Annotated in this window: 48 protein-coding genes and 2 pseudogenes; 26 read left to right on the top strand and 24 right to left on the bottom strand. The window is 64.0% G+C overall.

Features of this window, described 5'->3' with window-relative positions; genetic code table 11:
• Positions 1-311 precede the first annotated feature (311 nt).
• The 3 genes from BUB53_RS20405 to BUB53_RS20395 are packed head-to-tail and all read right to left on the bottom strand — an operon-like array spanning position 312 to position 3090.
• The gene (locus BUB53_RS20405; RefSeq protein WP_073037635.1) at positions 312-1277 is read right to left on the bottom strand and encodes a response regulator; all 966 of its coding nucleotides are present in this window, start codon (positions 1275-1277) and stop codon (positions 312-314) included.
• Positions 1274-2611, bottom strand: a complete 1338-nt coding sequence (locus BUB53_RS20400) for a sensor histidine kinase (RefSeq protein WP_073037633.1) — start codon at positions 2609-2611, stop codon at positions 1274-1276. The genes BUB53_RS20405 and BUB53_RS20400 overlap by 4 nt, the downstream gene beginning before the upstream one ends.
• Entirely contained in the window at positions 2608-3090 is a 483-nt protein-coding gene (locus tag BUB53_RS20395) for a putative pterin-binding protein (protein ID WP_084729382.1), read from the bottom strand. Before BUB53_RS20395 ends, BUB53_RS20400 begins: the two co-directional genes overlap by 4 nt.
• A gap of 135 nt (positions 3091-3225) precedes the next feature.
• On the opposite strand from BUB53_RS20395, the gene BUB53_RS20390 reads away from it, so the two are divergent.
• The 7 genes from BUB53_RS20390 to BUB53_RS20360 are packed head-to-tail and all read left to right on the top strand — an operon-like array spanning position 3226 to position 8807.
• On the top strand, positions 3226-3705 hold the full coding sequence (locus BUB53_RS20390) for a hypothetical protein (protein WP_073037631.1): 480 nt from the start codon (positions 3226-3228) through the stop codon (positions 3703-3705).
• Between the two features lies 1 nt (position 3706).
• A complete protein-coding gene (locus BUB53_RS20385) occupies positions 3707-4255 on the top strand; it encodes a hypothetical protein (protein WP_073037628.1) in 549 nt (182 codons plus the stop codon).
• 8 nt (positions 4256-4263) lie between these two features.
• Positions 4264-4743, top strand: a complete 480-nt coding sequence (locus BUB53_RS20380) for a hypothetical protein (protein ID WP_073037626.1) — start codon at positions 4264-4266, stop codon at positions 4741-4743.
• A complete protein-coding gene (locus BUB53_RS20375; protein ID WP_073037623.1) occupies positions 4740-5267 on the top strand; it encodes a hypothetical protein in 528 nt (175 codons plus the stop codon). Before BUB53_RS20380 ends, BUB53_RS20375 begins: the two co-directional genes overlap by 4 nt.
• Entirely contained in the window at positions 5264-5788 is a 525-nt protein-coding gene (locus BUB53_RS20370; RefSeq protein WP_073037621.1) for a TMEM70/TMEM186/TMEM223 family protein, read from the top strand. Before BUB53_RS20375 ends, BUB53_RS20370 begins: the two co-directional genes overlap by 4 nt.
• 26 nt (positions 5789-5814) lie before the next feature.
• Positions 5815-6786, top strand: coding sequence for a hypothetical protein (locus BUB53_RS20365; protein ID WP_073037619.1), 972 nt, complete (start codon positions 5815-5817; stop codon positions 6784-6786).
• Entirely contained in the window at positions 6783-8807 is a 2025-nt protein-coding gene (locus tag BUB53_RS20360; protein ID WP_073037616.1) for a VWA domain-containing protein, read from the top strand. The genes BUB53_RS20365 and BUB53_RS20360 overlap by 4 nt, the downstream gene beginning before the upstream one ends.
• Before the next feature lie 355 nt (positions 8808-9162).
• Here BUB53_RS20360 and BUB53_RS20355 read toward each other — a convergent pair whose 3' ends face one another.
• A complete protein-coding gene (locus tag BUB53_RS20355; protein ID WP_073037614.1) occupies positions 9163-9702 on the bottom strand; it encodes a hypothetical protein in 540 nt (179 codons plus the stop codon).
• Between the two features lie 17 nt (positions 9703-9719).
• The gene (locus BUB53_RS20350; RefSeq protein ID WP_143163295.1) at positions 9720-10481 is read right to left on the bottom strand and encodes an SH3 domain-containing protein; all 762 of its coding nucleotides are present in this window, start codon (positions 10479-10481) and stop codon (positions 9720-9722) included.
• 378 nt (positions 10482-10859) lie between these two features.
• Here BUB53_RS20350 and BUB53_RS20340 point away from each other — a divergent pair, with 378 nt between their 5' ends.
• A complete protein-coding gene (locus BUB53_RS20340) occupies positions 10860-11087 on the top strand; it encodes a hypothetical protein (protein ID WP_159437882.1) in 228 nt (75 codons plus the stop codon).
• Between the two features lie 77 nt (positions 11088-11164).
• Here BUB53_RS20340 and BUB53_RS23265 read toward each other — a convergent pair.
• Positions 11165-11308, bottom strand: a pseudogene (locus BUB53_RS23265) (IS3 family transposase); the annotation flags it as partial.
• Between the two features lie 114 nt (positions 11309-11422).
• On the opposite strand from BUB53_RS23265, the gene BUB53_RS20330 reads away from it, so the two are divergent.
• Both BUB53_RS20330 and BUB53_RS20325 read left to right on the top strand, forming a co-directional pair.
• On the top strand, positions 11423-11617 hold the full coding sequence (locus BUB53_RS20330) for a hypothetical protein (RefSeq protein ID WP_073037605.1): 195 nt from the start codon (positions 11423-11425) through the stop codon (positions 11615-11617).
• Between the two features lie 6 nt (positions 11618-11623).
• Positions 11624-11986: an acyl-CoA dehydrogenase family protein gene (locus BUB53_RS20325; protein WP_084729372.1), complete on the top strand. Its 363-nt coding sequence runs from the start codon at positions 11624-11626 to the stop codon at positions 11984-11986.
• An 820-nt stretch (positions 11987-12806) separates the two neighbouring features.
• Here the strand turns inward: BUB53_RS20325 and BUB53_RS20315 are convergent.
• Genes BUB53_RS20315 through BUB53_RS20300 form a run of 4 tightly spaced genes read right to left on the bottom strand, consistent with a single transcriptional unit; the run spans position 12807 to position 20185 of the window.
• Positions 12807-14618, bottom strand: a complete 1812-nt coding sequence (locus tag BUB53_RS20315) for an acetyl-CoA hydrolase/transferase C-terminal domain-containing protein (RefSeq protein WP_073037648.1) — start codon at positions 14616-14618, stop codon at positions 12807-12809.
• Positions 14611-16668 (bottom strand): 3-hydroxyacyl-CoA dehydrogenase NAD-binding domain-containing protein, encoded by a 2058-nt coding sequence (locus tag BUB53_RS20310; RefSeq protein WP_073037599.1) that lies wholly within the window; start codon positions 16666-16668, stop codon positions 14611-14613. The genes BUB53_RS20315 and BUB53_RS20310 overlap by 8 nt, the downstream gene beginning before the upstream one ends.
• Entirely contained in the window at positions 16665-17948 is a 1284-nt protein-coding gene (locus BUB53_RS20305) for an acetyl-CoA C-acetyltransferase (RefSeq protein ID WP_073037597.1), read from the bottom strand. Before BUB53_RS20305 ends, BUB53_RS20310 begins: the two co-directional genes overlap by 4 nt.
• On the bottom strand, positions 17945-20185 hold the full coding sequence (locus tag BUB53_RS20300; protein ID WP_073037596.1) for an acyl-CoA dehydrogenase: 2241 nt from the start codon (positions 20183-20185) through the stop codon (positions 17945-17947). The genes BUB53_RS20305 and BUB53_RS20300 overlap by 4 nt, the downstream gene beginning before the upstream one ends.
• Positions 20186-20366: 181 nt before the next feature.
• Here BUB53_RS20300 and coxB point away from each other — a divergent pair, with 181 nt between their 5' ends.
• The 6 genes from coxB to BUB53_RS20270 all read left to right on the top strand — a co-directional run bounded on the left by coxB (position 20367) and on the right by BUB53_RS20270 (position 26333).
• A complete protein-coding gene (gene coxB, locus BUB53_RS20295) occupies positions 20367-21308 on the top strand; it encodes a cytochrome c oxidase subunit II (RefSeq protein WP_229709550.1) in 942 nt (313 codons plus the stop codon).
• The gene (gene ctaD / locus BUB53_RS20290) at positions 21305-23869 is read left to right on the top strand and encodes a cytochrome c oxidase subunit I (protein WP_073037591.1); all 2565 of its coding nucleotides are present in this window, start codon (positions 21305-21307) and stop codon (positions 23867-23869) included. The genes coxB and ctaD overlap by 4 nt, the downstream gene beginning before the upstream one ends.
• Positions 23866-24270, top strand: coding sequence for a hypothetical protein (locus tag BUB53_RS20285; protein WP_073037588.1), 405 nt, complete (start codon positions 23866-23868; stop codon positions 24268-24270). Before ctaD ends, BUB53_RS20285 begins: the two co-directional genes overlap by 4 nt.
• Complete coding sequence (locus tag BUB53_RS20280) at positions 24267-24839, top strand: cytochrome c oxidase assembly protein (RefSeq protein ID WP_073037586.1); 573 nt, start codon at positions 24267-24269, stop codon at positions 24837-24839. The genes BUB53_RS20285 and BUB53_RS20280 overlap by 4 nt, the downstream gene beginning before the upstream one ends.
• Positions 24836-25822: a c-type cytochrome gene (locus BUB53_RS20275; RefSeq protein ID WP_073037583.1), complete on the top strand. Its 987-nt coding sequence runs from the start codon at positions 24836-24838 to the stop codon at positions 25820-25822. Before BUB53_RS20280 ends, BUB53_RS20275 begins: the two co-directional genes overlap by 4 nt.
• 241 nt (positions 25823-26063) lie before the next feature.
• Positions 26064-26333, top strand: coding sequence for a hypothetical protein (locus tag BUB53_RS20270; protein ID WP_073037581.1), 270 nt, complete (start codon positions 26064-26066; stop codon positions 26331-26333).
• A 48-nt stretch (positions 26334-26381) separates the two neighbouring features.
• Here BUB53_RS20270 and BUB53_RS22600 read toward each other — a convergent pair whose 3' ends face one another.
• Positions 26382-27290: a complex I NDUFA9 subunit family protein gene (locus tag BUB53_RS22600; protein ID WP_073037579.1), complete on the bottom strand. Its 909-nt coding sequence runs from the start codon at positions 27288-27290 to the stop codon at positions 26382-26384.
• Between the two features lie 243 nt (positions 27291-27533).
• Between BUB53_RS22600 and BUB53_RS20260 the strand changes: the two genes are divergently transcribed.
• The 3 genes from BUB53_RS20260 (at position 27534) to BUB53_RS20250 (ending at position 31278) form a co-directional block, all read left to right on the top strand.
• Positions 27534-28880 (top strand): ATP-grasp domain-containing protein, encoded by a 1347-nt coding sequence (locus BUB53_RS20260; RefSeq protein ID WP_073037577.1) that lies wholly within the window; start codon positions 27534-27536, stop codon positions 28878-28880.
• Between the two features lie 36 nt (positions 28881-28916).
• On the top strand, positions 28917-30950 hold the full coding sequence (locus BUB53_RS20255; protein ID WP_073037575.1) for a CocE/NonD family hydrolase: 2034 nt from the start codon (positions 28917-28919) through the stop codon (positions 30948-30950).
• Between the two features lie 67 nt (positions 30951-31017).
• Complete coding sequence (locus tag BUB53_RS20250) at positions 31018-31278, top strand: hypothetical protein (protein ID WP_073037572.1); 261 nt, start codon at positions 31018-31020, stop codon at positions 31276-31278.
• A gap of 34 nt (positions 31279-31312) precedes the next feature.
• Here BUB53_RS20250 and BUB53_RS20245 read toward each other — a convergent pair whose 3' ends face one another.
• Entirely contained in the window at positions 31313-31720 is a 408-nt protein-coding gene (locus BUB53_RS20245; protein WP_073037646.1) for a CBS domain-containing protein, read from the bottom strand.
• A gap of 176 nt (positions 31721-31896) precedes the next feature.
• Here BUB53_RS20245 and BUB53_RS20240 point away from each other — a divergent pair, with 176 nt between their 5' ends.
• The gene (locus BUB53_RS20240; protein ID WP_073037570.1) at positions 31897-32433 is read left to right on the top strand and encodes a sigma-70 family RNA polymerase sigma factor; all 537 of its coding nucleotides are present in this window, start codon (positions 31897-31899) and stop codon (positions 32431-32433) included.
• A gap of 78 nt (positions 32434-32511) precedes the next feature.
• On the opposite strand, the gene BUB53_RS20235 is transcribed toward BUB53_RS20240, so the two are convergent.
• Entirely contained in the window at positions 32512-33045 is a 534-nt protein-coding gene (locus BUB53_RS20235; RefSeq protein WP_073037567.1) for a superoxide dismutase family protein, read from the bottom strand.
• Between the two features lie 332 nt (positions 33046-33377).
• Between BUB53_RS20235 and BUB53_RS20230 the strand changes: the two genes are divergently transcribed.
• A complete protein-coding gene (locus tag BUB53_RS20230) occupies positions 33378-33950 on the top strand; it encodes a YqhA family protein (protein WP_073037565.1) in 573 nt (190 codons plus the stop codon).
• Between the two features lie 146 nt (positions 33951-34096).
• Here BUB53_RS20230 and BUB53_RS20225 read toward each other — a convergent pair whose 3' ends face one another.
• Together BUB53_RS20225 and BUB53_RS20220 are read right to left on the bottom strand one after the other, a co-directional pair.
• Positions 34097-34858, bottom strand: coding sequence for a MauE/DoxX family redox-associated membrane protein (locus tag BUB53_RS20225; RefSeq protein ID WP_188745003.1), 762 nt, complete (start codon positions 34856-34858; stop codon positions 34097-34099).
• A gap of 10 nt (positions 34859-34868) precedes the next feature.
• Entirely contained in the window at positions 34869-35693 is an 825-nt protein-coding gene (locus BUB53_RS20220; protein ID WP_073037563.1) for a DUF305 domain-containing protein, read from the bottom strand.
• An 824-nt stretch (positions 35694-36517) separates the two neighbouring features.
• Here BUB53_RS20220 and BUB53_RS20215 point away from each other — a divergent pair.
• The 4 genes and pseudogenes from BUB53_RS20215 to BUB53_RS20200 form a co-directional block, all read left to right on the top strand.
• Positions 36518-37153, top strand: a pseudogene (locus BUB53_RS20215) (MotA/TolQ/ExbB proton channel family protein); the annotation flags it as partial.
• Between the two features lies 1 nt (position 37154).
• Positions 37155-37538: an ExbD/TolR family protein gene (locus tag BUB53_RS20210; protein WP_073037560.1), complete on the top strand. Its 384-nt coding sequence runs from the start codon at positions 37155-37157 to the stop codon at positions 37536-37538.
• Positions 37539-37542: 4 nt separating this feature from the next.
• A complete protein-coding gene (locus BUB53_RS20205) occupies positions 37543-37968 on the top strand; it encodes an ExbD/TolR family protein (RefSeq protein ID WP_073037558.1) in 426 nt (141 codons plus the stop codon).
• Complete coding sequence (locus BUB53_RS20200) at positions 37965-38879, top strand: energy transducer TonB family protein (RefSeq protein ID WP_073037556.1); 915 nt, start codon at positions 37965-37967, stop codon at positions 38877-38879. Before BUB53_RS20205 ends, BUB53_RS20200 begins: the two co-directional genes overlap by 4 nt.
• Before the next feature lie 3 nt (positions 38880-38882).
• On the opposite strand, the gene BUB53_RS20195 is transcribed toward BUB53_RS20200, so the two are convergent.
• From BUB53_RS20195 to phnG, 9 genes are read right to left on the bottom strand one after another with little or no spacing between them, the layout of a single operon-like run.
• The gene (locus BUB53_RS20195; RefSeq protein ID WP_073037640.1) at positions 38883-40058 is read right to left on the bottom strand and encodes an alpha-D-ribose 1-methylphosphonate 5-triphosphate diphosphatase; all 1176 of its coding nucleotides are present in this window, start codon (positions 40056-40058) and stop codon (positions 38883-38885) included.
• 16 nt (positions 40059-40074) lie between these two features.
• Entirely contained in the window at positions 40075-40641 is a 567-nt protein-coding gene (gene phnN, locus BUB53_RS20190; RefSeq protein WP_073037553.1) for a phosphonate metabolism protein/1,5-bisphosphokinase (PRPP-forming) PhnN, read from the bottom strand.
• Positions 40638-41321, bottom strand: coding sequence for a phosphonate C-P lyase system protein PhnL (gene phnL, locus BUB53_RS20185; RefSeq protein WP_073037551.1), 684 nt, complete (start codon positions 41319-41321; stop codon positions 40638-40640). The genes phnN and phnL overlap by 4 nt, the downstream gene beginning before the upstream one ends.
• Positions 41322-41381: 60 nt before the next feature.
• Complete coding sequence (gene phnK, locus BUB53_RS20180; RefSeq protein WP_073037549.1) at positions 41382-42167, bottom strand: phosphonate C-P lyase system protein PhnK; 786 nt, start codon at positions 42165-42167, stop codon at positions 41382-41384.
• Complete coding sequence (locus tag BUB53_RS20175) at positions 42164-43021, bottom strand: alpha-D-ribose 1-methylphosphonate 5-phosphate C-P-lyase PhnJ (RefSeq protein WP_073037547.1); 858 nt, start codon at positions 43019-43021, stop codon at positions 42164-42166. The genes phnK and BUB53_RS20175 overlap by 4 nt, the downstream gene beginning before the upstream one ends.
• A complete protein-coding gene (locus BUB53_RS20170) occupies positions 43018-43614 on the bottom strand; it encodes an HAD family hydrolase (protein ID WP_073037545.1) in 597 nt (198 codons plus the stop codon). Before BUB53_RS20170 ends, BUB53_RS20175 begins: the two co-directional genes overlap by 4 nt.
• Complete coding sequence (locus tag BUB53_RS20165) at positions 43611-44720, bottom strand: carbon-phosphorus lyase complex subunit (protein ID WP_073037543.1); 1110 nt, start codon at positions 44718-44720, stop codon at positions 43611-43613. Before BUB53_RS20165 ends, BUB53_RS20170 begins: the two co-directional genes overlap by 4 nt.
• The gene (phnH, locus tag BUB53_RS20160; protein WP_073037541.1) at positions 44720-45283 is read right to left on the bottom strand and encodes a phosphonate C-P lyase system protein PhnH; all 564 of its coding nucleotides are present in this window, start codon (positions 45281-45283) and stop codon (positions 44720-44722) included. The genes BUB53_RS20165 and phnH overlap by 1 nt, the downstream gene beginning before the upstream one ends.
• Complete coding sequence (gene phnG / locus BUB53_RS20155; RefSeq protein ID WP_073037540.1) at positions 45283-45738, bottom strand: phosphonate C-P lyase system protein PhnG; 456 nt, start codon at positions 45736-45738, stop codon at positions 45283-45285. The genes phnH and phnG overlap by 1 nt, the downstream gene beginning before the upstream one ends.
• An 82-nt stretch (positions 45739-45820) precedes the next feature.
• Here phnG and phnF point away from each other — a divergent pair, with 82 nt between their 5' ends.
• Positions 45821-46552, top strand: coding sequence for a phosphonate metabolism transcriptional regulator PhnF (gene phnF, locus BUB53_RS20150; RefSeq protein WP_084729369.1), 732 nt, complete (start codon positions 45821-45823; stop codon positions 46550-46552).
• Positions 46553-46644 lie beyond the last annotated feature (92 nt).

The following is a 46644-nucleotide window of genomic DNA, read 5'->3' as shown; positions in this document are numbered from 1 at the left end:
TTGATCGTGTTCCGCGATAATTCCGTTGCCCGCGCAACAGACCGGCGGCTGCGTTCCTCAACCAATACCCATCGTCGGATCTTCGACAGGCTTTCCATCAGTAACACCTGCTCTTTCCTCCGCACTTTTGCGCGGATGTTAGCGAAAACAGGTGGGTCAATTTTACTCGCTCATAACCCTCCCAAGTGGGCCAATTTTGCACGCCGGTTCACATTGGGTGCATCATCTTCGTCGCCAGGGTGTGCCCAAGGGCGCATGACCCCGGGAAATGAGTGATCTCCACGTCACACGCACCCTTTGTCCTGCCGTGCTCAGATCACGGGTCGTGCCAGTGGCACCGACAGAACCAGCGCCACCAGTTCCGCCTGCCTTTGCACACCGGTCTTGGCGAAGATGTTTCGCAGATGAAATGCGACGGTCGTGCCGGAGATCGCCAACCGGTCCGCAATCTGGTTGCGGCGCAATCCTTCGGCTAGCAAACAAGCGACTTGGGCTTCCATCGGGGTCAGGTCGAACAGCTGGCCAAGGGTCGCATTATCCAGAGGAGGCTGGCCATCCGCGCCGCTCAGGATCAGCATGGCGACTGCCTCGTCATGGTGCGCGCGCGCCGGCAGCGACATCCCGACAATCATGAGATGACACCCGGCATCCAGGCGCAAGCCCGTTGGCGCCATTCCTTCATCGGAAATCAACGCGGCGATCAGTGCGGACAGTTTCCGGCCATCCTCGCCGCTGGTGGTGATGCGCCCGCTCAGCAAGATGCCGGCCTCGCCGGACAGGCGCCGAGCGAGAGGATTGGCATGGACTACGCCGCCATTGGCGTCGAGCAGCACCACTCCGATGGCCAGACGATCCAGTGCGGTCAGGCCGGACCGGTCTCCGGGCATTGCGCGCAACCGCTGCATCCGGTTCAGACGCGATTCAACGGTTGCACGCAGCAGGTCGTAATCAATGGGTTTGGTCAGATAGTCGTCGGCCCCGGCGATGCGCCCTTCGATGACCTGCTGGCGTGAGGACAGGGCGGTCAGGAAGATGAAGGGCACGTCGTCGAGATCAGGCCGGCTCTGACGCAAATGGGACATGAAGCCTCTTCCGTCCATGCCGGGCATCAGGATATCGCACAGGATCAGATCGGGGCGCCGGCTTTCCAGAAAGGTCAATGCCTCGCGCGCATCTGCGACAGCGGTCACGGCATAGCCGGCCTCGTGCAGTTCGAACGCGATGTCGTCGCGCAGCGACGGTTCATCCTCGACACACAGGATCAGTGGTGCGGTCATGCAGAGGCCTCCCTCGGCAAGTAAAGCGCAGCTGTCAGGCCTCCTCCGGCGCGTGGCGTCAGACTCACCTCGCCCCCCTGCATCCGGGCGAGATGGCGTGCAAGTGTCAGCCCCAGCCCGGAACCGGGCAGGGTTTCGTGCCCACTGCCACGGCGGAACCTGTCAAAGGCACGCGCGATCTCTTCAGGCGACATGCCCCTCCCCCGGTCCTTGACCCGACAGACGATGTGAGTCCGTGTTTGCGAAACCCCGACATCGACGCGGCTATCTGGCGGGGAATACAAAAGCGCATTGCAGAGCAGGTTGGACAGGATTTCGCCAGTCAGCGCCGGATCGCAGAGCGCGACCATCGGCGCCGCCTGGGCCTGCTGCCGGATGCGGGAGGGGTCGCGATCCTGCGCCGTTACCACCAGGTCGTCAATGACCGAGGTCACCAGATCACGCAGGTCATGAGCACTCAGGTGGGGAAGAACCGCATCACGTTCCAGCCGTGACATCATCAGCGCAGTATCCGTCAGCTTCACAAGCCGGGCAACCGCCTCGCGCGAGACGGCCGCCTTTTCCGAGATCAGTTCTGGCGGAACCGGGTCGGTGCCGCGCCGCGTCAGGCGGTGCATGGCGCTGTCGATCACAGCCAGCGGCGTGCGGAGTTGATGGGCAATCAGATCGGCGAACCGACGGTGGTTCTCGGAGGTTTCGCGTTCGCGTTCCAGATCGCCGGCCAGCTTTTCAGCCCGCAGGCGATCCAGCCGCCCCTTCATCAATCGCCTCTCGCGATCTATCAGGATTGTCGCCAGTCCCATCCCTGCTACCGCAGCCCCCAGGATCGATGCCAGCGCAAGCCGGTGCAGATGCCCCAGACGGTCCAGCCGCGCAGCCTGAATCTGCCATTCGTGGGACATCACCAGACTGGCCTTGCCCCGCAGGGCCGCGACCAGCGCCGTAACATATGCCCGCAGTGCGACCGGATCGGCCCCTTGCGCGGGGTCAAGCGCCAGAAGCCCGCTGCGCCAGCCTGCAAGCGTTTCGGAAATCCCCGCATCTTCGAGAAAGCGGCGTTGCGGCCCGCCTTCCAGCAGCGTCAGCCGGGAAAGCAGCACGTCAAAGCGAGTCTGAACCTGTTGCGGTGCAGCCTCGTCCGAAAGCGCCAGCGCAAGGTTCAATGCCTCGATCTGCGTCTGGCCAAAAACCCAGATCATGTTTTCGGTGGCGTCGATCCGCATCTGACGTTCCAGTTGGACAAGCTGCCACGCAGCCAGCCCCGAAAGGCCCAGACAAATCAGCACCAGACCGCCCAGCCCCAGATATCGTATCCACTCTCGCGGGCCGGTCATTGCACATGCAGTGCGACAAGCTGCCAGACCCATCGCATGTCATACCGGATATCGGCCAGAATGCCGTGATCGTCGCGCGGATAGACGATCCAGACCGGACCCTTGTCACGCGGGCTCAGGGGTACGCCGTCCATGTAAAGTGCGGCCAGAACATCGAAACGGTGGAAATCCGCGACCGGGATGTCGATGACATAATCGTTCAACGCCGTGGCGCGCACATGACTTCCCTCGGCCCCGGCGCGGGTAAGGATGTCGCGCATCAGCACGCCGCGAAACTCTGGCCGATTATCGGTGACGCTGGTCGATGTGGCAAACTCATGCCAGTCCATCGCTTCGAAATCTGCGCGTGTCAGTTCCACCCTGCCATCCGTAACGGCCCCGGTCAGGGTCAGCAGAACGCTCTCGGCGGCCACCGGCACGGCGGGGAGCACAAGCGCCGCGATCAGCGCGATTCGAGTAATGCGATGCCGCAAGTTCATCACCATAGCCTAACGTGAAAACTCAGTTCTGGTGCGACTTTAGCATAAGAAACTGCATGTTCCCCGTTCAAACGAACGGGGCAGCCGATCCTGGAGAATGCTACCCTTGGGATCAAGCAGCAAGAGGAACCACTCTTGACCATTCTTTCGACCGTGCAAAAGACGAGTGTACCCGTTCTGGCCTGTCTGCTGGCGCTGCCGGCGCTGGCCGACGAGCCGGGCGGGCTGGTTACCGGCAGTTTCGGCGATCAGCCGCTGGAACTGACCGTTGCCCCCGAGCTGTCCGGCGCGACGATTATCGGCAACTACGCCGATGCCTCTTTCCTTGCTGCACAGATGGAGGGCGATCAGGGGCCGGTCAATCTGGGTCTGACGATCAACGGCGAACTGCCCACGCCCGGTGAGATAGCGCTTACTATCACCTTCGCCCGCGATATGGGTCGGAACTGGAGTGGAGATCAGGACAGCTTGACGCTGGCGCTGGACGAAATCGCGCCGGGCGACGGGATCGTTGCCTTGCGGGGCACGCTCACCGGGCAGGTTAGCGGCGGCCCCGCATCCGAAACCCGGCCCGTCACTTTCAGCTTCGACGCCCGGCTTGGAGAGCTTGACTGAGATGACTGGAGCCACCCTTGCCCGAATTGCAGCCCTGCTGATCGCTACGGCAACGCCAGCATTGGCCAATGAGCCGCCCAACCCGATCTGCCGCGCCGACGTCCACCGCGCGGGCAATTTCGACCTGCGCCAGATCGGTCCGTTAATTGCGGGAAGGTGGACCGAAACCGCTATTGGAGCGAGTGTGGCAATCGGCGTTCAGAAGAGCACATTCGAGATCATCTATGATCAGAATCGCAACCGATTATATCTGGGTACGGACGGCATTCAGACCGAACTGGTGCCGGTTCGAGGTGGTAACAAGCCGCTGCGCTATGATTTTGTGCATGGCAAGGCGATGGACCCGCAGTTTCATATGATGGTCCCGGAGCCCTTCGAATGGGCTCTGGTCCAGGATTGTCAGATCGCTTCGGCCCCGCAATTCGAATGGCAGTTCGGCACCGGCGCACGGCGCTCGGACGGGATCATCAGTTTTTTCTCGGCCAATGAGGCGATGGGAACGAAACGCAATTCCGCGCGGGGCGTCCGCGAGCAGCTGATAAGCCGGTAGGATAGGCGATGAAGCTGTTTCCCTCACTTATCCTGTCCTTCGGCATCGCGGCCCCGGTCGGCGCGTTGGAGGCCATTGGCGAGATCAGGGCAAGCCTGAACGATGAAGAACTGAATTGGCAGGTGCTGCGTGAGGATGACGGCTCGGCGATGGTACAGATCACCGATATCGGCCCGCTGACCATGATCGACCTGCATGCGCTCGGTGACGGCGGCGTTTCTATCGGCGTGATCTTTCATGATAAGCCCTCGGGCGATACGCTGCCCGCCGGTCTGACCATCGACATGCGACCGGATCGCGGGACGATGGCAGGCGCGGTCCGGGAAAGCGAGGAAGAGCCGCCGCGGATGCAGATCGACCTTCTGGAGCTTGAGGGCGAAGGCCGGATTCGGACCGATTTTTCGGCGGTTCTGTGCCGCCGGGATACCCCTGACGATTGTCGAAATGTCGAGGGGCGGATCGATACCTCGCTGGGTGCTACGTCATGACACTCGCCGGGTTCCTGGCCGACCCGCTGCGTGTGACGCAAGACTCCGACATCGTGCTGGAGATCGAAAACCGTCCGATCCGGCGGGCGGCGATTGCCGTAGTGATGATGCTGGTGGCGATCGCGTCGGGCCTCGCGGCCATCACCGACGGCGCTACCGGCACGGGGATCATCCTGCTGGCCATGGTGGGCCTGATCGGATGGCTCTACCTGCACGAGGCAGTGCAACTGACACAATTGCGCCTGGATCGGGATGCGGGGTTTGCCCGGCTGCGCGTGACCACCTTGCGCGGGCGACATGAAGAGACATGCGCACTCTCGGACCTGCACAGGCTGGAAAGCGTCGCGCATTATGGAACGGCTGCGGGAAACGATGAGACCCGGCTGGTCCTGGTATGCGGATCGGGACCGGAGCGGCGTGAGATCGTCGTGCCCATGTTCCGGCCGGACCCTGACGAGGTGGCGCATCTGACCGGCCTCATCAATGGGTGGCTATCTCGCCGCGAACAGAGAGCCCCGTCATGAGCATCGAAACGAATACGCCCGATCTTCTGGAACTGGAGCTGGGGATACCGCGCTTCATCCTGTGGTTTGTCATGCTGCCTGTCCTGCCGGTCACGCTGATCGGGCTGGCCAATCTGATCGGGGGCGAGTTCCTGACCGCACTGGTGCTGCTGATTGGGCTGAATGGGGCCTTCGTCGCGGGATACATCGCCCTGTCCGAGCGCACACGGCTGAGGCTGGACGCCGGATCGGGGCTGGTCAGCATCACCCGGACATCGCGCCTCGGCATGCGCCAGTGGGACTATCCGCTGGAAGTGCTCGACAGTGCCGAACTGGACCGCAGCCATACCTCGCAAGAGAGCCGCACGACATCGAAGGTGATGCTGGTCTTTCGCAACACACGCCCGGCGACACGGGTCGCGCTGTCGCGCTGGGGCGTATCGGGCGACGGGCCTGGGCAGATCGCCAATCGCATCAATGCCTGGCTGAGGCACCATTCCGGGGACGAGACGAGCGCCCCCACCCATCGCCTCTCAAGCTGATCTACACCCGAAAGGAAACCGGAACCGTGTGGGATTTCAATATCGGACAAGCACTCAGACTGATGATGCGGACGCTGCCTTTCGTACTCTTGCGGGCAGCGGTCTATTTCGGGATCACGCTGGCCTATATCCTTGCGACCGGCACCGGCGTCGGGATCGGTTGGGGTGTCGGTGCCTTCGGGGACGACGATTTTCGCGCGGCCTCGATGGCCTGGGGCGGCATCGCGGGCTTCGGGCTGACCGGCGCGGTGATGTATTGGCTGCGCGAATATATCCTTTACATCGTCAAGGCGGGCCACGTTGCGGTGCTGGTTGAACTGATCGACGGCAAAGCCTTGCCGCAGGGGCGCGGCCAGATCACCCATGCCACGACCGTGGTGAAGGAACGGTTCGGTCAGGCGTCATTGCTCTTTGGGCTGGACCAGCTGGTCAAGGGCGTGATCCGTGCCGTCACAGGGCTGGTGCGTGGCATCCTGTCCATCCTGCCGATTCCCTATGTCCGGCAGTTGATGGGCGTCGTGCAGGCCTTTCTTCGCATGGCGGTGGGTTTCATCGACGAGGTGATCCTCGCCCATGCGATCCGCACCCGTTCGACGGATGCCTGGGGATCGGCGCAGGAAGCGCTGGTGCTCTACGGTCAGAACTGGAAGGTGATGCTGCGCAACGCCGCCTGGCTGACGTTGATTACCTATGGTCTGGCCTTGCTGGTCTTCCTCGTGATGCTTGTCCCGGCGGCGGCGCTGGTCCATGCGGTGCCCGGCGCCTGGTCGGCGGGCGGTTTCGTCTTTGCACTGCTGCTTGCCTGGAGCGTCAAGGCCGCCTTCCTGGAACCCTTCGCCGTCGCCTGCCTGATGCAAGTCTATTTCAGGACGACGGACGGTCAGCGACCCGACCCGGAATGGGAGGCGCGGCTGGATCGGATGTCCTCGCATTTCCGCAAGTTGAAAGAGCGCGCGGGCGCCCGCTTCGGAACCACGCACAATGGAGAAGCCGTATGAAATCTCTCGTAACTGCCGGGCTTGCCGCCCTGACGTTCTCCCTCGCGGCGCCGACGCTCGCCCAGGAGCGCCCGAACACGATCCTCGTGCTGGATGCATCGGGGTCGATGTGGGGCCAGATCGACGGAGTGAACAAGATCACCATCGCCCGCGAGGTGGTGGCCGATATTCTGTCGGATTTCCCCGCCGACCAGAACCTCGGTTTCGTTACCTATGGACATCGCGAACGTGGACAATGCACGGATATCGAGACGGTTGTCGCACCGGTGCCGGGCACCGCCAATGAGATCACCCGCATCGTCCATGAACTGAACCCGCGTGGAATGACCCCGATGACCGATGCCGTCATCGCCGCCGGCCAGGCGCTGCGCCATACCGAACAGGCGGCGACGGTAATCCTGGTTTCCGACGGGATCGAGACCTGCAACCCCGATCCCTGCGCCGCCGCGCGCGCGCTGGAGGCGGCTGGCGTGGATTTCACCGCCCATGTGATCGGCTTCGATGTCCGCGGCGAGGCCGAGGCGCTGATGCAGATGCAGTGTATCGCCGAAGAGACCGGCGGTAGATTTCTGACCGCCGACAATGCCCGGGAACTGACTGAAGCCCTGCGCGAAGTCACCGCCGCGCCGGCCTCGGGAATCTTCACCTTCTCCGCCAGTCTCGGCGGCGCAGAGATCGGCGACGCTCCCGTCTGGGACCGACTGTCAACGGCGCCGGACCTCCCCCTTCTGGCTGGCGAGGTGATTTGGGAAATCTCGGACACTGGGTTCAACATGGTGCGGACGGGCACCGCGAATCCCTTGACCGCGGATTTGCCGTTCGGCGACTATATCGTGACGGTCCATTCGATGGCGCAGGACGACCTTTCGCAGACCGAAATCCGTCTGGCGTCGGACAGCGCGCGCAATGTCCATGCGATCTTTCCGCACCTCGTGCCCACCGCGCAGGTATTCGCTCCGGCGCAGGCCGTCGTTGGGTCCGCGTTCAGCGTGACTTGGGAAGGCGAGGACCTCCATCCGCGTGACTATGTCACCATCGTTCCCGCCGTGGCCGAGGACGGGGCCTATGGCGATTATGACCGGCTCGAGGATCAAGCCGAGGGTCATTTGCGCGCGCCGACCGAGCCGGGCCTCTACGAGGTCCGCCTGCAACGCGACTCCGGCGATCGGGTTCTCGCCCGCACCTCCATCGAGGTGCTCGATGCCGAGGTCACCGTATCTGCCCCGGAGCAGGTCGTCGTCGGCTCAGCCTTCCCCGTCACCTGGCAGGCCGAGGGGCTCCACCCGCGCGATTACATCACAATCGTTCCGCTTGGAGCTGAGGACGGTGCCTATACCGACTACGACCGGATCGGGGATAATCGTGACGGTGAATTGCGTGCGCCAGCCGAACCCGGACTTTACGAGGTGCGCCTGCAACTCGACAGGGGCGGTCGCGTGCTGGCGAGGGCGCCGGTCGAGGTGAGCGAAGGAGAAGTATCGATCGGTGGGCCCGACAGGGTGCGTGCAGAGGCCGACGTCGCCATATCCTGGACCGGGGCCATCCATCCGCGCGACTACATCTCCATCGTTCCAATCGGCACGCCCGACGGCGAACAAAGCGGCTATCGCCGTGTCGGCATCGCCGAACGCACCACGTTCACCGCCCCGACGGAGCCAGGGGCTTATGAGATCCGCTACCATCTGGAGCGTGGCGACCGGGTCATGGCGCGCCGGCCGATCGAAGTGCTGGCGGCGGATGCGCCGATGGACAACGGTGCGGGACTGGTGGTGCCCGCCACTGCGAAGCCGGGCGAAATCATCACGGTTTCCTGGACGGTCGAAGCCGATGATACTGACCAGCGCGTGGCGTTGGCTCGGGCTGACGCGCCCGATTTTACCTGGATTTCCGCCCATCGGGTGGGCGACGAAAACAAAGCGGAATTCAAGCTTCCGATCGAGCCGGGCCAATACGAGGTGCGTTTCCTCGACCTTCAGAGTCGGAACGTTCTCGGACGCGCAATTATCACGATCGTAGAATGACATAGCACAGCGTCAGAAGAACGGGAGACCCTGTGACCATGCTTGGATCGGCCATTGCAGCATTCAGCTTTCTGGCTCTTGCCGCACCTGTCGTGGTTGCAGCACCAGGGGGAGCGACATCGGGGCGATTGCAGGAGAAGAGATTGAATTGTCGGTCTGGGCGGCGCAATCCGATTTCAGTGCTTCACACTTTTCTATCTCGCTCGCGGCCACAAGCCTCTGCTTTTGGGCGCTGGAATACGTATCGGCCGCAGCGACTGACCCGGCGCCGCAAGACAGGGGCAAGAAGGACGCTGCGCCGCCCGGTCAGGCCATCACCCGAGTCCGATGTGGTCATGCAGAAAAGACAGGGGATTCATGACGCTTCTCGCAATGTCGTTTCAAACCGGCCCTCGACGGTCCTGCAATCATTTGTGTCGGCTTCGGTGAAGAAGCTGTCTTTTCGACAAAGCGTTGCGGCAAAACTGCCCTTGGCGGACGCCGGGTCGTTCAGCGAGAGATCGTCCAGCGCGACTTCGGCCGTGCCGCCTTCTTCACTCTGAAAGAACGGCGCGTTCATACCCTCGGGCCACCAGCTTATGGAGGGTGTCATCGGAGCGGGCAAGCCGCCTGCATCCATCAGCATGAACTCGATAGTCAGAATGCCCTGCATGATGCTGGCCGCCTCAGGATCATGGGCCTGGATCGACACCGACATCATCGGACCGATGGGTCGGACCTCTGCGGTGGAGGTGCCTTCGGACGGCACGTCAAGTGTTTGCCCGGCATAGGCTTCGCCGCCGATTGTTGCGGTCATCGTGCCCATGGGAACGGTCTCCTGGGCCAGTGCCGCCTGTCCAAAAAGTGGCAAGAGCAGCATGAGAAAGGCGGTTGCGTGGGCGTTTTGTCGGATCATGGGAACAGTCCTTCTTGCTATGTCGGGAAATGCCATCCGTCATGTTCGATGCGGAAAATGCGTATGGGGGAGCCGGGTTGGCTTGGGTCGGGGCGCAGACGAAAAATCGCGGTGTGGCTTTGGCCAAAGTTGGTGATGTCGACATGAATGGTGATCATGCCGCGAAACATCGGCTGTTCGGGGGCGGGCACGGGGTCGGCGATCCGCCCGTCGAAATCCTGCGCGCCCGTCAACGGGTCTGCCCCCGGTGGAGCGGTTTTCAGAGTGACCGCAATCTCTGCAAAAAAGTATTTCGCGGCCTGATCCGGGTCGAGCGGATGCGATCCGTCACGTCCGGCCTGATCCGCCGCCGCGTAAAGCGCACGGATCAGGTTCCGCGCCTCCGTGACAGGATCGGCATCCTGCACAGGGGTTGCGTTATCCGGGATCAGATAGCGTGCCGCGACCCAGCCCGCGCGGGACAGATCGGCCGCGCGCATCAGACACCAGCGCGATGGCAAGGCCGCAACTTCGGCGTCGGTCAGCCCTGCCGCAATATCCATGGTCAGCAACGGCACGCAGGTTACCTCGATCAAGCCCCTTTCGTCATGGGCGAGGGTGCCGACGATCCTGTATTCGGTTCCCGGCCCCATGCGGGCATTCAAGGTATCACCGGGGGTCACACCGCTGACCCGCCAGGCATCCGGACCATACCCGTCGATTTCCGAACCTGCTACCTGCGGCACAAGGGCCAATGCCATGACCATGACGCATGTTTTCACCGTGGCGACCATGCTCACCTCATTTTCCAGACGTTCAACTCGCCCCCCATTTGCGAGACATTAGTCACCCGGTGCCCTATCGTCCCCGTCTGAATGGACGGGACGAGTGGAAAAAGTTTGGAGATCAGGCGGCTCTGGATAGCCAGCTCCCCCCAAACTTTCTCCACTCCCTCGATGCGACTGCTCCGGGTCAGCCGGGCTGAAAACTGGCGATAGTGATCATGTTCCATTGCGTATGTTGAGGCCGGAGTTGTTCAGCAGCCTGTTAATCGTGTCGGAACTTTTCCACGCCCAGGTTTCTATCCGAAGTCATGTCTCCGGATATGAAAACCCCAATATTTTTAAATGTATATGGTAATTTGTGCAAAGCGAATTATTCAAAAAGGCGGCTGGGCAATGGCTGCGATCCTCAAGATGGCCCTTCCCGTGGCTGCCTTCCCGGTGACCGCTATTCCCATGTCCGGTGGCGCGGCCCTGCCGACCCCGGAATGCGGCGCTGGTGTCTGCACCTATGCAGACAGCACCCGCAACGTCTTTCCCGGGCAGATGCGCCAGATAACCGATCTTTTCAGGGATGCGTGTCCTTCATCGAAGATATCGGAGACTGGGACGTCTCGAGCGTGACCTTGAATTGTCCACTTCGAACGATGTGATTACCTGGTTTTCCGAAGACTTGCCTCGTTCGGTTTCTGCTGTCTGATTTCGGCCGCGATGGTTGGCTTGCCGCCGTATCCGCCCGGACGGCGCCTGTAGCCAACCTGCGCAGCAATCCCTGCCAAGGATGTCAGACACACCCGGTTCCCCGAAATGGTCTCCCCCTGGTCGCGTAATCCGTCGTTGCCTTTTATATGTCGGGCTCTTCAGTGACCTTACGGCATCATGGTTCAGCGAGAGCCATGCGCTTCGAACCATTTATAGAGGCGACCCGGCGGCATTCGCCGTTCGTGATAAGATGATTCATGTGCGCCAGCGCCTCTGTGAATGCAAAGCTCAATTCGTGCGGTGCTGCGGGCACTGCTGAACTGTTCTTTGATGAGGTTCGGGTTCCGGTATCGAACCTGATAGGAGACGAGAACAAGGGTTTCGGATACCTGATGACGCAGCTCGCTCAGGAACGGCTCACTGTCGCGATCAGCGCCATTGGCTGGGCTTAAGGTGTTCTGTCCGATACCGTGCGATACACGCGGGAAAGGAATGTGTTCGGCAATCCCTTGATGGATTTCCAGAATACCCAGTTCAAGCTGGCCGAATGTCAGGCTGAAATCATGATCGGCGAAGCTTATGTCGACCGTTGCAACTCTGAATTGCTAGACGGCCAGCTGATGGACGCGCGAGCCGCAGCCGCCAAGATGTGGCTTAGCGAAATGCAAGCACGTGTTGTCGACACGTGTCTGCACTTTTTTGATGGTTACGGTTACATGTCCGAATATCCAGTGGCGAGAGCCTTTACAGATGCGCGCGCTCAAAGAATCTATGGCGGAGCAAATGAAATCATGCGGGTGATTATCGCCCGAAGCCTGTAAGCGGTGATGTCATGTGTGATGTATAACGGATCGCATGTGTTGTCAGACGGTCTCGGTTAGGTCAGGGGAGATTCCCTTTGTTCCGCGCAAAGACCACACCACTCGGCAAGAGCGTCGATGCGGTTGAGATCGAAAATCTGTCGACTGGAGTGGCTGCGTTCGTGATCGAAATGGTTGAAAACCGAAGCATGGGGGGCGGCAAATGCCGGCAAACTTCGCTGGTGTCGAATGAGGTGCGCCTCAGGGCGCTGGCTCAACCGACATGCGTGCCTTGCGCTTCGGCACGACCCAGTGGGATGTGCTGAATTTCAGGCCGGCTATACGGGGAGCCGGCCAGGCGAGCTGATTGGCTATGATCCAAAGGCCTCAGCCGAGATCAGCCACGACAAACTCTGCGGCAGGCCCGACCGCTCGGATTTCGTGACGGCCTGGTAAGAGAAAACCGGAATGAACGACTGCCGGCGCCCTTCACCCACGAGAGCTACGAGAGGATGTTTCGGAGAGACAAGCCGTTCCGGGCTAACATCGGCACCCGGTTCTCCAGGAAAATTTGGACCTTTATAAATCCACCATCGGCGCGGGTTTTTCGTTTCCGGATGCCGCGCGTCCGGCTTCATTGATTTCTTAGTCACTGAAACTGAACGTGTTTTTTATTTTTGCGCAGGCGTATGCTGTCGTGCGTCAGAGGAAATCTCGCAAGCGGCTGAAATTATTTATGGAGTTCTTACCCAGATTCGGACGCCATTGATTTGCGCATTCATCCGATTTCCATAAATCACCTCGTCCGATGTCCGCATGAGCCAGTCCGGTCTGTCGGTTTTTATCGGCGGTTTCGATATGCGCCCGATAGCGCATAGGCCATTGCCCTTTCCCTCAGTCCCTTCGGGCGATCCAGCCCCATTCGGGCCAGTATCCCGGCGGGCGGTTTGGATATGAGGCCCGCGCAGATCAGTTTTGCCAGGGCGATCCTGTTCTTCCCGGCATCTGACAGGATGCCGAGCGCCGGAAGGATCGCGCGCTCGATCTGGTCGAAGTCGCTGCCGAAGGGAAATTCCGGCAGGTCGAAGGGGCGCAGCCAGTTCTTCAGGGCCTCGGGCGTATTGCGTCGTTCCGTTTCGCTCAGTTCGAAGGCGGGGTCGATTTTTCCACAGGCCTTCGCCTTGTCCAGCAACGCGTCCTGAAAGCGGCTGTCGGTGATGCGGAGCATCCGCTCGATCGCGACTTCGTCGCGCTGGCCGCGAAGGTCGGCGATGCCGTATTCGGTCACGACGATATCGCGGTAGGCGCGGGGAACGCTTTCGTGCGGGTGTTCCCACAGAATGTTCGAGACGGTCCTGCCGCCGCTGCGGCGGGTGGCGGGCAACGTCAGAATCGCGCGGCCATCGTCCAGCGCAAAAGCCTGTTCGACAAAGTTGAACTGGCCGCCGATGCCGCTGACCTCCTGTGCGTCGGGGGTGATGTCACTGACGATTCCGCCCAGAAGCGTGGCCTTCATGGCGGAGTTCACGAAGCGCGCGTGACGCCGTGCCGCGCGTTTGGCGGGCTCGTCTCCGTAAAGCTGGTTGGTGAAGGAGACGGGCATCATGTGGATGCGGTCACGATCCTTCCGGGGCAGGGCGCGGAGACGGGCGTAGAAATCGCGGCAATCGACGAAGAACCCGGCATGGATCGCCGCCCCGTCTACGTCTCGCCGGACGATCCCGGCCTCGAACAGGCGGAGGATGCCATCGACCAGCATTTCGGTCACGCAGTAGAGGCCTTTGTCGAAGGGGGTGTCTTCCGTGTAGCTGTCCCGCGTGAAGGGGCAGGCGGCGTGGAGGGCGGCGGTTTTTCCGGCCTGCCGCAGCATCAATGCATAGGCCACGGCATCGCCGATGGCGCCGATGCCTATTTGCAGCGTGCCCCCGTCCGGCACCGTCCGGGCGACATGCAGGCCGATTGCGTGTTCGGCGGCGCCGACCGGGCGTTTGACGACTGAGAAAAGGTCGAAATCCCGCCCGGTATCGAGGCATAGCTGAACCTCGTCCCGTGTCAGGGTCGCCTCGGGGTTGTCCATCGCGGGCAGGTTGCGATTGACCTCGCCCGCCATCACGAAGTCCTGCCGACCTGCGCGCCGGTCGCGCAACAGGTCGGCGGAGATGTCGGTGTTGCAGGACAGGCTGAACCCGCCGTCGTCGAGGGGGGCCAGCAGTTGCATCAGCACATTGGGCCGCCATGCCGTGAGAACGTCGTAGGCGTGGGTGTAATTGGCCGGGATATAGTGGCGCTGTGCCTGGGGCACGCCGATCCATCGCCCGGCCAGCATGAAGAACTCGGACAGCTCGATATTGGCGGGCAGATCGCCCGCGCGGATCATGCGGGCATAGTCGAGTTCAGGATAAACCCCGAAGAGCCGGTCGGCGGCGGGTTCGAGGAAGCGGCGCGCCATGTCTTGGGACATATCGGGCCGTTCCAGTGTCAGGGCGGTCAGGATCGACAGGCGGGTATCGGGCCGCTCGGCCACGGCACGGGTCAGTGCGTTCACCAGCGTGACCGGCTTGCCGAGGCCGAGCGGCAGCGCCAACCGGATGTCGCCGCCGGTGCGCTCGATGATGTCGGCGGCGATGGCTTCGGCTGTGGCGGTCTCAGCCAAGGTCGGCCCAGCCGGGATCGGGGGCGAAGCGCGGGCCGTGGCGATCTTCCAGCCGATGCAGGGTGTCGGGTATGTCGCGGCGGATTCGGGCATAGTGCAGCGGCCCGCCGCGGAAGGGCGGCCAGCCAGTGCCGAAGATCATCGCCGCGTCCACCGTGTCGGCCTCCGGCGCGACGCCCTTGCGCAGGCATTCCACCGCAGCGTTGCACATCGGCAGGATCAGCCGGTCGATCACGGCCTGATCGGCATCGTCCTCCGGTGTTCTGGGCGGGTCTTCGCTGTTGTAGTCATAAAGGCCCTTGCCCGCCTTCCTGCCGGTATGGCCCTCATTGACCTTGTCGCGCAGCCAGTCCGGCGTTTCGGCCACCGGCACGTCCAGCCCGTCCCGCAGCGACCGGGCGACTTCGAGGCAGATATCCAGCCCGACCTGATCGGCCAGCGTCAGCGGACCCATGGGCATGCCGAAAGAGAGCGCCGCGCGGTCGAGGCTTTCGCGCGTGTGCCCTTCGTTGAGCATCACCATGGCCTCCATCAGGTAGGGGGCGAGGATGCGATTGATCAGGAAGCCGGGATAGTCGGCGACCCGTGCCGGCAGCCGGTCGATCCCGGTGGTGAAGGCGGCCAGCCGGTCCAGCGTGTCCTGTGCGGCCATGTCGTGCGAGACGACCTCGACCAGCGGCATGCGGCTGACGGGATTGAAGAAATGCAGCCCGGCGAAGCGGGCGGGATCGGGGGTGGCATCGACCAGATCCGACAGGCGCAGGCTCGAGGTGTTGGTGGCGAGAATCGCGCCCGGCTTCATCGCGTCGGTGAGTTCGGCGTAGATTTTTTCCTTGAGGTCGGATTTCTCGGGGACGGCCTCGATCACCAGGTCGGCATGGGCGCGGCCCAGACGATCCGGGTCGGGTATCAGCCGGTCCAGTGCGTCTCGCGTCTCGATCCCGTTCAGATGTTTCGCGTTGCAGATATCTGCCGCGCGGCGGATCGTATCGCCCAGCGGTTCGAGCTCGGTGTCCTCGATGGTCACGCGCTTGCCCTGCATGGCGGACCAGGCGGCAATTTCGGAGCCCATTGCCCCGGCGCCGATAACGTGAACATGGGCGATCCCGTCCTTGCCCTTCCCGGCGGCCTTCAGCCGTTGGCGCAGGTAAAAGACGCGGATCAGGTTCTGTGTGGTGGTGCTGTCGAGCAGCTCCGCGAAAGAGGCGATCTCGGCCTGCTGCATCTCTGTCGCGTCGCCGCCGTGATCTTCCCAGAGGTCGATGAGCGCGAAGGGGGCGGGGTAATGGGCGCGGGGGGCCTTCTTTTCGCTTTCCGAGCGCATGCGGGTCGCGGCGAGGCTGCGGGCGGCACGGGTGCGCAGGGCGCTGGCGCGAAAGCCGCCGTTCCCGTGTTCGAGGCTGCCCCCGGCGGCGGCCCGGATGGCGGCGACGACGTGGCGTTCGGGCACCAGCGCGTCGAGAATGCCGAGCTTTTTCGCCTTGCGGTCATGGGCGCTGCGCCCGTTCAGCATCAGTTGCATGGCTTCGACCGGGTCGATCAGGCGGGTCAGGCGGAAGGTGCCGCCAAGGCCGGGGTGCAGGCCAAGGTTGATCTCGGGAAAGCCCAGTTTCACCCCGTCGATCCCGATGCGATGGTCACAGGCGAGCGCCAGTTCGAAGCCGCCGCCAAGCGTTGCGCCATGCACCACGGCAACGGTCGGAAAGGGCAGGGCGGCGAGTTTGTCGAGTACGGCGTGGCCCTGTTGGAGCAAGGTCACCGCCTCTTCGCCGCGCAAGTTGGCAAAGCCGTCGATATCGGCCCCGGCCGCGAAGCCGCCTTGCTTGGCCGAGCGGATGACAAGCACTTCGGGGCGCGCATGCGCCGCGTCGTCCAGAAGGGTGTCGAGTTCGCGCAGAACCTCCTCGGAGATCACGTTCGTCGTGGTCTCCGCGCAGTCGAGCCAAAGCGTGTGCGCCTCGCCGTCCTCGCGCCGCCAGTGCCGCGTCTCGGGGGCTTTGGGGGCTTCGGTTGCGTCATCGGGGGTGATCTGGTCGAGTATGTCTGTCATGCGGCCTCCAGTAACATTGCGCCACCTTGCCCGCCGCCGATGCACTCGGTGGCGATTCCGCGCCGGACGCCGCGGGCCTTCATGGCGTTGGCGAGGTGCAGGACGATGCGGTTGCCGCTTGTCCCGACCGGATGGCCAAGGCTGATTGCGCCGCCGTCGACATTCAGCCTGCCACGGTCGATGCGCCCGAAGGCGCTGTCATATCCCAGCACGTCGCGGCAGAAGTCGTCGTCCTGCCAGGCGGCGAGGCAGGCGAGAACCTGGACGGCGAACGCCTCGTTGATTTCCCAGAGGTCGATATCATCGCAGTCCAGCCCGTGGCGCTGCGCCAGCGGCGTGGCTGCCGTTACCGGGGCCAGCCCCATGATCGCGGGGTCCAGCGCCGACCATTCGCTGTCGACAAGCCGGGCGATGGGGGTCAGCCCATGGGCCTCGATGGCGGTTTCCGAGGCGAGGATCACCCAGGAGGCCCCGTCGGTGATCTGGCTGGCATTGCCCGGTGTCACCTTTCCCCAGGGTTTTTCAAACGCCGGGTCGAGCTTTGCCAGCTTTTCGATCGAACTGTTGGGGCGCACGCCGTCGTCGTGGCGGTGCGTGCTGCCATCGCGCCCGAAGGCGGGCAGAACCTCGCCGTCCAGCCGGCCTTGCTCTTGCGCGGCGGCCAGACGTTTGTGGCTTTCCACCGCGTAAGCGTCGGCGGTGGCACGCTCGATGCCGAAGCGGTGCGCCAGCACCTCGGCGGTCTGGCCCATGTTGAGCGATGTGATCGGATCGGTCAGGCCGCGTTCAAGGCCGATGACGGGCGAGAAGAAATCGGGCCGGACATCGGTGAAGGCCTTTGCCTTGTCGAGCGGTCCTTGCGCGCGGTTCATCTCGCCGAACCATTCGGTGGCCTCGCGGTTGTAGACGAGCGGCGCGTGGCTCAGCGCCTCGGTGCCACCGGCGAGGACAATCTCGTGGCTGCCCTCGCGGATGTAGCGAAATGCGGTGTCGATGCTCTGCATGCCCGAGCCGCAATTGATCTGTACGGTGAAGGCCACCTGATCCTCGCCCAGGCCAAGCCGCAGCGCGGCGACCCGCGCGGGGTTCATCTCGTCCTGGATGACGTTGACGCAGCCGAGGATGACGAGATCGAAGGCGCTTGCGTCGAACGGCTGGCGCATCAGCAGGGGGCGGCCACATTGCACCGCCAGATCGACGGGTGTGAAGGGGCCGGGGCGACCTCGGGCCTTCAGGAACGGTGTCCGGGCGCCATCAATCAGATAGACGGGTCTGCTCATTCTGCGACCTCCTTCCAGGCTTTTGTCCGGCGCATCCGGGGGAAAAGCCGGTTCAGTTCATCGGGTGAGAAATCGTCCACCGCGACAACCCGCTGTACGGCTGTCTCGACCTGCTTCAACTGTTCGAATTCCGCGTCCGACAGGATACCGGCCTCCAGCGCGTCTTCCGGCGTTTTCCCGGTGTCGCGCAGGCGTTTGGCGACCGGCTCGGCCTCGAGCACCAGCCGGTAGGCGGTGTCCAGCAGGCCCAGCCCACTGTCGGGCCGGGGCGGGTGCAGGCCCTGCACCAGTCGGTCGCGGCTGTCCGAAGAGTCGTAGATCAGCCTTGCCGTGGACTCGGTCACCTTGTCGGAGGGGCCGCGCGGATGCGCGCCGGGGCGCAGCAGGGGCCGCAGCAGCCAGCCGACCCATTTCGCGGGCATGTTGGCGATTGTTTCGTCCAGAGCGCGGCCAATACGGGCAAAGCCGGTTTCGGCGGCGTGATGCACCAGCGGGAGATCGGCCTCGTTGCGGCCCTCGTCTTCCCAGCGTTTCAGAACGGCGGCGATCAGGTACATTTCCGAAAGCGCATCGCCGAGCCGGGCCGAGATCATCTCCTTGCGCTTGAGCGCTCCGCCAAGGGTGAGGAAGGCCATGTCGGCGGTGATGGCGAAGGCGGCGGACCAGCGGGAGAGGCGCCGGTAGAGCGGCGCCACCTGGCCTGCGTCCGGGGGCGCGGCGCCGCGCCCTGTCCAGGCCGACCAGCCGGCACGGGCGGCGGTGCGCAGGGAATGGCGGACATGCGCCCGGAAATGTTTGTCGAAGGCGTCGAGCGACTTGCTTTCATCCGGCTCGTCCAGCGCTTGCATTTCGTCCAGCAGGTGCGGATGCGCGCGGATCGCGCCCTGTCCGAAGATGATCAGGTTGCGGGTGACGATATTCGCGCCCTCCACGGTGATCCCGATGGGGACCGACCGGTAGATCGGCTGCAGGTAGTTCAACGGCCCGTCGATCACCGCCTTGCCCGAATGCACGTCCATCGCGTCGTTGACGGTGTCGCGCATGCGGTCGGTGGCGTGGTATTTCATGATCGCCGAGATCACGGCCAGCTTGTGCCCCTCGTCCAGCGCGGCAGTGGTCAGGCGGCGGCCCGCATCGAGCGTATAGGCATTCGCCGCGATCCGCGCCATCGGCTCCTGCACCCCGCCGAACAGGCCGATCGGCAGGCCGAACTGCTTGCGGATGCGCGCATAGGCGCCGGTGGTGTGGGCGGCCAGCGCGGTGGAGGCCGCGGAGAGCGACGGCAGCGAGATGCCGCGGCCAGCGGCGAGCGCGCTCATCAGCATCATCCAGCCACGGCCCGCGTAATCGGGACCGCCGATGATGTGATCGAGCGGGATGAACACGTCATGGCCGGTGGTGGGGCCGTTCATGAACATCGTGCCGGAGGGCAGGTGCCTGCGGCCGATTTCGACACCGGGCAGATCGGTCGGGACGAGGGCGCAGGTGATCCCGATATCCTCGGTCTCGCCCAGAAGCCCCTCGGGGTCGCGCAGTTTGAAGGCGAGCCCCAGCACCGTGCAGACCGGCGCGAGGGTGATATAGCGCTTGGCCCAGCTGAGGCGGATGCCCAGGACCTGCTTGCCGTTCCAGTCGCCCTTGCAGATCACGCCTTCGTCGTTCATCGCCGAAGCGTCCGAGCCTGCGTCTTCGCTGGTGAGGCCAAAGGCGGGCAACTCGTCGCCGGCGGCCAGCCGGGGCAGCCAGTCCTCTTTCTGCCGGTCGGTGCCGAACTGGAGGATGAGTTCGCCGGGGCCGAGCGAATTGGGCACCATCACGGTGACCGCGGCGACGACGGAATGGCTGGCGATGTAGCGCACCACTTCGGAATGGGCATAAGCCGAAAAGCCGAGGCCGCCGTGAGCCTTTGGAATGATCATGCCGAAAAAGCCCCTGCGACGCAGGAAATCCCAGGCCTCGGGGGGCAGGTCGCCGGTACGGCGGTCGATTTGCCAGGGGTCGACCATCTCGCAGAATTCGCGGCAGGGCCCGGCGATGAAGGCCTGTTCTTCGCGGGTGAGCCGCGGGGGTTTCATCGCCCGCAATTTCGACCAGTCTGGACGCCCCGAGAAAAGCTCTGCCTCGAAATGGACATCGCCGGAGTTGATGGCTTCGGCTTCGGTCTCGGACAGGCTGGGCAGGGCGCGTCTTGCCCAACTGTGGATGGGCCTGGTGAGGTAGGTCTTTCGGAATGACATCTGCGCTCCTTTCAAGGGAAACGCCGACGGGGGCGTGTTGGTTCCATGGATGGCCTCCGGGTGCCGGATCGGGGGAACTTTTTACCGCGCGCCACGTTCTTCCGGCATGAAGGTGCAAAAGAACGGACGGGTTGCCCGCTTCCGTCCGGTCGGGCGGCAATTCGGCTTTGTCGTCTTGTTAATGGCTCTCGCGGGGTGCGGGGGCGGGCAGTCCGCGCTCAATACGGCGGGACGCGAGGCGGCTTCCATTGCGCTTCTTTTCTGGGTGATGCTGTGCGGTGCGGTCGTGCTCTGGCTGCTGGTCAACGGGGCTTTCTATTACGTGTCACGCATCGCCCCCGGCCGTTTGGATACGCGTCATGCGCGTTCTGTCCTGATCGGCGGTGGAATTGTTCTGCCGGTCGTTGTCCTGACCGCGCTGCTGGCCTGGGGGCTGAGCATCCTGCCCGATCCGCGCCGTCCGGGCGACGGGCTGGTTGTCAGGGTGACGGGCGAGCAATGGTGGTGGCGGGTGGAATATTGGCCCGAAGGCGCCGAGACGCCCATCGTCACGGCCAATGAAATCCGCCTGCCCGCCGGGCAAAGGACGGAATTCCGGCTTGCGGCGGACGAGGTCATCCATTCCTTCTGGATACCGGCGCTTGGCGGCAAGATGGATATGTTTCCGGGTCGCGAGACGATGATCAGCCTCGCGCCTGAACGGCCCGGCGTCTATCGCGGCCAATGCGCCGAATTCTGCGGTGCAAGCCATGCCTGGATGGCCTTTGCCGCCGTGGTCATGCCGCCGGAGGCGTTCGACGACTGGCTTGCGGCGGAGGCTGCCGATGCCGTGCCGCCGACGGATGAGGCGGCGTTGCGGGGGCAGGAGGTGTTCTTGTCCGAAGGCTGCGGTGCCTGCCACACGGTGCGCGGGACCGAGGCGGTCGGCACGGTCGGTCCGGACCTTACCCATATCGGCAGTCGCAGGACACTGGGAGCGGGGCGCAGCACCGTGACGCTGGAAAACCTCGGCACCTGGATCACCCATACCGAGGCGCTGAAGCCCGAGGTGCGCATGCCCAGCTATGCCCTGTCCGAGGGCGATCTGGCCGACCTGACGCAATATCTGAAAGGGCTGAAATGACTGTGCGCGAAACCGGCCTGCCCAGACCGGAAGGGCCCTATCCCCCGACCGAGGCCATGCTGGCCGAGCCCGTGCCCGAGGACGTTGCCAAGGCTCAGGCGGAACGGCTGCGCGCGGCCTGGGCACCGCCCACGGGCTGGAGGTACTGGACGGCGGTGAACAATACCAAGGTGGGCAAGTGGTATTGCCTGACGGCGCTGGTATTCATGCTGCTGGCCGGGGTGATGGCGCTCATTATCCGGCTGCAACTGGCGGTGCCGGAAAACGATCTCGTGTCCGCCGACCGGTTCAACCAGCTTTTCACCATGCATGGTTCGGCGATGATGTTTCTCTTTGCCGTGCCGATGTTCGAGGCGATCTCGATCCTGTTGTTGCCGGGGTTGCTGGGCGCGCGGGACATGCCTTTTCCGCGGCTTTCGGCGTTTGGCTACTGGTGTTTTCTGATTGGCGGGGTTTTCGTCATCGGGTCGATCTTTTTCGATGCCGCCCCGCGTGCGGGGTGGTTCATGTATCCGCCTCTGGCCACCAAGGATGACGGGCCGGGATCGGATATCTGGCTGCTGGGGCTGTCCTTCATCGAGATTGCCTCGATCGCGGCGGCGGTCGAACTGATCGTCGGCTCGCTGAAATGCCGCCCTCCGGGGATGCGGGTCAATATCATGCCTCTTTACGCGTGGTATGTGCTGGTCGTGGGCGGGATGATCCTGTTTGCGTTCCCGCCGCTTATCGCGGGCGATTTCCTGTTCGAGCTGGAACGCTCCTTCGACTGGCCGTTCTTCGATCCCGAGCGGGGCGGCGACCCGATGCTGTGGCAGCACCTGTTCTGGATCTTCGGCCACCCGGAAGTCTATATCGTCTTCCTGCCCTCCATCGCCATCGCCGCGATGATCGTTCCCACTGTCGCGCGCAGGCCGATCTTCGGCTATTCCTGGATCGTGCTTTCGGCGGTCGGCACGGGGTTCCTGAGTTTCGGACTCTGGGTGCATCATATGTTCACCACCGGGCTGCCGTCGATCTCGCTCGGCTTCTTTTCGGCGGCCTCGGAGGCGGTGGTGATCCCCACGGGCATCCAGATATTCGCCTTCCTTGCCACGCTGATGGCCGGGCGGGTGAAGATGACCCTGCCGATGCTCTGGATTTCGGGGGCGCTGGCGATCTTCACGATGGGCGGGCTGACCGGTGTGATGCTGGCGCTGGCCCCTTTCGATTTCCAGGCGCACGATACCTACTTTATCGTCGCGCACCTGCACTACACGCTGTTTGGCGGCATGGTGTTTCCGGTGATCGCGGGGGTCTATTATTTCTACCCGTTCTTCCGGAAAAAGCTGATGTCCGAGCGGCTTGGCCGGTGGGCCTTCTGGCTGATTTTCACGGGCTTCAACCTGTGTTTCCTGCCGATGCACCTGACCGGGCTCTGGGGTATGCCGCGGCGGATCTATACCTATCCGACGGGGCTGGGCTGGGACGGTCTGAACCTGATTTCGACGCTGGGGGCCTTCGTCGTGGCCGCGGGGTTCGCGATCTTCGTCTGGGACCTGATCCGGCCCAAGGGCGGCCAGCCGCAGATCCCGCGCAACCCGTGGGACGCAGGCACGCTCGAATGGACCCATGACGTGCCGGAAGAGGTCTGGGGGGTGCGCTCGATTCCGCATGTGACCACGCGTTACCCGCTCTGGGATCAACCCGGCATGCAGGGCCGGATGGATGCGGGGGGCTTCTACCTGCCCGATGCGCGGGAGGGGAAACGCGAGATTCTCATTACCTCGGTCATCGACGCCGAGCCGGTACAGGTTCAGCGCGTCTCCGGGCCGACCTGGATCACCCATCTTGCGGCGGGGTTCACCGGCGGGGCCTTCATCTTTCCGACCTTCCACTGGTACCCGCCCGCCATCGCCTGCGGGGTGCTGGCGATCTGCTGCATCATCTGGTGGCTCTGGACCTCGACCGCGCGCCCGCCCGAGACGGATATCAAGGATGTCGGGCTGGACCTTAAGTTGCCGACCTATGCCGCCGGTCCCGCGTCTACCGGGTGGTGGGCGATGTGGATCACCATGCTGGGGGATGCGACGGCCTTTGCCTCCCTGATCTTCGGGTTCTTCTTCTACTGGACGGCCTCGCCCGATTTCCCGCCGGAGGGCGCGGTGCATGCCGCATCCGGGCTGATCGGTCTCGCGGCTGTGGGGTTTGCCGCCACTTGGGCGCTGACCGTCGGGGGACGGCGGCTGAACCGGGTGCAGGCGGTGGGCGCGGCGCGGGCCTGTCTTGCCTTCGCGCCGCTCATGGCGGCGGGGGGCGCATCGGCGCTGATCGGCTCAGTCTGGCCGCTGGAGCCCTCGGCTCATGTTTACCCGGCGGTGCTCTGGGCGCTGGCGATCTGGGTCGCGGCGCATTGCGGCGTCGGGGGGATCATGCAGCTCTATTGCCTGGCTGGATCGCTCTTTGGCAAGCTGACGCCGCGCTATGACGCCGACATCTGGAACGTTTCGCTTTACTGGCATTTCGTGACCATTGCGGCCTTGGTGACCTGTGCCGTCCTGGGCCTGGCCCCGGGGGCGCTATGAGTGAGGAACATCAGCCGCGCCGGGAAGAAGACGCAAAGGAGTTCGCCGAGGAACAGGCGAGTCTCTTCAAGATCACGTTCGGGCCGCTGATCTGGGCGGTGCATTTCGTTGTCTGTTATGGGCTGGTCGCGGTGACCTGCGCCAAGGGCTGGGACATTTTCGCGACCCGTCTGGGGCTGGTCTTGTTGAGTGCGCTGGCGCTGGGCGGGATCGGTTGGGTCGGCTGGTCGGCGTGGCGGCAGTGGAACCCCTCGCGCACCGGCGATCCTATGAACCGGGGGAGCCGGGCCGAGGACCGGCATCATTTCCTGGGGCATGCCGCCTTTCTGCTGTCGATCATCTCTCTCATTGGCGTTGTCTTCGTGTCCATGCCGCTGATCCTGATCGGGGGCTGCCAATGAAGTTTTGTTTTCTCCTTCCGGGACTGGCCATGCTGGCCGCAGTCTGGTTTGCGCCTCTCGATGCGGTGCTGCCGGAGTTCGCGCTACACATGCTGCGGCACATGACGCTGGTGGCGCTGGCCGCGCCACTGATCGTGCTGGGCCTGCCGCGCCTTGCCGGCGGGCTGGCGGTATCACCGATGGCGGCGGCGCTGGCGGAGTTTGTCGTGGTCTGGGCATGGCATCTGCCGGCGGCGCATGCGCTCGGCCGGTTGCAGGCCGTCGGGTTCGTTGCCGAACAGGCCAGTTTTCTGGCTGTCGGCCTGATGGTCTGGACCGGATGCCTCAGGGCCGACCGACCGCTGGCGGGGGCGGGCGGCCTGCTGCTGACCTCGATGCACATGACCCTTCTGGGTGCGCTTCTGGTTCTCGCACCGCGCGATCTTTACGCCGCGCTATGCGGCACGGCGCCTGATCTTTCGGGCCAGCAGATCGGGGGGATGTTGATGCTGGCGATCGGCACGCCTGTCTATCTGGTCGCCGGGCTGTGGCTGACGGGGCAGGCGCTGCGGGAAAGGGGGGCGACATGAGGGCGGTTCTGCTAACCTTGGCCGTGTTGGCGGCCCTGGGGCTGGCCGGTGCGGTGTCGGTGGTGGGGCTGGGGCTTTACAACGTATCGGCCCATGCCGGGCACTGGCCGGGTGTCTCGTGGATATTACACACCACGTTCCGCAATTCCGTGCGGTTGCGCGCGCCGTCGATGGAGGATGCGCCGCGGCTGGACGATCCGGATCTGATTGCCCTCGGAGCGGGGCATTACGCGACGGCCTGCGCGGGATGCCATGGTGCGCCGGGCGTTGCGCGCACCGCGACGGTTCGCGCGATGGTGCCGGAGCCACCGCTGATCGGGGAGGCCGTGGAAAGCTGGCGACCGAATGAGCTTCACTGGATCGTCGAGAATGGCGTGAAGATGAGCGGGATGCCCGGCTGGCCCGTGCAGGGCCGTGGCGATGAGGTCTGGGCCGTGGTGGCCTATCTGGTGTCCGTGCGTGAAAGGATGGCGCCTGCCCTGCCCGCGAATGATGGGGCAGGGGTGGCGTATTGCCGGACCTGTCACGAAAAGATTGGCGGGCCGGTGCCCCGGCTTGACATCCTGGACGCGGAGTACCTGGAAGCACAACTTGATCTCTATGCCTCGGGGGCGCGGCCGGGCGGGATCATGGCGCAGGCGGTCAGCAGGGTGCGGAAAGACGATTTCGGCGCATTGGCCCGCGAGCTTGCGCAAGGCGACGCCCCGGTGTTCGCCAGGGATGCACCACGGCTGGATGGTGGCGACGGCGCGGCACTGGCGCGGCGTGGAAACAGGGATGTTCCGGCCTGTCTGGCCTGTCATGGCGATACCGGGAAGGGGCCTGCCCTGTTCGGACAATCGCAGGACTATCTGACTACGCAGTTGAAGCTGTGGCGGGACGGCACCTATGTGCACGACAACAAGATGCATGCCGCAGCCCGCGACCTCACCGATGCGGATATCGACGCGCTGAGTCGGTATTTCGCCAATTCGGCTGAGTAGGGGCGGGGTATTCGCGATTATATCTGGATATCCTCCCCCGCAATGTCGGGTTTTCTGAGAAACAACAGGTGTCCTGCGGAATATTCCGGGATGCGTCCATCCCGACAGGCCGCTGCGGTCCTGGTGCTGGTTGCGGATTGGATTGAACTGGCGGATTCCAGCCGTTTTGGGTTCTTGGCCGCCGAAAAGTGGGAACATCCGGCTCGGTGTATCGGTTGCATTGTCAGGATAAACGAAAGCCATGACCATGTCCGAGTTTCAGAAACTGCGCACGCCAACGGGAGGCTGGGTCTCGCCGGAAGAGCTTCATGACGTTCTTGCTGAAGAAGGGTATTCGGGCACCGAGCGAAAGACGTTTCTGAAGTCGCTGCTTACGGAGCTTGCGGCAGACAGCGCGCATTCTTCCACCATCGAGGGCGCGAACCGGGCGCTGCTTGAGGAAGTTCGCTCGATCCTCGAAACGGAACAGGCAAAACAGGGGAATGTCCCGATGGCGAAAGACGAACTCTGAGCATCGGCGGCATGCGTCCAGATAAGGTGACCGTATCGGCTGGCCGTTCTATGCCTGTTGCCGGCGGGACATTTCATGCCGCAGGTCGGCGATGATATCTGTCGGGTCGATACCAAGCTCAAGCAGCCCCGGACACTGGGCTTCGGCGACATTGTCTTTGCGCATCAAGGCGACTTGCGACCGGGTCAGCGGCGCGCCGGGCAGGCGTTCGGTCAGGGCGGCAAGACCCTCCCATATGGCGAAAGGCACCGGGACGGGCCAGACAGGTTGCCCGCCAGCTTTCGCAACGCGTCGCACCAGATCCGCGTAGGTGTACACCACTGGCCCGCCGAATTCGTAAAGTGGTTCGGGTTCCTCCATCGTTAACAGTTTTGCAATGGCGTGCGCGACATCCTCGCGGTGAACCGGCTGTAGCCGGGTATCGCCCTGTCCGAAGAGGGGAAAGACGGGCTGCCTACGGGTCAGGCCGAGAATCGTCGACCGGATCGCATCGTCCTGGCCCACCATGACCGATGGCCGCACGATGGTGGCGAAGGGACAGGCGGCCAGCACCGATGCCTCGCCACGCCCCCGCGCCTTTATGAAGGGATCGCCCGACGCGGCATCCGCGCCAATCCCCGAGACATGCACGAACCGCTTGAGGCCCGCCGCCTTCGCCGCCTCTGCGAGGCTGGCGGCCCCTTCCACATGGACAGCCTGAAATGTCGTTTTCCCGCTTTCCAGGTAAAGGCTGACGGCATTCACTGCGCCGTCCACGCCTTCGAGCCCGGGGCGGATCGTTTCGGGGCGAAGAATATCGGCAGGGATCGGGATGACCTTGCCGGGGCTGTCGTCCTCTTGCCGGGCGGCGCCCGGATGGCGTGCGACGAGGCGAACCTCGTGTCCGTCCGCTTTCAGCCGCCGCACGATGCGATTACCCAGAAAGCCGCTGCCACCGAAGATCGCGAAAATTGCCATTTGGGTCCTCACCGCGCGGTTGCGCGGCTCCTGCGTGGGCCGCCCCCTGCGCGGGTTTATCAATTGCATGTCCGGTTCTGAACAGGCGCGGCGCCCGGATGTTCCCGACCGGCGGCAATATCCGCCGGAGCCCCCCGGCAGTCGGCGGAAACATGCAGACCGAAATGACTGAAGGGAACGGGATGGTCCTCTGGGCGGTTCCTTGTGCAACGGGCTGTGGCCCGAAGAGGAGGAACTGGTACAATGGCGAAACCGTCCGCCGCGAAACGATCCCGCGCCAGGAAACTTGTCTGCATTGTCGGATCGGATGACTTCCACCAGTCCATGATCGGCCGGGTGCCGGAAGCGAAGAACTGGCGCCTTGAGCAGGTGTTGCATCGTACCGATGTGCAGCCATCCCGCGGAGCTTTCGATTTCGATGCCCTTTATGCCAAGGCCCGTTCCATCATCGACGGGTTCGACAGGCCGCCGGATGCTATCATCGGCCATCTCGATTTTCCGGTGACGGCGCTGGTCAGCCTGCTGTGCCGTCACTATGGCCTGACGGCGGCATCGCCCGAGGCCGTCGCCCGGTGCGAGCACAAGTTCTGGATGCGTGAAATCCAGCGGAAGGTGCAGCCCGAGCGAACGCCGAAGGTCCGCGCCGTCAACCCCTTTGCCCCGGATGCTATCGACAAGGCCCCGATGCCCTTTCCCTTCTGGCTGAAGCCGGTGAAGGGGCATTCTTCGATGCTCGGCTTCCGGGTGCGGGAGGCGTCCGAGTATGGCCGGGCCCTGCATGCGTGCAGACAGGCGATCCATCGGTACGGAGAGCCGTTCAATGCCTTTCTGGCCTACCTGCCCGAAAACACTCGCCCCCCGAACGGCGTGGACGGCAATTATGCCATCGCCGAGGAGTTGATCTCGGAAGAGCAGCTTTTTACCATCGAAGGCTATGTTCACAAGGGAAAAGCCACGGCTTACGCTGCCATCGAGAGCCGGCGAACCGGCAAGCATATGTCCAGCCTGTCGAGCTATCACTATCCCGCCGAACTGCCGGAAAAGGTTGTTGAGGCCGGTCGGGAGCAGGTGGCCGAGGTGCTGGCGCAGGTCGGTTTCGACAACGGCCCGTTCAACGTGGAGTTCTTCCATGATCCGGCCTCCGGCAGGCTCAATCTGCTGGAGATCAATCCGCGCCTGTCGAAATCTCATTCGCCGCTGTTCGAGATGGTCGACGGATGCACCCATCACAAGCAGGCCATTCAGCTTGCGCTTGGCCGGAAACCCGACAAGCCCGCACGCAAGGGAACCAGCCCGATGGCGGCCAAGTTCATGGTGCGCAGCCACGAGGCGAACGGCATCGTGCGCCGCGTGCCCGGCCAGGACGACATTGAACGCCTGCGCCGGTTGTTACCCGATATCGTCGTGCAGATGCTGGTCGAAGAAGGCCAAGACCTTGCCGATCTGGCCGATCAGGACAGCTATTCCTTTGAACTCATGGATATCTTTTTGGGCGGAGGCGACGCCGAGTTCATCGCGGATGCACATGACCGCTGCCGTGACTCGCTGGCCTTCCTGATTCAGCCGATGCCGCGGCATCGCGTGCGCTAGGAGTAAACCCAGGTCACCCGGAACAACGGAGGCGCGATGCAGACAGTTCACGAATTTCCCGAAGAGATCATCGAGGAGGAAAACGTCTTCATCCCCGTCACCGACGGCCTGCGGCTGGCGGCGCGCATCTGGCGACCCAAGGGCTCGGACAAGGTACCGGTTCCCGCGATCCTGGAATACATACCCTATCGCAAAAGGTTCGGCACCGCCGTCCGTGACGCGCATACCCATCCCTATCTGGCGGGTCACGGCTATGCCTGTGTGCGCCTCGATATCCGTGGCAGCGGCGAAAGCGACGGTGTACTCACGGACGAATACCTGCAAAGCGAGCTGGACGATGGCGTGGCCGCCCTGCACTGGATCGCGGATCAGCCGTGGTGCGACGGGAACATCGGCATGATGGGGATATCATGGGGCGGTTTCAACGGGCTGCAAATCGCCGCCCTGCAACCCGAGCCGCTGAAGGCCGTGGTCACCATGTCCTCCACCGACGATCGTTATTCCGACGACATACACCACATGGGCGGCTGCCTTCTGGGCGACAACCTGTCGTGGGCTTCGGTCATGTTCTCATACAATACCATGCCGCCCGACCCGGCGCTGGTGGGCGAACGCTGGCGCGAGATGTGGTTTCAGCGGCTGGACGGTTCGGGCCTCTGGCTCAAGACCTGGCTCCAGCATCAGCGGCGCGACGCGTACTGGCACCACGGTTCGGTGCGTGAGGACTATTCCGCGATCAAGGTGCCGGTCTTTGCCGTCAGCGGTTGGGCGGACGGCTATACGAACTCGGTCTTCCGGCTGATGGAGAACCTCGACGTGCCGCGCAAGGGGCTCGTGGGGCCGTGGGGGCACATCTATCCGCACTTCGGGCGGCCCGGTCCGGCGATCGATTTTCTGTCCGAACTCCTGCGCTGGTGGGACCGTTGGCTGAAGGGGCTGGATACCGGTGTCGAACGCGACCCGATGATCTGCGCCTGGATGCAGGACAGTGTTCCTCCCAATCCCGAATACGACATGCGTCCGGGCCGCTGGGTCGGGGAAACGAGTTGGCCCTCGTCCGGCGTCACCCCCGAGCGTTTCATCCTGGCCGAGGGCAGAACACTGCGTCCTGTAACCTTGGCCCCGTCGCATAAGGAGGACGGGGTGGACCTGAATGTGCAATCCCCGGTCACGCTCGGGCTTCTTTCGGGCAAATGGTGTTCATATGCCAACGGGCCGGATCTGGCCGGCGATCAGCGCGGCGACGATGGCGGCGCGCTGGTTTTCCAGACAGCGCCGCTGCAAGAGGACATCGAACTGTTGGGGGCGCCGGAGGTCGAACTGGAACTGGCCAGCGACCGGCCCGTCGCTATGGTCGCGGTGCGGCTGTCGGACATGCGCCCGGATCATCAGGTGACACGAATTACCTACGGGATGTTGAACCTGACGCACCGTGACAGCCGCGATCATCCGCAGGAGATGGAACCGGGCCGCTTCTATCGCGTTCGCGTGCCGCTGTGCTATGCCGCACAGCGGGTGCCGAAGGGTCACCGCGTCCGGCTCTCGGTCTCGACGGTCTACTGGCCGCTGGCTTGGACCCCGCCCGAGCCGGTGCGCCTCACGATCCGGACCGAGAAGAGTGCGCTTACGTTGCCCTGCCGCGGCCCCGTGGACACCGAACCTGTCCCCGGTTTCGGCGAGCCTGTGCAGGCCCTCGGCCCGGCGGTGACCTCGCTCGCGCCGCCCGGGCATGAATGGATGATCCGCCAGGATCTGGGCCGCCGCTGGACGGAATTGCGCGTGACCGACGATCGTGGCGTGATGCGGCTGGACGATATTGGTCTGACCGTCGGTGCGCGGGCGGTGGAACGCTATGGTGTGCGGCCCGGTGATTTCACCTCGCCCACGGGCGAGACGGAATGGGTCAGGACGCTGGAACGGGGCGACTGGCGGATCGAGACCCGCACACGCACGCGCCTGACTTCGGATTGCGAGAACTTCTACCTGACGGCGGAACTGGACGCCTGGGAGGATGGCGCCCGAGTCCGTTGTCTCAGTTGGAACGAAACGATCCCGCGCGACATGGTCTGACAGAACCCGCGGCTGGAACTTCCCGGGCGCGTGGCTGTTACATAAGGGACATGAAAGGAGAACTGTCATGACTCCGCCCGACACGAACCTGAACAAACAGAAGCGCCGCCACCGCGGCCCCCTTATCGGAATGGGCCTGGTGGCCGTCTTCGGGGTCGGTCTCATCCTGTACTGGATCGCCGAACTGATCGTCGGGGCGCCGGGGCCGGAAGACATCGAAGAACAACCGGCCCCCGCCGAGATACGCGAGGGTGATGTCGAGGTGCCCGACGATGCGCCGTCCGAGGCGGTTGAGCCTGGTGACCCCGATGTAGAGGTCGATCAATAACTCCCCCGGACGGGCCGCAGGCAGGCGGCCACGTTCACGCCGAGATTTCTTCGAGCGCGGCTCCGGCGGCGGAAGGATCGCCATTACGCGACAGATCGCCCAGCGACACGATCCCCACCAGCCGCTTGTCGCGATCCACAACCGGCATCCGGCGGACCTGCTGTGCGCCCATGTTCCGGGCGACCTCGGCGACCTCCTGATCCTCGTAGCAATAGAGCACGTCGGGTGACATCACTTCGGTCACCGCGCTGTCGGCCGATCTGCCCTGTGCGATACCGTTCACGACGATATCGCGGTCAGTGAGGGTGCCGACGAGCCGGTCGTTCTCGCCGACTGGAATGAATCCGGTTCCGACACGCTGCATGATCTCGGCGGCCTCCCCGATGGTTTGCTGCGGCGTTGCCGTGACGGCGTGCTGGCTCATAATCTCTCGGACTTGCATGTCATCCTCCTTGGGTTTGCGGATGCGGTTCCTGGTTCGCATCGCTCCGGGGAACAGCACCTGGCGGAAAATGTTCCGAAGCCCGTCAGCGGAATGCCGCTTTCGGCATGTCCGCGCCGGAACCCGTGCCGACCCCGGCGCGTTGACCTGGACAGGAAGGAAAGGACTGGCCCCGTGTGAGCGTGCGGAACGACATTGTCGATCTCATCCCCGCCCTGCGATCCTATGCCTGGGCACTTACCCGGCGCCATGAGGATGTCGACGATCTCGTACAGGATACCCTGGTCAAGGCTATCGGCAAGATCGACAGTTTCAGCCCGGGAACCAACCTGCGAGCATGGATGATGACGATCATGCGAAACACCTTTCTGAACGATATCGCCAAATCGAAGAAATTATCGACCGGGGCGGAAGATTGTATTTCGACCGGCGTTTCGACGCCCGCGACGCAGGATTGGCAGGTGCGGGGGAGGGAGTTGATGAATGCCGTTGCGCGTCTTCCGAGGCATTATCGCGAGATGCTGATCGTGGTGGTCATGCTGGGCGAAAGCTATCATACCGCCGCCGAGATGTTTGGCGTGCGGATGGGAACTGTGAAAAGCCGTGTGAACCGGGCCAGGGCGATGGTCATCGCCGATCTGGAGGCCCGCGCGCCCAACGATCCGCTCAATGAAACGGCGGATGAAAGTACGGCTTTGGCCCCGGTAAACTGACCCCCGGATTCAATTTGGGAATCGCGCTGCCGGATCGTGCCCGATCCGTTGCGATCCGGCGACGACTCGGGGGGACAGTCATTCGATGACCGCGCAGGCAATGCGTTCGCCAGCATCTCCCGAGGGTTGGCTTTCGTAGTCGTCGGCGCCGCCATGGAGAACCAGGGCGCGACCTGAGACGTTGTCCGACGGGCCGCCAAGGAAGGCGTAGGTGTTCAGAACCTGCGCCTTCAGGGTGCCGTCAGCGGCAACATACTGGTTGGGCATGTCGCCGGTGTGGGGCCCGCCAGTCATGAGAAGCCCATGGTTGGTTTCCGAGATGGAGAAATGCCCCCCGGCGGATTCGAAACCGTCGTCGGCGTCGCATTCTCCGGTCTCGTGGATGTGGAAGCCATGCCAAGTTTCCGGCGGCAGGTTCCGCAGGTCAAGCTCGATCAGGAGCCCGGCCGGGGTGCCGGTCAGCATGGCCGTGCCGGTCTCGGCTCCATCTGCGTTGGTGAAGGTCACCTCTTGCTGGTTGTCCTGAGCTACCACCGGGCCTGCAAGTGCAAAGAATGCCGCCGAGCCGAGCAGCAGCAACGGGCGGGAGGGGTGTGGTCGTGAAACTGTCATTCGTTGGTCCTTTCCTCTATTCCGGCCAGTTGCCGGGCTGGTCTTTGCAGGCACGGGAACAGGTGACGAAGATGTTTGTTCCAAGAGGTCGGAATTGGCTGGACCGGCCCGGCGGAGTGTCGGAACATGCCTGTGCCGCGGTTGTCCTGCGCTGAAAGCCCGCTGCGCGAGGTTTTCATCCCGCCGAAGGGTGTATCGGGCAGGGCGATGTCGTGAATCCTGATAAACTTCTGACGATTCACTTCGAATTTCTGTTACGAAGATCCTATTGAACCCGTATCCTGCGGGTTGGGTGACCCGAAGCGGCCCATTGCATAGCAAAAGGACACATCTTGAGGTTCCGCGACATCGAAAAACATATCGTCCTAGGGTCCCGCTACCTTTCCTTTGCCGCCGTCATGGGGTCTCTGGCAGGTTCGGTCCTGATGTTCTTCCTTGGGCTCTTCAACATCTACCGCGCGTTCGCGGAAGGGTTGCAGGTGCCCACGAACGAGGAAGACGATACCGGTTTCGGATCGGAGGCGGTCATCAGTGTCATCGAGGGACTCGACCGTTTCCTGATCGCCATCGTGCTGCTCTACTTCGCTTATGGGGTCTATTCGCTCTTTCTGCATCCCAACAGCACGCAGCGCGAACTGGCCCTGCCGGAATGGCTGAAGGTAAAGCAGATCGGTCAGTTGAAACAGGTGGTCGCCGAAGTGATCATCGTCGTGCTGTTCGTGCTGTTTCTCAGGGTGGCATTACAGGCTTTCCATTCCCCAAACGCGACCCTCGAGTGGAACCAATTGGCGACGCTGCTCGTGCTTCCGGTCAGCGTGTTCTTGCTCGCCTGTGCGCTTTGGATGGTGCAGCTTCACCCCAAGTCCACGAGCGACAAGGACGATACCAGGCAGGATGATGGCTGACCTCAGCAGCCACCGGACAGATTCAGGGGGCGAGCCATGGAGGGTTTCACGGCGCGAAGGGATCATTCGCCATCTTTGGCCAACAGGTGCCACCGACGTTTCTGCCGCCCCAGGATCAGCACCACAGGCATACCGCCCCGTTCCGCTCATGCTCCAAGGGCGCGCAGGCCCATCCAGAGGCCCATGAGCATCATCATCAGGTTCTCGGTCAGCGAGATGAAGCCCAGCGGCACGTTGGTATCGCCCCCGACGCAGGCGCATTTCAGCTCCCGCTTGTCGATATAGACCGCCTTGATCACGCTCACCGCTCCCACGGTGCCGATGAACAGTGCCACCGGCGCAGATATCCATGTCAGCATGCCCGCAGTCATCAGGATACCGGCGAGAGCCTCGCCGTAAGGGTAGATCTTTCCATAGGGCACCCAGCGTTGTGCCAGAAGGTCATAGTTCAGGAACATGGTCGAGAACTGCTCGACATCCTGCAACTTCTGGATCGCCAGGACCGTCATTGAAAGCGAAATGAACCATTGCAAGCTCTGCCAGGTCAGGATCGTGCCGAACTGGCGCCAAGCCAGCCCCAGAGCCAGAAGCGCACAGACCGAGAAGATTGCGATAACCGGGCGATAGGAGGTATCGCTTTGCTCCTCCTTCGGCGGGTCGATGCCAAGAAATATGCGCAGATCGTCGTGTCCGCCAATGCGTTCGCCATCTATGAAGGTCTGCGGCGTTGTCTCGACGTCGTGCGCCTGCATGAAGGCTTCGGTCTCATCTCTGGTCTTCAGGTGGTGATCCTCGACCTCGTAGCCGTTCCGCTTCAACATATCCTTTGATTTCAGGCCGTAGGGGCAGGTGTGATCGGGCATGACCATCCGATAGAGCGTCGCGGTTTTGTTTGTGTCCTCGGGCATTTCTTGCTCCTCAATTCACACAGTTGAACTGGCCACGAAACCCGGTCTCGTAGCTGGGTCCGGCGCTAATTGTCAGGTCATACAGCCCGTCCTCTTGTGTCTGACGCACCGCTGCGGAGATCGGCGCAGCCGCAAATCCGTCGCCTTCGGCCTCCAGTCGAACCAGATCGCCGCTGATCCGGATCAGGGCGGCGTCATCGGCGCTGACAAGCACGGGCGGGCTGCTGGCGGTATAGGTGAAGCGGCAGGTCCCGCCATCGGGGAAGACTTTCGCAATATCGTCTTGCGTCAGGTATTCCGGATCGATCGTCGCCAAAACCTCGGTTTCCAGGGCATCCCGGGCATTCGTGAGTTCAGGAGCCGGTGCGGCGGGGTTTTGCCGTGCTTCTCCATTGGCTGTGATGTCGGAGATCAGATAGCGCATCTCGGCGATCTCCTTGTTCTGCGCATAGATGATATCATCGGCAAGAGTGCGCACGCGCGGATCGGTAATTTCGGCCCGCGAAGACGTCATGATCGCGATGGAATGGTGCGGAATCATAGCGCGCAGGTAGGATTGATCCTGTACCGTGATCTGGCTGCGGACGAGCCACAGGGCGCCTGCAAAGACGATGATGGACCCTGCGAAGATAGCGATGTTCAGGGTGCGGTTCTTGTACATGCCCACCATGAAGGACAGCATCACAAATCCCATCACGGCCCCCATGACAATTGCCATGTAGGCCCGCGTCTCCGACCAGAACACATGATCGGCAAGATAGGTGTTCAGATACATCAACCCGAACATCAGCAGCGTAGAGGTCGAAATCATAAGGAAAAAACGAATATAGGCCATCGGAGTCTCCTTGTCTGTTCATGGGGTCAACAACCCTCCAGCGGCTGGATGTTCCCGGAAAAGTGAATTTTTTTACGCTGGGCCAGTGAACCCTTGATCATATCGACGATCGGGACGGCGTTCAGCGACGAGCGGTATATCGCGTCGAGGTTTTCAAACCCCGAAAAGATGCGCCGGTATCCTTTCAGCCCTCGAAACAGGCTTTCGGCCTCTTTGCGGCGTTTGCAGATGATCCCGCTCCGATCCCAGTCGATCGGCCGATGCGCGACCAGTCATGTGTCTCTGAGCGGTCTCGCGAAAGGGAACGGATGTCTTCGAAGGCGTTGTCGAAGTGGCGGACGGAACGAGATAGAAAGCCGATTACAAATTGTGCGTTTCTGAAGGCCGCACTCTACAGGTGCGCCGATTCGTAAATTCCGTTCGCGCAAAACTCGTTCGCCAAGGCCGCCGTTTGGGCGGCTTTTGTTTGTTGACAGGAATTGTCGGAATACGTAGGGCAACGTCAACAATTGCCATTTGCGCGACGCAGCCCGCGGTTCCGCCAGCTATCCATCACGGTTTTCAGGACGAGGGAAGGCCAGGTATCATGACATGTTCTGCCCTTGATCTGCATGTATATGGGACGATGCAGCGCACTTGAAGCGTGTCCCGAAGCGTTTTAACCCGATTACGCCGTTTGCGGATGCGCGGCAGAGCATACGAGGTATCCCATGGCCGACGATATCACTACGATTCTCCCTCAGACGGACGCTGTTGCCGGGATGGTGCAGAATACCGCTCTGGGCGGGGCAGGAAGCCGGTTCGATACTGTTGTCGAGTTTATCGTGCTGGGCGGTCCGGCGATCTGGGCCATTGCCGCGGTTTCGGTTGTCGCGCTGGCGCTGATCCTGTGGAAGGTCTGGCGGCTGGCGATCATGGGCGCGTGGATCGGTGGCGGACATGCGCGCCGCGCGGTCGAGCTGTGGGCGCAGGGCGATGAGGATCGGGCGCTGGCGCAATTGCAGGGGCGGCGCACCTGCCGGGCGGTTCTGATCCGCGCGGCGATGGAGGCGCGGCGCGACCCGACGCTGGACGCGGATGCAGCGCAGGCCGAAACCGAGCGCGTGGCGCGTAATTTGTTGGCGAAAGCGCGCGGCGGGCTGCGCCCGCTCGAACTGATCGCGACCATCGCGCCGCTGCTGGGGCTTCTGGGCACGGTTCTGGGCATGATCGCGGCGTTTCAGGCGTTGCAGGCGGCGGGCAGCCGGGCCGATCCGGCGATTCTGGCCGGGGGCATCTGGGAGGCGTTGCTGACCACGGCGGCGGGCATGGCGGTGGCGATCCCGGCGTCGATGGCGCTGACATGGTTCGAGAGCGTGGTGGACCGGCTGCGTCTCGAGATGGAGGATTTCGCCACCCGCATTTTCCTGCGCTCCGTGCAGGGCGAGGACGGCGCGGCGATGGCGCGTGCGGCCGAGTGACATGTTCGCCTTCGGTGACACCAAACCCCGCAGGAAGCCCAGCCTGACGCCGATGATCGACGTGGTGTTCCTGCTGCTGGTGTTTTTCATGCTGGCCTCGCGATTCGGGATGGATATGCAGGTGCCGCTGAACGCGCCTGGCGCGGGGGCGGAGCAGCCTTATTCCGGGCCGCCGCGGCTGGTGGATATCTTGCCCGAGGAACTGCGCCTGAACGGGCAGGAGATCGCGCGCGATGCCCTGCCGGCGGCGCTGGCCGATCTGGTGGGTGATCCGGGCGATACCATCGTACTGCGCGCCCGTGACGAGGCGCGCTTGCAGCGCGTGGTGGACGTGATGCAGGCGTTGAAGCAGGCCGGGTTCACGGCGCTGGTGCTGGTGGAGTAGGCCGATGCAGTTTTCCGAACCGCCCCGCCGTCACCCTCCCGAAAGCATCGTTCCGATGATCAATGTGGTGTTCCTGCTGCTGATCTTTTTCCTGATGACCGCGCAGATCGCCCCGCCCGACCCGATCGAGGTGACCCCACCGAGCGCCACGCAGAAGCTTGACCCGACGGAGGGCGAATTCACGCTGTATCTGGGGGCGGAGGGCGATCTGGCCTTTGGCGAGGCGCGCGGCGAAGAGGCTGCACTGGCCGCGTTGCAGGCCGCGAAAGAGGCCTATTGCGCCGATGGCGGCTGTTCGGACACGGTGCCGCCCCCGCCACTGATATTGCGGGCCGATGCGAATGTGCCGGGGGCAACACTGGCCGCGCTGATGCCCCGGCTGGCGCAGGCGGGATTCGCGGAAATTCAGCTTGTGACGGTCTCGCAATGATGCGCACGCTGGAATTCGGCGGTTTCCTGGTGCTGGCCGTGGTGGCGCATCTGGCGGTCGTACTGATCGGGCCGCGCACCCAAGGGGTGGCCTCGTCCGGGCAGGCGGGCGAAACGGCGGTGTCGATCCAGGTGTCGGACGGGCAAATCGCCGATATGGTGGCGCAGTGGGAAACCCCGCCCGAGGTGCCCGAGCCGGTCGAGGCCCCGGACATGCCCGAGACCGCCGCGCTGAACGAGCCCGAGTTGCCGCCGCTGGAACAGCCGGAGCGGCTTGCGGCCCCCGCCGCCCCCGTGGCCCCGGCGGCGCCGGGCCTTGCGGTGCCGCAATCCGACAGCCTGCCGGATGCCTCCGTCACCGCGCCTCCTCCTCCGCCGGTGCAGCGCCCGGACCCGGAACTGGAACGATTGGGCGAGACACGCCCGCAAGTGCGTCCCGAGCGGCCTGATCCGCCAAAGCAACAGCCCAGGCGCGAGCCCGCGCCGAAGAAACAGGCGAAGAAGGCGGATAAACCAAAGAAGGCAGCGGCCTCCAGCGCGGCGCAGCGTGCCGCCGGGCAGGGGCAGGGGGCGAATGCGGGCAATGCCCGGCAAACTCAGGCGGCCACGCTGAGCGCGGGACATATCCAGAGCCTGACCGCCCGCTGGGGCGCGCAGGTGCGCCGCCAGATCGAGCGGCGCAAGCGCTATCCGTCGGCGGCGCGCGGGGCGTCGGGCACGGTGACGGTGCGCCTGACGGTGGGGCGCAACGGCAGTTTGCAGGGCGTCGGGCTGGCGCGTTCGTCGGGCAATGCGGCGCTGGATCAGGCGGCGCTGCGCGCGGTGCAATCCGCCGGGCGGTTCGCGGCGGCGCCCAAGGGGCTGACCAAGGCCAGCTATACCTTCACCCTGCAAATGCGGTTCAACCGCTGACCCTTATCCGACTTGCCGTCCCCGGCTCCAGACCGTGCGCACCACGGGGGTGCCGTTGATATCGCGGATGCGCAGCAGATCGGCGCGCTGACCCGCGATCAGGTGGCCGCGATCCGTCAGCCCCGTCACCTCGGCGGGGGCGGCGGTGACGGTGCGGATCGCACGGGGCAGATCCCTCCAGACCTCGCCCAGCCGGAAGGCCGAGAGCAGCAGCGCCGAGGGCACGTAATCGGACGACACGATATCCAGAAGCCCGCGCCCGGCCAGGTCGAGCGCGCTGACATTGCCCGAATGCGAGCCGCCCCGGATGATGTTGGGCGCCCCCATCATGATCGCCACGCCCTGTTCGCGGCAGGCCTCGGCAGCTTCGATCGTGGTGGGGAATTCGGCAAAGCCCACACCGTTGCCATGCGACGCGGCGACCTGTTCGGCGGTGGTGTCGTCATGGCTGGCCAGAACCGCGCCAAGGCGATTGGCTTCGGCGATGGCGCCGGTTTCGTGGGCGTCGCCCAATTGCGCGCGCAGTCCCTTGAGATGGGTCACATGCGCCTCGAACTCGGTGTCGTTCATGCCGCGTTTCTTGGCGATATAGGTCTTGAGCTTGGACAGGTCGCGGAATTGCCGCTGACCCGGTGTGTGATCCATCAGGCTGACGATGCCGATGCGGTCCTCGGGGGAGAATTCGGCCAGTTCCTCGAGCAGGGTTTCCGAGCAGATTTCGGCCCGCAGGTGCAGGAAATGGCTGATCCGCAGGGCGTCGGCGCGGCGCAGGGCGAGGATTTCGTCGGTCAGGGCGCGGGCGTATTTCACATAGCCGCCCTTGCCGGTGTGGATCGAGCCCACGCGCATCGCGTCGAACACCGTGGTGATCCCGGTCGAGGCCAGTTCGCCGTCATGGGCAAGGATCGCCGACAGGTGCGGCCAGTCGACCGAAGGGCGCGGCTCGATATGGCGTTCGAGATTGTCGGTGTGCAGCTCGATCAGCCCCGGCGTGATGTAATCACCGTCGCAGTCGATGGCCCCGGCTCCGACATGCGTGCCGGAGGCGATCTCGGCGATCCGGCCATCGGCCACGATCAGCGAGCCGGTCAGCACCTCGTCGGGCAGCACGAGACGGGCGTTGGCCAGATGCAGGATATCGGCGCCGGGCGCGATGGAAAGGTCGGCAGGGGCGGGCATGGCTGAGGTCATCCGGTTATTGTCCTTCTGTCAGTCGGGCCGGGGCGGCGAGGCCCAGCATGTGCAGGGCCCGATCCACGCTCGTGCCGATCGGGCCGTCATTGTGCAGCCTGTGAACCGTCAGTCCGGCGGGCAGCGGCTCGGTGCTGCGCGACAGGCGGCGGGCGATGTCGTCGCGGCCCTCGCGGCCCCGTCCGGCCAGACGCCGGGCCAGCGTTTCGGGGTTGGCGGTGATATGCAGCACCTCCAGTTCCGGGAAGACCCGCGCGGCCTCGTCCAGCACCGTGCGTGAGAGGTTCGCCATGCGCTGCGCGCCGCCCCGGACATCGTCGAGCACCGAAGCGGGAATGCCATAGCGCAGCCCGTGCGCGGTCCAGTGCAGGCAGAATTCGCCCGCTTCGGCGCGGGCGGCGAACCCGGCCTCGCTCAGCGCGTCGTATTCCTCGCCGCCCAGGCCGGGGGCGCGGGTGATCGCGCGGCGCACCGGAACCAGCGCGGGCGCGGCCTCGGCAAGGCCGCGCATGACGCTGTCCTTGCCTGCACCCGACGGGCCGGCCACGGCGATCAGGCGGCCCGTGCTCATGCGGCCCTCGCGGGCGTAAAGACGGTCACGTCGATTTCACGGTCGCAGACGCGGTCGCGGGCGGCCTCGTCATGGAAAATCCCGACAATGGCCGCGCCGCGCGCCTTGGCGGCTTCGATCAGGTCCAGAACGACCTCGCGATTGGTGGCGTCGAGGCTGGCGGTGGGTTCGTCCAGCAGAAGCGCGGGATACTCATGGGCAAAGCCGCGCGCGATGTTCACACGCTGCTGTTCACCGCCCGAAAAGGTCGTGGGTGACAGGCCCCAGAGGGTTTCGGGGATGTTCAGCCGTGTCAGCAGATCGGCGGCGCGGGCGCGGGCATCGTCCAGCGGCGTGCCGACGGCCAGAAGCGGCTCGGCGACCACGTCGAGGGTGGGCACACGCGGCACCACGCGCAGGAACTGGCTGACATAGCCCAGCGTATCGCGGCGCATCCTGAGAATGTCGCGCGGGGCGGCGTCGGTCACCACCGTGTCGCCCACGCGGATGCGGCCCGCCTCGGCGAGGTAGTTGCCATAGATCATCCGCATCAGCGTGGATTTGCCCGCGCCCGAGGCCCCGGTCAGGGCCACGCATTCGCCGTGCGCCACCGACAGGGTCGCGCCTTGCATCACGCGGATCGTCGCGCCGCCCTGATTGTGCAGGGTAAAGGCCTTGGACAGGTTTTCGATCTCGATCATGGGCTTTCTTCTTGCTCCAAATATCCTCGGGGGTCCGGGGCCAGACAGCTCCCGGCGGGTTCAGACCTGCAGCACGCTCGACACCAGAAGCTGCGTGTAGCCGTGTTGCGGATCGTCTAGCACCTGATCGGTCAGGCCCTGTTCCACCACATGACCCGATTTCATCACCATGAGGCGATCCGCCAGCAGGCGCACCACGGCCAGGTCGTGCGTGACGATGATCGCCGACAGGCCCATGTCGCGCACCAGTCCGCGCAGCAGGTCCAGCAGGCGGGCCTGCACGCTGACATCCAGCCCGCCGGTGGGTTCGTCCATGAACACCAGCCGCGGGCCGGTGACGAGGTTGCGTGCGATCTGCAGCCGCTGCTGCATGCCGCCCGAAAAGGTCGAGGGCCGGTCGTCGATGCGGGTGGGCGATATTTCGACCCGGTCCAGCCAGTCGGTCGCCTTGTTCCGTATGTCGCCGTAATGGCGCGCGCCCACGGCCATCAGGCGTTCGCCCACATTGCCGCCCGCGCTGACGCCCATACGCAGCCCGTCGCGGGCATGCTGGTGGACAAAGGCCCAGTCGGTGCGCGACAGCATCCGCCGTTCGGGTTCGGACATGGTGACGGTATCGCGTGGTCCCTCGGCGCGCGTGTCGAAGATCACCTGACCGCCGTCGGGTATCAGGTGCCCCGCCATGCAGTTGAGCAGCGTGGATTTGCCCGACCCGCTTTCGCCGACGATACCCATGACCTCGCCGGGGTAGAGGTCGAACGACACGCCGGTGCAGCCGACATGGCTGGCATAGAGTTTGCGGATGTCGCGCACCGACAGGAGGGGGGTGGTGGGTTCGGGGCTCATGCGGCGTCCTTTCCGCGATGGCCCTGCGCCTGCCGGGCTTCGCAATAATCTGTGTCCGAGCAGACGAACATCCGCCCGCCTGCGTCATCGGTAATCACCTCGTCGAGGTAACTGTCCGTCGCCCCGCACAGCCCGCAGGGGTGGTCGGCCCTTGAGGCTTCGAACGGATGGTCCTCGAAATCGAGGCTGACGACGGTGGTATAGGGCGGCAGGGCATAGATGCGTTGTTCGCGCCCCGCGCCGAACAGCTGGATCGCCGGGCAGTCCGTCAGTTTCGGGTTGTCGAATTTCGGGATCGGTGACGGGTCCATCACATAGCGTCCCTCGATCTTGACGGGGTAGGCATAGGCCGTGGCGATATGGCCGTGGCGGCTGATGTCTTCGTAGAGTTTCACATGCATCAGCCCGTATTCTTCGAGGCTGTGCATCTTGCGGGTTTCGGTTTCGCGCGGTTCCAGAAACCGCAGCGGTTCGGGGATCGGCACCTGATAGACCAGTATCTGCCCCTCTTTCAGGGTGGTTTCGGGTATCCGGTGGCGGGTCTGGATCACGCTGGCGGCGGTGGTTTCGGTGGTGACCTCAACCCCCGCCGTGCGGCGAAAGAAATTGCGGATCGACACGGCGTTGGTGGTGTCGTCGGCGCCCTGGTCGATCACCTTGAAACGGTCCTCGGGCGTCAGCACCGCTGCCGAGACCTGCACGCCGCCGGTGCCCCAGCCGTAGGGCATGGGCATTTCGCGGCTGGCGAAAGGCACCTGATAGCCGGGGATCGCCAGCCCCTTGAGGATGGCGCGGCGGATCATGCGCTTGGTCTGTTCGTCCAGATAGGCGAAGTTATAGGCTTGGTCGGTCACAACAGGCCCCTTTCGGTCAGGTCCGCCTCGAGGGTTTCGGGCGAGGTAAAGTGATGCCCCTGCCAGCCCGCGTCGCGCGCGCCCTTCACGTTGGCCGGGCTGTCGTCGATGAACAGGCAGTCCTGCGGCGGCACATCGGCGCGCTGACAGAGCAGGTCGAAGATGGCCGGTTCGGGTTTGCCCATCCCTTCGCGGCCGGACACGATGGTCACGCCGAACGTGTCGGTCAGGCGCGGATGCAGGGTAAGCCCGATGGGCCATGTTTCCGCCGACCAGTTGGTGATCGCGTGCACATCGTGGCCGCGGCGTTTCAGGCGGTTGACGATGTCCCACGTGCCTTCGATCGGTTCGCGCAGTGTCAGCGCATAGCGTTCGAGGTAGCGCGAGAACAGCATTCGGTCATCTGGATCGCTGATCTCCTGCGCCAGAGCGCCAAAGCGTTCGCCCCGGTCGGCGCGCGCGTTGCGCGCATGAAAGCCGGTGCGCTCCAGAAATGCCTGCGCCTCGGTGCGGCAGCCCAGATCGGGCAGGAAGGCGGCGACAGGGTCCCATTCGATCAGCACGTTTCCGATATCGAAGACCACGCTGGTCATTCGGCGGCCTCCTGACGGGATGTGTTGGCGGCCTCGGCGCGCTCGGCCACCTCGCGGCGCAGTTTGCGCACCAGTTCCAGTTCGGACTGGAAGTCGACGTAATGGGGCAGCTTGATGTGTTCGAGGAACCCGGTGGCCTGAATGTTGTCGGCATGGGACAGGACGAATTCGGCGTCCTGCGCCGGGGCGCCGGTGAAATCCTCGCCCAGTTCCTCCCATCGCAGGGCGCGGTCGACCAGCGCCATCGAGATCGCCTTGCGTTCGGTCTGGCCGAAGACCAGCCCGTAGCCACGGGTGAATTGCGGCGGTTCGGTTTTCGAGCCGGTGAATTGGTTCACGGTTTCGCATTCGGTCAGGGTGATGTCGCCGATCTCGATGGCGAAGCCCAGTTCGGGGATGTCCATCTCGACGCTGACCGCGCCGATGCGCAACTCGCCCACGAAGGCGTGGTTGCGGCCATAGCCGCGCTGTGTGGAATAGGCCATCGACAGGACAAACCCCTCGTCGCCGCGCGCCAGCGCCTGAAGGCGCAGCGCCCGTTCGGCAGGGAGTTCCAGCGGTTCGCGTGTCAGGTCTGGCGGGGGCGTATCATCGGCCGGAGCCTCTTCAATCAGGCCCTCGCGGTTGAGGAAGCCGGTGACATGGGGCACGTCGCCCGCCTCGGGGGGGCGTTGGGGGGCGTCCTGCGGGGGCTCGCCCTCAGCGGCCAGTTTGAAATCCAGCAGGCGGTGGGTGTAGTCGAATGTCGGCCCCAGGATCTGCCCGCCGGGCAGGTCCTTGAACGTGGCCGATATACGCCTGTCGCAGGCCATTGCGGTGGTTTCGACGGGGCGCGAATTGCCCAGCCGGGGCAGGGTGGTGCGATAGGCCCGGATCAGGAAGATCGCCTCGATCAGGTCGCCGCGCGCCTGTTTGATCGCCAGCGCGGCAAGGTCGGGATCGTAAAGCGAGCCCTCGGCCATGACGCGGTTGACCGCCAGCGTCATCTGTTCGCGGATTTGCGCAATGGACAGTTCGGGAACCGACGGATCGCCGCGCCGTTCCTCGGCCAGCCATGCGTGAGCGTTGTCGATGGCGCGCTCTCCGCCCTTGACGGCGACATACATTACAGCACCTCGGTGGAACGCGGCAGGGCGGCAAGGGCCTGACCGCTGGTGAACATGAAATCCAGCCCCAGAGGGAAGCAGGCGGCGTTCTGGCGGAACGCATCGCCGTCGGGCAGGGACAGGGTGGCGGTGTCCTGAATGCCGGGGCCGCGCAGGGTGGCGCCCTGCGCCGACAGTTCGGGCAGTTCGACGATCAGCGTGGCGGAGCGATCGGGATATTCCGCCGTGCCGCAGGGGAATTGCGAGAGCGGTAGCAAATCGTCCCAGTGCCCGATGGCAAAGGTGCAATCGCTTGCGCCGGTCAGCGGTGCGCCGGTGTGGAAGGCCAGCCAGTCGCGCACCGCCGGGCAATTCATTTCGCCGGCCAGGAACAGCGGCGTGTCGGTGTCGCACAGGGTCAGCACAACCGCCCCCGCCACCGGGGATAGCGGCGCGGGAGGCGTGGCCCCGGCAAGGGTTTCGATCCGTCCGGGGCGGGCCATGGCCTCCATCACCGCGCGGAATGCGGTTGCGGCCTCGATGGCCGGGTCGGCGAAGCCGCCGTCAAGCGTTGCGCTTTGCATCAATCCTCTCCTCGGACCATGGTGAAGAAATCGACCTTCGTCGCCGCCGCGCGGGCGGCGCGGCTGGTGCGGGCGCTGTCGGCCTCGGCCCTGAGCGGGTCCAGAACCCCGGCTTGCAGGGTGGTGGCCCGGTCGGTCTGCATCATGGCGTCGACCAGCGCGGCGGCCTCGGCATCGGGTTTGCTGCGGCCCTGGATATAGGCGTGGCCCACCGTGCCGCAGCGCAGGCGCAAGGCGCAGCGCGTTACGGTCATTTCGCCAAGGTTGAAGGGCGCGCCGGTGCCGCCGGTGCGGCCGCGCACCATGACGCTGCCGGTTTCCGGGTGGCGCAGCCAGTCGAAGCCGGGGCGGGCGCAGGTGTCGTCCAGCAGGGCCGCCACGCGGCCCGGCCCGGCCTTGGCCAGCAGGCCCATCCATGCCTGTCGCGGGCTGTGATCGGGGGCGTGATCTTTCATCTCGACAAATCCGTGCATTACTATACAACTATACACATTATACCGAAGCGGTAGCGATCAGGCCAGTGGGGATTTGTGAATTTTGGGTGACAAGCAGGGCAAGGCGGGCGGGAAAACGCCACTGTGGCAGGCCATTTCCAAGGCGCTGCGGCAGGATATTTTCGAAGGGCGTTACGGCCCCGGCGACAAGCTGCCGACCGAGGCGCAGCTTGCCGAGCGGTTCGGCGTCAACCGGCATACGGTGCGTCATGCCCTCGGGCGCATGGCCGAGGACGGGGTGGTGCGCTCGCGGCGTGGCTCGGGGGTGTTCGTGACGGCGCGGCCCACGGATTATCCCATAGGCCGCCGGGTGCGGTTTCATGAAAACCTGCGCGCCGCTGGGCAGCGCCCGGACAAACGCATCCTTCAGATCGAAACCCGCAGCGCCACGGCGGGCGAGGCCGAGGCGCTGGAGATCGCGCCTGGCGCGCCGGTCTGCGCCTGCCATGGCCTGTCGCTGGCCGACGATGCGCCCATCGCGGTGTTTGAAAGCGTCTTTCCGCTGGAGCGCCTGCCGGGGATCGCCGAGGCGCTCGAGGAGCAGCCCGGCGTGACGGCGGCGCTGCGGCAGGTGGGGATCAGCGATTATACCCGTGCCTCGACGCGGCTGACCGCCGTGGCCGCCGATGCCTCGCAGGCGTTGCATTTGCAGTTGCGCGAGGGCGATCCGCTGTTGCGCTCGACGGGGGTGAATGTCGCGCCCGATGGCAAGCCGGTGGAGTATGGCCGGACGGTGTTCGCCGGGGATCGTGTGACGTTGACACTGGAGGATTAGGCGGCGTCTGCATTTAGGGGATTCCCAAATCAGCCTCCGTTTGATTCAAGATCAAAAACGGGAGGCGATCTTGAGCAGACGGACTTTGACAG

Origin of the sequence: Roseovarius pacificus (assembly GCF_900142665.1) — a bacterium.
Lineage (GTDB): Bacteria > Pseudomonadota > Alphaproteobacteria > Rhodobacterales > Rhodobacteraceae > Roseovarius > Roseovarius pacificus.
Note: the sequence above shows the minus strand (reverse complement) of the source record. Positions and strands in the feature narration are given on the sequence as shown.

What these genes read in the sequence shown, in the direction of transcription:
- BUB53_RS20395 (WP_084729382.1), bottom strand. Translation starts at nt 3,090, where the DNA reads ATGAACTTGCGGCATCGCATTACTCGAATCGCGCTGATCGCGGCGCTT.
- BUB53_RS22600 (WP_073037579.1), bottom strand. Translation starts at nt 27,290, where the DNA reads ATGGCAATTTTCGCGATCTTCGGTGGCAGCGGCTTTCTGGGTAATCGC.
- BUB53_RS20305 (WP_073037597.1), bottom strand. Translation starts at nt 17,948, where the DNA reads ATGAGCAGACCCGTCTATCTGATTGATGGCGCCCGGACACCGTTCCTG.
- BUB53_RS20400 (WP_073037633.1), bottom strand. Translation starts at nt 2,611, where the DNA reads ATGACCGGCCCGCGAGAGTGGATACGATATCTGGGGCTGGGCGGTCTG.
- BUB53_RS20250 (WP_073037572.1), top strand. Translation starts at nt 31,018, where the DNA reads ATGACTCCGCCCGACACGAACCTGAACAAACAGAAGCGCCGCCACCGC.
- BUB53_RS20380 (WP_073037626.1), top strand. Translation starts at nt 4,264, where the DNA reads ATGAAGCTGTTTCCCTCACTTATCCTGTCCTTCGGCATCGCGGCCCCG.
- BUB53_RS20245 (WP_073037646.1), bottom strand. Translation starts at nt 31,720, where the DNA reads ATGCAAGTCCGAGAGATTATGAGCCAGCACGCCGTCACGGCAACGCCG.
- BUB53_RS20405 (WP_073037635.1), bottom strand. Translation starts at nt 1,277, where the DNA reads ATGACCGCACCACTGATCCTGTGTGTCGAGGATGAACCGTCGCTGCGC.
- BUB53_RS20340 (WP_159437882.1), top strand. Translation starts at nt 10,860, where the DNA reads ATGGCTGCGATCCTCAAGATGGCCCTTCCCGTGGCTGCCTTCCCGGTG.
- BUB53_RS20310 (WP_073037599.1), bottom strand. Translation starts at nt 16,668, where the DNA reads ATGACAGACATACTCGACCAGATCACCCCCGATGACGCAACCGAAGCC.
- phnK (WP_073037549.1), bottom strand. Translation starts at nt 42,167, where the DNA reads ATGAGCCCCGAACCCACCACCCCCCTCCTGTCGGTGCGCGACATCCGC.
- BUB53_RS20200 (WP_073037556.1), top strand. Translation starts at nt 37,965, where the DNA reads ATGATGCGCACGCTGGAATTCGGCGGTTTCCTGGTGCTGGCCGTGGTG.
- BUB53_RS20225 (WP_188745003.1), bottom strand. Translation starts at nt 34,858, where the DNA reads ATGCCCGAGGACACAAACAAAACCGCGACGCTCTATCGGATGGTCATG.
- BUB53_RS20270 (WP_073037581.1), top strand. Translation starts at nt 26,064, where the DNA reads ATGACCATGTCCGAGTTTCAGAAACTGCGCACGCCAACGGGAGGCTGG.
- BUB53_RS20235 (WP_073037567.1), bottom strand. Translation starts at nt 33,045, where the DNA reads ATGACAGTTTCACGACCACACCCCTCCCGCCCGTTGCTGCTGCTCGGC.
- BUB53_RS20385 (WP_073037628.1), top strand. Translation starts at nt 3,707, where the DNA reads ATGACTGGAGCCACCCTTGCCCGAATTGCAGCCCTGCTGATCGCTACG.
- BUB53_RS20360 (WP_073037616.1), top strand. Translation starts at nt 6,783, where the DNA reads ATGAAATCTCTCGTAACTGCCGGGCTTGCCGCCCTGACGTTCTCCCTC.
- BUB53_RS20260 (WP_073037577.1), top strand. Translation starts at nt 27,534, where the DNA reads ATGGCGAAACCGTCCGCCGCGAAACGATCCCGCGCCAGGAAACTTGTC.
- BUB53_RS20280 (WP_073037586.1), top strand. Translation starts at nt 24,267, where the DNA reads ATGAAGTTTTGTTTTCTCCTTCCGGGACTGGCCATGCTGGCCGCAGTC.
- ctaD (WP_073037591.1), top strand. Translation starts at nt 21,305, where the DNA reads ATGACTGTGCGCGAAACCGGCCTGCCCAGACCGGAAGGGCCCTATCCC.
- BUB53_RS20330 (WP_073037605.1), top strand. Translation starts at nt 11,423, where the DNA reads ATGTGCGCCAGCGCCTCTGTGAATGCAAAGCTCAATTCGTGCGGTGCT.
- BUB53_RS20375 (WP_073037623.1), top strand. Translation starts at nt 4,740, where the DNA reads ATGACACTCGCCGGGTTCCTGGCCGACCCGCTGCGTGTGACGCAAGAC.
- BUB53_RS20165 (WP_073037543.1), bottom strand. Translation starts at nt 44,720, where the DNA reads ATGTATGTCGCCGTCAAGGGCGGAGAGCGCGCCATCGACAACGCTCAC.
- BUB53_RS20210 (WP_073037560.1), top strand. Translation starts at nt 37,155, where the DNA reads ATGTTCGCCTTCGGTGACACCAAACCCCGCAGGAAGCCCAGCCTGACG.
- BUB53_RS20355 (WP_073037614.1), bottom strand. Translation starts at nt 9,702, where the DNA reads ATGATCCGACAAAACGCCCACGCAACCGCCTTTCTCATGCTGCTCTTG.
- BUB53_RS20370 (WP_073037621.1), top strand. Translation starts at nt 5,264, where the DNA reads ATGAGCATCGAAACGAATACGCCCGATCTTCTGGAACTGGAGCTGGGG.
- BUB53_RS20205 (WP_073037558.1), top strand. Translation starts at nt 37,543, where the DNA reads ATGCAGTTTTCCGAACCGCCCCGCCGTCACCCTCCCGAAAGCATCGTT.
- phnL (WP_073037551.1), bottom strand. Translation starts at nt 41,321, where the DNA reads ATGATCGAGATCGAAAACCTGTCCAAGGCCTTTACCCTGCACAATCAG.
- BUB53_RS20255 (WP_073037575.1), top strand. Translation starts at nt 28,917, where the DNA reads ATGCAGACAGTTCACGAATTTCCCGAAGAGATCATCGAGGAGGAAAAC.
- BUB53_RS20285 (WP_073037588.1), top strand. Translation starts at nt 23,866, where the DNA reads ATGAGTGAGGAACATCAGCCGCGCCGGGAAGAAGACGCAAAGGAGTTC.
- BUB53_RS20275 (WP_073037583.1), top strand. Translation starts at nt 24,836, where the DNA reads ATGAGGGCGGTTCTGCTAACCTTGGCCGTGTTGGCGGCCCTGGGGCTG.
- BUB53_RS20300 (WP_073037596.1), bottom strand. Translation starts at nt 20,185, where the DNA reads ATGTCATTCCGAAAGACCTACCTCACCAGGCCCATCCACAGTTGGGCA.
- phnG (WP_073037540.1), bottom strand. Translation starts at nt 45,738, where the DNA reads ATGAAAGATCACGCCCCCGATCACAGCCCGCGACAGGCATGGATGGGC.
- BUB53_RS20195 (WP_073037640.1), bottom strand. Translation starts at nt 40,058, where the DNA reads ATGCCCGCCCCTGCCGACCTTTCCATCGCGCCCGGCGCCGATATCCTG.
- coxB (WP_229709550.1), top strand. Translation starts at nt 20,367, where the DNA reads ATGGCTCTCGCGGGGTGCGGGGGCGGGCAGTCCGCGCTCAATACGGCG.
- phnN (WP_073037553.1), bottom strand. Translation starts at nt 40,641, where the DNA reads ATGAGCACGGGCCGCCTGATCGCCGTGGCCGGCCCGTCGGGTGCAGGC.
- BUB53_RS20220 (WP_073037563.1), bottom strand. Translation starts at nt 35,693, where the DNA reads ATGGCCTATATTCGTTTTTTCCTTATGATTTCGACCTCTACGCTGCTG.
- BUB53_RS20170 (WP_073037545.1), bottom strand. Translation starts at nt 43,614, where the DNA reads ATGACCAGCGTGGTCTTCGATATCGGAAACGTGCTGATCGAATGGGAC.
- phnH (WP_073037541.1), bottom strand. Translation starts at nt 45,283, where the DNA reads ATGCAAAGCGCAACGCTTGACGGCGGCTTCGCCGACCCGGCCATCGAG.